Origin of the sequence: Xanthomonas cassavae CFBP 4642, from assembly GCF_000454545.1 — a bacterium.
GTDB lineage: Bacteria > Pseudomonadota > Gammaproteobacteria > Xanthomonadales > Xanthomonadaceae > Xanthomonas > Xanthomonas cassavae.
The window spans coordinates 2422421-2479904 of the sequence record NZ_CM002139.1 but is presented as its reverse complement, the minus strand read 5'-3'; the positions used below and the strand labels follow the sequence as shown (position 1 = coordinate 2479904).

50 protein-coding genes and 1 pseudogene are annotated in these 57484 nt (G+C 63.3%); 46 read left to right on the top strand and 5 right to left on the bottom strand.

The genetic code is table 11. The features are described from left to right. The 18 genes from XCSCFBP4642_RS30035 to XCSCFBP4642_RS0110865 form a co-directional block, all read left to right on the top strand. The coding region (locus XCSCFBP4642_RS30035; protein WP_235048290.1) for a hypothetical protein at positions 1 to 364 on the top strand (364 nt) is incomplete at its 5' end. Continuing rightward, positions 315 to 1514: a flagellin gene (locus XCSCFBP4642_RS0110945; protein WP_029219815.1), complete on the top strand. Its 1200-nt coding sequence runs from the start codon at positions 315 to 317 to the stop codon at positions 1512 to 1514. The genes XCSCFBP4642_RS30035 and XCSCFBP4642_RS0110945, both read left to right, overlap by 50 nt. Before the next feature lie 272 nt (positions 1515 to 1786). Further along, positions 1787 to 3112, top strand: coding sequence for a flagellar filament capping protein FliD (fliD, locus tag XCSCFBP4642_RS0110940; protein ID WP_029219814.1), 1326 nt, complete (start codon positions 1787 to 1789; stop codon positions 3110 to 3112). Between the two features lie 150 nt (positions 3113 to 3262). Then, positions 3263 to 3676 (top strand): flagellar export chaperone FliS, encoded by a 414-nt coding sequence (gene fliS, locus XCSCFBP4642_RS0110935; protein WP_029219813.1) that lies wholly within the window; start codon positions 3263 to 3265, stop codon positions 3674 to 3676. An 8-nt stretch (positions 3677 to 3684) separates the two neighbouring features. Continuing rightward, complete coding sequence (locus XCSCFBP4642_RS0110930; RefSeq protein WP_029219812.1) at positions 3685 to 3978, top strand: hypothetical protein; 294 nt, start codon at positions 3685 to 3687, stop codon at positions 3976 to 3978. After that, positions 3978 to 4544, top strand: coding sequence for a PilZ domain-containing protein (locus tag XCSCFBP4642_RS0110925; protein WP_029219811.1), 567 nt, complete (start codon positions 3978 to 3980; stop codon positions 4542 to 4544). Before XCSCFBP4642_RS0110930 ends, XCSCFBP4642_RS0110925 begins: the two co-directional genes overlap by 1 nt. Before the next feature lie 69 nt (positions 4545 to 4613). Continuing rightward, the gene (locus XCSCFBP4642_RS0110920) at positions 4614 to 5246 is read left to right on the top strand and encodes a response regulator transcription factor (RefSeq protein WP_003482986.1); all 633 of its coding nucleotides are present in this window, start codon (positions 4614 to 4616) and stop codon (positions 5244 to 5246) included. 248 nt (positions 5247 to 5494) lie between these two features. After that, on the top strand, positions 5495 to 6898 hold the full coding sequence (gene rpoN, locus XCSCFBP4642_RS0110915) for an RNA polymerase factor sigma-54 (RefSeq protein ID WP_029219810.1): 1404 nt from the start codon (positions 5495 to 5497) through the stop codon (positions 6896 to 6898). Positions 6899 to 6906: 8 nt separating this feature from the next. Further along, the gene (locus XCSCFBP4642_RS0110910; RefSeq protein ID WP_005997154.1) at positions 6907 to 7290 is read left to right on the top strand and encodes a response regulator; all 384 of its coding nucleotides are present in this window, start codon (positions 6907 to 6909) and stop codon (positions 7288 to 7290) included. Next, entirely contained in the window at positions 7283 to 8767 is a 1485-nt protein-coding gene (locus tag XCSCFBP4642_RS0110905) for a sigma-54 dependent transcriptional regulator (RefSeq protein WP_029219809.1), read from the top strand. Before XCSCFBP4642_RS0110910 ends, XCSCFBP4642_RS0110905 begins: the two co-directional genes overlap by 8 nt. A gap of 119 nt (positions 8768 to 8886) precedes the next feature. Then, positions 8887 to 9996, top strand: coding sequence for a DegT/DnrJ/EryC1/StrS family aminotransferase (locus XCSCFBP4642_RS0110900; RefSeq protein WP_029219808.1), 1110 nt, complete (start codon positions 8887 to 8889; stop codon positions 9994 to 9996). 64 nt (positions 9997 to 10060) lie between these two features. Continuing rightward, positions 10061 to 10285 (top strand): acyl carrier protein, encoded by a 225-nt coding sequence (locus XCSCFBP4642_RS0110895; protein ID WP_024939600.1) that lies wholly within the window; start codon positions 10061 to 10063, stop codon positions 10283 to 10285. 5 nt (positions 10286 to 10290) lie between these two features. Continuing rightward, positions 10291 to 11331, top strand: coding sequence for a ketoacyl-ACP synthase III (locus tag XCSCFBP4642_RS0110890; RefSeq protein WP_029219807.1), 1041 nt, complete (start codon positions 10291 to 10293; stop codon positions 11329 to 11331). A 34-nt stretch (positions 11332 to 11365) separates the two neighbouring features. Next, on the top strand, positions 11366 to 12133 hold the full coding sequence (locus XCSCFBP4642_RS0110885; protein ID WP_029219806.1) for an SDR family NAD(P)-dependent oxidoreductase: 768 nt from the start codon (positions 11366 to 11368) through the stop codon (positions 12131 to 12133). 9 nt (positions 12134 to 12142) lie between these two features. Then, positions 12143 to 12790, top strand: coding sequence for an acetyltransferase (locus XCSCFBP4642_RS0110880; RefSeq protein WP_029219805.1), 648 nt, complete (start codon positions 12143 to 12145; stop codon positions 12788 to 12790). A 37-nt stretch (positions 12791 to 12827) separates the two neighbouring features. Next, complete coding sequence (locus XCSCFBP4642_RS0110875) at positions 12828 to 13958, top strand: aromatic ring-hydroxylating oxygenase subunit alpha (RefSeq protein WP_029219804.1); 1131 nt, start codon at positions 12828 to 12830, stop codon at positions 13956 to 13958. Next, positions 13955 to 14572 carry an LbetaH domain-containing protein gene (locus XCSCFBP4642_RS26950; protein WP_084624488.1) on the top strand — a complete coding sequence of 206 codons (618 nt, stop codon included), beginning with the start codon at positions 13955 to 13957 and terminating at the stop codon, positions 14570 to 14572. Before XCSCFBP4642_RS0110875 ends, XCSCFBP4642_RS26950 begins: the two co-directional genes overlap by 4 nt. A 336-nt stretch (positions 14573 to 14908) precedes the next feature. Beyond that, positions 14909 to 15871, top strand: coding sequence for an IS1595 family transposase (locus XCSCFBP4642_RS0110865; RefSeq protein ID WP_006448937.1), 963 nt, complete (start codon positions 14909 to 14911; stop codon positions 15869 to 15871). A 9-nt stretch (positions 15872 to 15880) separates the two neighbouring features. On the opposite strand, the gene XCSCFBP4642_RS0110860 is transcribed toward XCSCFBP4642_RS0110865, so the two are convergent. Together XCSCFBP4642_RS0110860 and XCSCFBP4642_RS0110855 are read right to left on the bottom strand one after the other, a co-directional pair. After that, positions 15881 to 16996 carry an FkbM family methyltransferase gene (locus XCSCFBP4642_RS0110860; RefSeq protein ID WP_029219802.1) on the bottom strand — a complete coding sequence of 372 codons (1116 nt, stop codon included), beginning with the start codon at positions 16994 to 16996 and terminating at the stop codon, positions 15881 to 15883. Between the two features lie 61 nt (positions 16997 to 17057). Beyond that, on the bottom strand, positions 17058 to 18020 hold the full coding sequence (locus XCSCFBP4642_RS0110855) for an IS1595 family transposase (protein ID WP_006448937.1): 963 nt from the start codon (positions 18018 to 18020) through the stop codon (positions 17058 to 17060). A gap of 397 nt (positions 18021 to 18417) precedes the next feature. Here XCSCFBP4642_RS0110855 and XCSCFBP4642_RS29650 point away from each other — a divergent pair, with 397 nt between their 5' ends. Together XCSCFBP4642_RS29650 and XCSCFBP4642_RS0110845 are read left to right on the top strand one after the other, a co-directional pair. Next, the gene (locus tag XCSCFBP4642_RS29650; protein WP_200859750.1) at positions 18418 to 19293 is read left to right on the top strand and encodes a hypothetical protein; all 876 of its coding nucleotides are present in this window, start codon (positions 18418 to 18420) and stop codon (positions 19291 to 19293) included. Between the two features lie 802 nt (positions 19294 to 20095). After that, positions 20096 to 21097, top strand: a complete 1002-nt coding sequence (locus tag XCSCFBP4642_RS0110845) for an IS5 family transposase (RefSeq protein ID WP_029219800.1) — start codon at positions 20096 to 20098, stop codon at positions 21095 to 21097. Positions 21098 to 21173: 76 nt separating this feature from the next. Here the strand turns inward: XCSCFBP4642_RS0110845 and XCSCFBP4642_RS28540 are convergent, their stop codons facing one another. After that, complete coding sequence (locus XCSCFBP4642_RS28540) at positions 21174 to 21959, bottom strand: hypothetical protein (protein WP_152527254.1); 786 nt, start codon at positions 21957 to 21959, stop codon at positions 21174 to 21176. A 638-nt stretch (positions 21960 to 22597) separates the two neighbouring features. Between XCSCFBP4642_RS28540 and XCSCFBP4642_RS0110840 the strand changes: the two genes are divergently transcribed. The 13 genes from XCSCFBP4642_RS0110840 (at position 22598) to fliP (ending at position 36671) form a co-directional block, all read left to right on the top strand. Then, the gene (locus XCSCFBP4642_RS0110840) at positions 22598 to 26092 is read left to right on the top strand and encodes a glycosyltransferase (protein WP_029219799.1); all 3495 of its coding nucleotides are present in this window, start codon (positions 22598 to 22600) and stop codon (positions 26090 to 26092) included. A 414-nt stretch (positions 26093 to 26506) separates the two neighbouring features. After that, the gene (gene fliE / locus XCSCFBP4642_RS0110835) at positions 26507 to 26878 is read left to right on the top strand and encodes a flagellar hook-basal body complex protein FliE (protein ID WP_029219798.1); all 372 of its coding nucleotides are present in this window, start codon (positions 26507 to 26509) and stop codon (positions 26876 to 26878) included. A gap of 13 nt (positions 26879 to 26891) precedes the next feature. Continuing rightward, positions 26892 to 28616 (top strand): flagellar basal-body MS-ring/collar protein FliF, encoded by a 1725-nt coding sequence (fliF, locus tag XCSCFBP4642_RS0110830; RefSeq protein WP_029219797.1) that lies wholly within the window; start codon positions 26892 to 26894, stop codon positions 28614 to 28616. A gap of 10 nt (positions 28617 to 28626) precedes the next feature. Further along, the gene (fliG, locus tag XCSCFBP4642_RS0110825; protein WP_029219796.1) at positions 28627 to 29616 is read left to right on the top strand and encodes a flagellar motor switch protein FliG; all 990 of its coding nucleotides are present in this window, start codon (positions 28627 to 28629) and stop codon (positions 29614 to 29616) included. Continuing rightward, positions 29613 to 30233, top strand: a complete 621-nt coding sequence (locus XCSCFBP4642_RS0110820; RefSeq protein ID WP_029219795.1) for a FliH/SctL family protein — start codon at positions 29613 to 29615, stop codon at positions 30231 to 30233. Before fliG ends, XCSCFBP4642_RS0110820 begins: the two co-directional genes overlap by 4 nt. Then, positions 30230 to 31606 carry a flagellar protein export ATPase FliI gene (gene fliI / locus XCSCFBP4642_RS0110815; RefSeq protein WP_029219794.1) on the top strand — a complete coding sequence of 459 codons (1377 nt, stop codon included), beginning with the start codon at positions 30230 to 30232 and terminating at the stop codon, positions 31604 to 31606. The genes XCSCFBP4642_RS0110820 and fliI overlap by 4 nt, the downstream gene beginning before the upstream one ends. Before the next feature lie 3 nt (positions 31607 to 31609). Then, complete coding sequence (fliJ, locus tag XCSCFBP4642_RS0110810; RefSeq protein ID WP_029219793.1) at positions 31610 to 32065, top strand: flagellar export protein FliJ; 456 nt, start codon at positions 31610 to 31612, stop codon at positions 32063 to 32065. Then, positions 32062 to 33339 carry a flagellar hook-length control protein FliK gene (locus XCSCFBP4642_RS0110805; protein WP_029219792.1) on the top strand — a complete coding sequence of 426 codons (1278 nt, stop codon included), beginning with the start codon at positions 32062 to 32064 and terminating at the stop codon, positions 33337 to 33339. The genes fliJ and XCSCFBP4642_RS0110805 overlap by 4 nt, the downstream gene beginning before the upstream one ends. A gap of 168 nt (positions 33340 to 33507) precedes the next feature. Next, positions 33508 to 34050 carry a flagellar basal body-associated FliL family protein gene (locus XCSCFBP4642_RS0110800; protein WP_029219791.1) on the top strand — a complete coding sequence of 181 codons (543 nt, stop codon included), beginning with the start codon at positions 33508 to 33510 and terminating at the stop codon, positions 34048 to 34050. Positions 34051 to 34059: 9 nt separating this feature from the next. Further along, positions 34060 to 35073: a flagellar motor switch protein FliM gene (gene fliM / locus XCSCFBP4642_RS0110795; protein ID WP_029219790.1), complete on the top strand. Its 1014-nt coding sequence runs from the start codon at positions 34060 to 34062 to the stop codon at positions 35071 to 35073. Then, positions 35070 to 35408 (top strand): flagellar motor switch protein FliN, encoded by a 339-nt coding sequence (gene fliN, locus XCSCFBP4642_RS0110790; RefSeq protein ID WP_029219789.1) that lies wholly within the window; start codon positions 35070 to 35072, stop codon positions 35406 to 35408. Before fliM ends, fliN begins: the two co-directional genes overlap by 4 nt. Then, positions 35405 to 35812 carry a flagellar biosynthetic protein FliO gene (gene fliO, locus XCSCFBP4642_RS0110785; RefSeq protein WP_029219788.1) on the top strand — a complete coding sequence of 136 codons (408 nt, stop codon included), beginning with the start codon at positions 35405 to 35407 and terminating at the stop codon, positions 35810 to 35812. The genes fliN and fliO overlap by 4 nt, the downstream gene beginning before the upstream one ends. Before the next feature lies 1 nt (position 35813). Continuing rightward, the gene (gene fliP, locus XCSCFBP4642_RS0110780) at positions 35814 to 36671 is read left to right on the top strand and encodes a flagellar type III secretion system pore protein FliP (RefSeq protein ID WP_029219787.1); all 858 of its coding nucleotides are present in this window, start codon (positions 35814 to 35816) and stop codon (positions 36669 to 36671) included. Between the two features lie 704 nt (positions 36672 to 37375). On the opposite strand, the gene XCSCFBP4642_RS0110775 is transcribed toward fliP, so the two are convergent. Further along, a complete protein-coding gene (locus XCSCFBP4642_RS0110775) occupies positions 37376 to 37996 on the bottom strand; it encodes an IS5 family transposase (RefSeq protein WP_235048299.1) in 621 nt (206 codons plus the stop codon). A 610-nt stretch (positions 37997 to 38606) separates the two neighbouring features. Between XCSCFBP4642_RS0110775 and XCSCFBP4642_RS0110765 the strand changes: the two genes are divergently transcribed. The 9 genes from XCSCFBP4642_RS0110765 to XCSCFBP4642_RS24605 all read left to right on the top strand — a co-directional run bounded on the left by XCSCFBP4642_RS0110765 (position 38607) and on the right by XCSCFBP4642_RS24605 (position 52827). Next, positions 38607 to 38876, top strand: a complete 270-nt coding sequence (locus tag XCSCFBP4642_RS0110765) for a flagellar biosynthetic protein FliQ (RefSeq protein ID WP_005917968.1) — start codon at positions 38607 to 38609, stop codon at positions 38874 to 38876. 13 nt (positions 38877 to 38889) lie between these two features. Beyond that, positions 38890 to 39681 carry a flagellar biosynthetic protein FliR gene (gene fliR, locus XCSCFBP4642_RS0110760; protein WP_029219785.1) on the top strand — a complete coding sequence of 264 codons (792 nt, stop codon included), beginning with the start codon at positions 38890 to 38892 and terminating at the stop codon, positions 39679 to 39681. A 94-nt stretch (positions 39682 to 39775) separates the two neighbouring features. Next, positions 39776 to 42739, top strand: a complete 2964-nt coding sequence (locus XCSCFBP4642_RS0110755; RefSeq protein ID WP_053329550.1) for a ligand-binding sensor domain-containing diguanylate cyclase — start codon at positions 39776 to 39778, stop codon at positions 42737 to 42739. 249 nt (positions 42740 to 42988) lie between these two features. Beyond that, positions 42989 to 45910, top strand: coding sequence for a ligand-binding sensor domain-containing diguanylate cyclase (locus tag XCSCFBP4642_RS0110750; RefSeq protein WP_029219783.1), 2922 nt, complete (start codon positions 42989 to 42991; stop codon positions 45908 to 45910). A gap of 255 nt (positions 45911 to 46165) precedes the next feature. After that, entirely contained in the window at positions 46166 to 47296 is a 1131-nt protein-coding gene (gene flhB / locus XCSCFBP4642_RS0110745; protein ID WP_029219782.1) for a flagellar biosynthesis protein FlhB, read from the top strand. 17 nt (positions 47297 to 47313) lie between these two features. After that, a complete protein-coding gene (gene flhA, locus XCSCFBP4642_RS0110740; RefSeq protein ID WP_029219781.1) occupies positions 47314 to 49386 on the top strand; it encodes a flagellar biosynthesis protein FlhA in 2073 nt (690 codons plus the stop codon). A 393-nt stretch (positions 49387 to 49779) separates the two neighbouring features. Continuing rightward, a complete protein-coding gene (locus XCSCFBP4642_RS0110735) occupies positions 49780 to 51525 on the top strand; it encodes a type IV secretory system conjugative DNA transfer family protein (RefSeq protein WP_029219780.1) in 1746 nt (581 codons plus the stop codon). Positions 51526 to 51842: 317 nt separating this feature from the next. Then, entirely contained in the window at positions 51843 to 52094 is a 252-nt protein-coding gene (locus tag XCSCFBP4642_RS24610) for a hypothetical protein (RefSeq protein ID WP_053329549.1), read from the top strand. 190 nt (positions 52095 to 52284) lie between these two features. Further along, a complete protein-coding gene (locus XCSCFBP4642_RS24605; protein ID WP_228325812.1) occupies positions 52285 to 52827 on the top strand; it encodes a hypothetical protein in 543 nt (180 codons plus the stop codon). Between the two features lie 33 nt (positions 52828 to 52860). On the opposite strand, the gene XCSCFBP4642_RS0110725 is transcribed toward XCSCFBP4642_RS24605, so the two are convergent. Further along, positions 52861 to 53823: an IS1595 family transposase gene (locus XCSCFBP4642_RS0110725; RefSeq protein ID WP_029218992.1), complete on the bottom strand. Its 963-nt coding sequence runs from the start codon at positions 53821 to 53823 to the stop codon at positions 52861 to 52863. Positions 53824 to 53921: 98 nt separating this feature from the next. Here XCSCFBP4642_RS0110725 and XCSCFBP4642_RS26930 point away from each other — a divergent pair. From XCSCFBP4642_RS26930 to XCSCFBP4642_RS30030, 4 genes and pseudogenes are all read left to right on the top strand, one after another. Next, a pseudogene (locus XCSCFBP4642_RS26930) lies at positions 53922 to 55100 on the top strand (zeta toxin family protein); the annotation flags it as partial. A gap of 177 nt (positions 55101 to 55277) precedes the next feature. Then, positions 55278 to 56240, top strand: a complete 963-nt coding sequence (locus XCSCFBP4642_RS0110715) for an IS1595 family transposase (protein WP_006448937.1) — start codon at positions 55278 to 55280, stop codon at positions 56238 to 56240. A 194-nt stretch (positions 56241 to 56434) separates the two neighbouring features. Continuing rightward, entirely contained in the window at positions 56435 to 56938 is a 504-nt protein-coding gene (locus XCSCFBP4642_RS0110710) for a hypothetical protein (RefSeq protein WP_029219777.1), read from the top strand. A 208-nt stretch (positions 56939 to 57146) separates the two neighbouring features. Beyond that, the gene (locus XCSCFBP4642_RS30030; RefSeq protein ID WP_228325866.1) at positions 57147 to 57383 is read left to right on the top strand and encodes a hypothetical protein; all 237 of its coding nucleotides are present in this window, start codon (positions 57147 to 57149) and stop codon (positions 57381 to 57383) included. Positions 57384 to 57484: the final 101 nt, after the last annotated feature.

Here is a 57484-nt window from a genome sequence, read left to right as displayed (position 1 = left end):
CCGCGTCGCCGAAGGTCAGTTGCATCGTCATCGTCCTGGTGCCTCTGTGCGATTGTCGCAGGATCAGGGGGAGTTGTTCAGAGTTTCCCTAAAGATCTTCGGGGTGCTGCCGAATAAACCAAACCCCTTGTCGCACAACGCTTATGCTTTTCGTCCTGACGCAGAAAACAGTAAAAAAATACTGAATTCCGCTAAAGGTTCCCGACGCAACGCCGTTATTCATCTCAGCAGCGGCAACGGCCAACTTGATGGCCCCCCTGCGGAGGCTCCAGGCAAGTCCCCCTTGCCGGAAAAATCGCTTAGGAGAGATCAAAATGGCACAGGTAATCAACACCAACGTAATGTCGCTGAATGCTCAGCGTAACCTCAACACCAACAGTTCAAGCATGGCGCTGAGCATTCAGCAGCTGTCCTCCGGCAAGCGCATTGTCAGTGCTTCGGTGGACGCCGCTGGTCTCGCCATCTCCGAGCGCTTCACCACGCAGATCCGTGGCGTGGACGTTGCCGCGCGCAACGCCAACGACGGTATCTCTCTGTCCCAGACCGCCGAAGGCGCCATGGTGGAAATCGGCAACAACCTGCAGCGTATCCGCGAACTGTCGGTGCAGTCGTCCAACGCCACCAATTCGCAGACCGACCGCGACGCGCTGAACTCAGAAGTCAAGCAGCTCACCGCCGAAATCGATCGCGTCGCCAACCAGACCAGCTTCAACGGCACCAAGCTGCTGGACGGCTCGTTCACCGGTGCGCTGTTCCAGGTCGGCGCCGATGCCGGTCAGACGATCGGCGTCAGCAACATCGTCGATGCCAACATCGACTCGCTGGGCAAGGCCAGCTTCGCCGCCGCGGTCAGTGGTGCAGGCGTCACCGGTACCGCCACTGCCTCCGGCTCCATCAGCGGCATGTCACTGTCCTTCAACGACGCCAGCGGCGCTGCCAAGAGCGTCACCATCGGAGACGTCAAGATCGCTTCCGGCGACACCGCAGCCGACGTCAACAAGAAGGTCGCCTCGGCGATCAACGAAAAGCTGGATCAGACCGGCATGTATGCCTCGATCGACACCAGCGGCAATCTGAAGCTTGAGTCCCTGAAGGCAGGCCAGGACTTCACTGCGCTGACCGGCGGCAGCTCCAGCGCTGCGGGCATCACCGCTAGCGCCGGCCTCACCACCGCCTCTGCCGCGTCCGGTAGTACCGCCGTCACGCTTAGCAGCCTGGATATTTCCACGTTCTCCGGTTCGCAGAAGGCCCTGGAAATCGTCGACAAGGCGCTGACTGCGGTCAACTCCTCGCGCGCCGACATGGGCGCAGTGCAGAATCGCTTCACCTCCACCATCGCCAATCTGGCTGCCACTTCGGAGAACCTCACCGCCTCGCGCAGCCGGATCGCTGATACGGACTATGCAAAGACCACCGCCGAGCTGACCCGTACGCAGATCCTGCAGCAGGCCGGTACCGCCATGCTGGCCCAGGCCAAGTCGGTTCCGCAGAACGTGCTGAGCCTGCTGCAGTAACCGCAGTCATCTGCCGTAACACTCCGGCAGCGCTTCGCAGCAAGTCCAAAGCCTCTCTTCGGAGGGGCTTTTTTGTGCCCGCAGATCGAGACGAGGCGGCAGCACGGATTACCGGCGCGGGTTTCTTGAGGCCTCTGCGGCATGGAAATTGCATTGTGTGATGCCGTGAGCGAGACGCTTCGATGCCGCTAAAGTCATCGCGGATGCGGCCGATACCCGCTTCGTAATCCCACGCGTCCTTCTGTTTCGGACGCCCAGACGAGGAATGCACCATGGCATCGTTGGTCAGCACGTCCACCTCTGGACTGGACATCCCCACATTGGTGTCCAAGCTGGTGGCCGCGGAGAAAAATCCCCAACAGAACCGCATCAACAGGGCCGGTACCACGGCGACGACGCAGCTGTCGGCCATCAGCCAGATCAAGAGCAGCATGACCACGCTCAAGTCCGCGCTGGACAAGGTGGTCGGCAGCGCCGACACCAATGCCTACAAGGCCACGGTGCCCACCGATGCCGGCTTCACCGCGACCACCACCAGTTCGGCGGCACCGGGCAACTATTCGGTCGAAGTGGTGGCGCTGGCAACTGCGCAGAAACTGGCCTCGGGCGCGTTCACTGCCGATGCCACGGTGGGCAGCGGCACGCTGACGATCGGCTATGGCGACGCCAGCGTCACTGTGGACATCAGCGGCACCGACAAGCTCACCGACATCGCGGCGGCCATCAACAAGGCTGCAGGCGGCAAAGGCGTCACCGCCAGCGTGGTCACCGCCAACGACGGCCAACACCTGGTCTTCAATGCAGTCGATTCCGGCACCAAGGGTGCGCTGACCATCAGTGCCAGCGACCCAAGCCTGAGCGGCCTCGCCTATGGCCCCGGCGTCACCGGCGGACTGAACCAGACCGTGGCCGCAGCCGACGCACTGGTGCGTGTGGACGGCTTCGAGCGTACCTCCAGCTCCAATACCGTCAGCGACATTGTGCCAGGGGTGGTACTCACCCTCACCAAGGCCGCCGAAGGTACGAAGTTCAATCTGGGTGTGGCCGCCGACACCAGCGGCCTCAAGGGCAACCTCACCGCCTTCGCTGCCGCCTACAACACTGCCAACACATTGCTGGCCAAGAGCAGCAGCTACGACGCGACGACCAAGACCGCTTCGGCACTGACCGGCGACTCGCTGGTGCGCAGCCTGCAGCAACAGCTGCGTGGCCAGGTCAGCGGCAACGTCAACGAACTCAAGGCCCTGGGCCTCACCATCGACAAGGATGGCGTGATGAGTTTCGACGGCGCTAAGTTCGACACCGCCATCGCCGCCGACGGTGGCGCCGCGGCCGACACCTTCGGCAAGGACAGCAAGTTCGGCGGCACCCTGACCAAGCTGCTCGACAGCAACGTCAATGTGACCAACGGCACCCTCACCCTGCGCTCGGACAGTTTGAACAAGGCCATCAAGGGCTACGAATCGGAGCTGGACGACCTCGATGCGCGCATGGAAAAACTCAGCGACCGCTACACCGCCCAGTTCACCGCGATGGAAACCATGATCAGCAAGTTGCAGGGCAGCACCAGCTCGCTCAGCAGCCTGCTGACAAGCTGATTTCCGTGATGCAGATCCTCAAGTCCTGTCAGGGTATTGCCGATACAAGAAGGGCCTATCGTGATTTCGGCCTTGCCTGTCGGCAGGAGCGTCGTCGCAGGAGCGCAGCGCTCCGGGACCCGCGAAGGTCAGCCCATTGAGGAGTCATCCATGTACGGTTCCAATCGTCAGTACGCCGAGCAATATCGCAAGGTCGGCGTGTCCACCAGCGTGACCGAAGCCGACCCGCACAAGCTGGTGTCGCTGCTGTTCGCCGGCGCCTGCCAGCGCATCCGTCTGGCCCAGGCCTGCCTGGTGCAGGGCGACCAGGCGCGCAAGGGCAAGGCCATCGGCGAAGCCTGCGCGATCGTCGGTCACTTGAACGGCTCGCTCGATCACGAAGCCGGTGGCGAGATTGCCGGTAACCTGTCGGCCCTGTACGACTACGTCATGCAGCGCCTGACCGCAGCCAATCTGCACAACGACGACACCGCCTTGACCGAAGCGCTGGATCTGCTCAGCGAAATCGATTCGGCGTGGAACTCCATTCCCCTCGAACAACGCGGCCTCTCCGCCGTTTCGTGAGTCCAACCATGCATAGCGTGCAAAGCCTTCAGGCCGAAATGGCCGACATCCGGATCGCCATGGCGAACGAGGAATTCGAAGTCATGCCGCTGATGCTGGATGCGCACGACCTGCACCTGCGTCAGTATGCGCAGCACGTGGACCTCGACCAGGACCGCGATGCCCTGCAGACGCTGCTGACGATGCACCAGGACCTGATGCGGCTGATGCGCGAGCGTCAGCGCAAGTTGCTGGATCTGATCCGCGCGCAGCGGACCTCGTCGTCAGCCAGCCGCGCCTACGCCCGGGTCGGCCGGATCTGATGTCCGCGCTCGGCACACTCGCGCCGGCGGCAGAGGCCGAGCTGTTTGCCGACACGCTCAGCTGCCAATTGCGCCTGCCGGCCGGCTTCAACGTCGGTGGCGACGCCGGCGCCCCCAGTGCCGCGGAAACCCTGCTGCGCAGTCTTGGCCAGGTCGAGGACCTGCGCAGCGAAGAAGCCAGCGAAGACCGCGGCGAACTGCCGCTGCTGGTGCAGCGCATGGACGCCAAGCTCGATCTGATGCTGGCGCTGATCGGCCGCCTGGTGCGCCAGGGCGACAGTGGCCTGATCCAGAACCTGGTGCACTGGTCGGTGCGCGGCATCCGGCTGAATTGCGCAACCAGCCATGCGGCGGGCACCACGGGCGTGGTGTGCCTGCAACCGTCCGACTGGCTTCCTGAACTTGTACAGCTTCCAGCACAGGTGCTGGCAAGCGCGAACGACGGTCACGATCAGTGGGTGTGGCTGCGCTTCGCACCGCTTGCACCTGGGTTGCAGGATGCTCTGGAACGTCATCTGTTTCGTTTGCACCGCCGCCAGATCGCCGAGGCCAGGCGCCAGCGCTGACGCTGCCAGTTGGCGTCAGGCGCCTGGTCGGCTAAGGTGCCCTATACCGAAAAAGGTCCCTTCTGCGCCGTGCGAGTCATCATCGTCGACGATCACACCCTTGTCCGTGCAGGCCTGTCCAGGCTGCTGCAAACCTTCGCCGGCATCGATGTCGTCGGCGAGGCGAGCAACGCGCAACAAGCCCTGGATATGACATCCCTGCATCGCCCCGATCTGGTGCTGATGGACCTGTCGCTGCCCGGGCGCAGCGGACTGGACGCCATGACCGATGTGCTGCGCGCCGCGCCACGCACGCATGTGGTGATGATGTCCATGCACGACGACCCGGTGCATGTGCGCGACGCGCTCGATCGTGGCGCCGTCGGCTTCGTGGTCAAGGATGCCGCCCCGCTGGAGCTGGAACTGGCGCTGCGCGCCGCGGCCGCCGGCCAGGTGTTCCTGAGCCCGCAGATTTCTTCCAAGATGATCGCCCCGATGCTGGGCCGCGAGAAACCGGTCGGTATCGCGGCCCTGTCGCCGCGCCAGCGCGAGATCCTGCGCGAGATCGGTCGCGGCCAGAGCAACAAGGAAATCGCTGCAGACCTTGGCATCAGCGTCAAGACGGTGGAAACCCATCGCGCGCGCATGATGGAGTCGCTGGGCTGCCGGCGTGCGAACGATCTGGTGCTGCTGGCGGCCAAGCACCACAACGAGCTGGTCTGAGCAACTCCCGCAGGCTGTTTGCCCGGCTGTCAGGATGGTGAAAGGTGCATTCGGGCCACGTCGGCCTAAAACAGTGACGGGATTCCGTCAGGCACGCTTCAGTTCGCCAAAAACGTCAGGGGATTCCCCACACGCTGTCGGGAAAATCACGAGCCACCTCACCCAACTCCCCGATTAGAAACCCGTCGCTTTGTCCTGCAAGATGCGTTCCATCGCTGCTGCGTGCAGTGCCCTTCGGAAGCGCTTCTATGAAGACGACTATTTCCGCCCAGCTTGGCCAGCAACTGCACCTCACCCCACAGCTGCTGCAGTCGATCCGTCTGTTGCAACTGGACGGCATGCAGTTGGAGTTGGAAATTCGTCGCGCGCTGGAAACCAATCCGTTGCTGGAGTTGGAAGAGCTGGCCGATCACGGGGACGAGGCGGCCACCAACGACGATGGCGCCACCGATGTCGCCGCGTTCGACGAGCTGCCGGAAAGCACGATGTGGGACGTGCAGAGCAGCAGTTGGAACGAGGGCGACGACGACCGCATGCAGCGCGTGGCAGCCGGCGAATCCACCGACCCGCACGTGCGCATCCTGCGCGAACTGGCGCTGGACCTGGACGAGGCGGCGTTGGGGGCCGCTGCGTTCTGGCTGGAGCACACCGACGACGCCGGCTACCTGGCCGACGCACTGCCCACGCTGCAGCAGCTTGGCGCCACGCGGTTGGGGATGACTGCGCAGGCCGTCGAAGCGGTCCGCCAGCGCCTGCTGCACGGCGACCCCGCCGGCCTGGCCGCCTGCGACCTGCGCGAGTGCCTGCAGGCGCAGCTGAGCGCCCTGCCCGGCCGCGTGCCGGCCCGCCACCTCGCCGCGCGCATCCTGGCCGGCGATCTGGACCTGCTGGCCAGCCACGACTACGCACTGCTGGCGCGCGCGCACGACGCCGAAGTGGACGATGCGCGCGAGGCGGTGCGGCTGATCCTGTCGCTGCAACCACGCCCCGGCGACGACCTGCTGCAGGAAAGCAATGCCAGCGTGATCCCGGACGTGCTCGCCTGGCATGCCGACGGAAGCTGGCGCGTGGCGCTGAACCCGGCCACCACCCATCGGGTCAGCATCAACCCGGTGCACGAACGCGCGCTGGCCGATGCCGGTGACGCGGCCCAGCCGCTGCGCGACATGCTGCAGGAAGCCCGCTGGCTGACCCGTGGCCTGTCGATGCGCTACGAAACCCTGCTGCGCGCCACCCGTGCCATCGTCGAGCGCCAGGCCGCCTTCCTGGCCCGCGGCGAGGAAGCCATGGCGCCATTGACCCTGAAGGAAATCGCCGACGAGATCGGCATGCACGAATCGACGATTTCGCGCATCACCACCGGCAAGTACCTGCAGACTCCGCGCGGCACCTTCGAACTCAAGCACTTCTTCGCGGTGCGCCTGGAAGGCGCCAGCGTCTCCGGCCAGGCGGTCAAGGCCATGGTGCGCCGCCTGATCGAGAGCGAGCCGGCCGGCCGGCCGCTGGCCGACGAAGCCATTGCCGGCCTGCTGTCGCGTCAGGGCGTTAATATTGCGCGCCGGACCGTGGCCAAGTACCGCGAACAACTGGATATCGCCCCGGCCCGCGAGCGCCGCCGCACCACCAAACCGCTGCTCGCGCGAGCGGGATAAGGACTACTATGAGCAAACTCACCGTGCTGCTGGTCGACGACCACGAGGGCTTCATCAACGCTGCGATGCGTCATTTTCGCAAGGTGGAGTGGCTCAACATCGTGGGCAGTGCCGCCAACGGACTGGAAGCGATCGAGCGCTCTGAGTCGCTGCGCCCCAATGTCGTGCTGATGGACCTGGCCATGCCGGAGATGGGCGGCCTGCAGGCAACGCGTCTGATCAAGACGCAGGACGATCCGCCGTATATTGTGATTGCGAGCCACTTCGACGATGCCGAGCATCGTGAACACGCTCTTCGCGCGGGTGCTGACAATTTTGTCAGCAAGCTGTCCTATATCCAGGAAGTCATGCCAATCCTGGAGGGCCTGACGGAAGGAGCCAGGAATGAGTGAGTCACGCATTCTGTTGATCGACAGCGACGCCGTGCGCGCCGAGCGCACCGTCTCGCTGCTCGAATTCATGGACTTCAATCCCCGCTGGGTCACCGACGGCGCCGACATCAACCCTGGCCGTCATCGCCACGACGAATGGATGGCGGTGATGGTGGGCTCGGCGCAGGACGCCGCGCAGGCAGACAAATTCTTCGACTGGCTGGCCGACGCCAAGCTGCCTCCCCCCGTGCTGCTGATGGAAGGCAGCCCGAGCGAGTTTGCGCAATCGCATGGCCTGCACGAGGCCAACGTCTGGGCGCTGGACACTCCCCTGCGGCATGCGCAGCTGGAAGCGCTGCTGCGCCGTGCCAGCCTCAAGCGGCTGGATGCCGAGCACCAGGCGGGCGTACAGCAGGACACCGGCCCGACCGGCAACAGCGAAGCGGTGACGCGGCTGCGTCGCCTGATCGACCAGGTGGCCGCATTCGACACCACCGTGCTGGTCCTGGGCGAATCCGGCACCGGCAAGGAAGTGGTGGCGCGTGCCATCCATCAACATTCGCCGCGCCGCGATGGCCCGTTTGTGGCGATCAATTGCGGCGCGATTCCGCCGGACCTGCTGGAAAGCGAACTCTTCGGCCACGAGAAAGGCGCCTTCACCGGCGCCCTGAGTGCGCGCAAGGGCCGCTTCGAAATGGCCGAAGGCGGCACCCTGCTGCTGGACGAGATCGGCGACATGAGCCTGCCAATGCAGGTCAAGTTGCTGCGCGTCCTGCAGGAGCGCAGTTTCGAGCGTGTGGGCGGTGGCCAGACCATCCGCTGCAACGTGCGCGTGATCGCCGCCACCCACCGCAACCTGGAAGCGCGCATCAGCGACGGGCAGTTCCGCGAGGACCTGTTCTACCGTCTCAACGTGTTCCCCATCGAAATGCCCGCACTGCGCGAGCGCGTTGACGATCTGGCCATGCTGGTGCAGACCATCGCCGGCCAGCTGGCACGCACCGGCCGCGGCGAAGTGCGCTTTGCCGACGAAGCCTTGCAGGCACTGCGCAGCTACGACTGGCCCGGCAATGTGCGCGAGCTGACCAACCTGGTGGAGCGCCTGGCGGTGCTGCATCCCGGTGGACTGGTGCGCGTGCAGGATCTGCCGGCGCGCTATCGCGGTGATTTTGCCTCGTCCATTCCGGTCGAGTTGCCGCCGGAGCCGGCGTTGGTCGCCGCGCCCACCGACGCCACAGCGCTACCCAGCAATGTGGTGACGCTGCAGCCCAAACCCACCGATGCCGAGCCGGCCTCGGCAGCCAGCCTGCCCGACGACGGTATCGACCTGCGTGGGCACATGGCCAACATCGAACTGGCGCTGATCAACGAGGCGCTGGAACGTACCCAGGGCGTGGTCGCCCACGCGGCGCAGCTGCTAGGCCTGCGCCGCACCACCCTGGTCGAGAAGCTGCGCAAGTACGGCATCGACCGCGAACAGACCGAGTTGGCGAACTGAGCGTGCCGACGCACGTGAGGTTCCGCTCGCCGGCATAGCGCTTGCTTCCTCCGGGTACACTGCCCGCGGCCATCGGCTGCGGCGGAATCCCGACATCCACCCGCACCAGCGAGGCATTGATGCCCATCCCCGTCACCAGTCCGCTGCTGCCGCCGCTGGAAGAGTTCCTGCCCTATCTGGAACGGATCTGGAGCAGCCGCATCGTCAGCAACGGTGGCGAGATGCATCGGGCATTGGAGCAGGCGCTGTGCGCCTACCTGGGCGTCCCGCACCTGGCACTGCTGACCAACGGCACCACCGCCCTGATCACTGCCTTGCAGGCGCTGCGCATCACCGGCGAGGTGATCACCACGCCCTACTCGTTCGTGGCCACCGCACATTCGTTGCTGTGGAAGAGCATTACCCCGGTGTTCGTGGACATCGACCCGGTAACGCTCAACATGGACCCGTCCAAGATCGAAGCGGCCATCACCCCGCAGACCACCGCGATCATGCCGGTGCATTGCTATGGCACCGCCTGCGACACCAGCGCCATCACCCGCATCGCCGACATCTACAACCTCAAGGTGATATACGACGCCGCACACGCCTTCGGGGTGCGCGATGACGGCGGCTCGATCCTGCGCCACGGCGACCTGAGCGTGTTGAGCTTTCATGCAACCAAGGTGTTCAACACCTTCGAAGGCGGCGCAATCGTGTGCCCCGACGAAAAGACCTATCAACGTATCGGGCATCTGAAGAACTTCGGTTTCGTCGACGAGACCACGGTGGTGGCGCCCGGCATCAACGGCAAGATGAACGAGATCAGCGCAGCGTTCGGTCTCTTGCAGCTCAAGCACATCGACGAGGCCATTGCGCAACGCAGCACCATCGATGCGCAGTACCGGCAACGATTGAGCGACATTCGCGGCATCCATTGCGTTGCGCGGCTCGATCACTCCACGCCCAACTATGCGTACTTTCCGATCCTGGTGCAGGACGACTACCCGCTGGCGCGCGATGCGCTATACCAATTGATGCGCGAGCACGGCATCCTGGTACGACGTTACTTCTATCCATTGATCAGCGACTTCCCGATGTATCGCGCCCTGCCCTCGTCGGCGCCGGCGTGGCTGCCGGTGGCGCGCTCGGTGGCCGCCCAAGTATTGTGCCTACCGATCTTTCCCGGCCTGACCCGCGACCAGGTCGATACCATTGCCGATCTGATTGCCGGTCAACAGGCAGCATGATCGCAACACGCTGCACCTGCATTCCAGACTCCCATCTCTTCAACAGGCAACCAGGCGAGATCGCATGACCCAGGCAACGTTTATCGAGAACTTCCTTTCCGCCACCGACTTCCAGGAGCCGGTGGAGGTGACGCTGGACACCGTGCTGCTGGAATTGCCGGAGTGGGATTCGCTGGCCGCGCTGGGCGTGATCGTCATGTTCGACATGGAGTACGGCAAGACCATCACCGGCGAAGATCTCACTGCCGCCACCACCGTGGGCGATCTCTACAAACTGACCGAGGCGTAAGCACCATGCCGACCTCCACGCTGCACAACGTCCGCTTTGCCGGCATGGCGACCTGCGTGCCGAAGCGGGTCGTGTCCAACCTCACCGATTGCCGGCCGCAGATTCGCTCAGAACGCGAGCGTTTGGTGCGCAACGTCGGTATCGAGACCCGGCGCATGGCGAGCGAATGGCAATGCTTTTCGGACCTGGCGTTCGATGCAACCGAAGTGCTGCTGGAAAAACTGCAGTGGAAGCGCGAGGAGATCGATGCGCTGATCGTGGTGACCCAATCGCCGGATTACCCGATTCCGGCCACCGCCATCATCCTGCAGGACCGGCTGGGCCTGTCGCACGCCACGGTGGCCTTCGACGTCAACCTGGGCTGCTCGGCCTACCCGTTCGGCATCAACCTGCTCGGCTCGATGATCGCCGCCGGCGGCGTCAAGAAGGGCCTGCTGCTGGTGGGCGACCGCAGCGCCAACCTGGAAGACCCGATCTTCTCCGACTCCGGCACCGCCACTGCGCTGGAATTCAGCGCCGACGCGCCGCCGATGCATTTCGACCTCAACAGCGATGGCAGCGGCTACAGGGCGATCATCCTGCCGGTCGGCGGCCACCGCGAACCGGTCGCAATGCAGCACCTGATGCCCTTCCGCGAAGGGCCCGATGGTCCCTGGCGGCGCGGTGTGGACCTGATCCTGGACGGCGTGGCAGTGCTGAGCTTCTCCACCCAGCGGGTGCCGCCGGCGGTACAGAAACTGCTCGACTACACCGGCGTGTCCAAGGAGGAGGTGGATTACTTCGTGTTCCACCAGGCCAACCGCATGATCAACGAGACCATTCGCAAGAAGCTCGGCCTGCCGGCGGAAAAAGTGCCTTCGACGCTGCGCGACTTCGGCAACACCAGCGGCGCCTCGCTGCCGGTCACGATGACCGCGCGGATCAACAAGGAACTGGAAGCCGGGCCCAAGCGCGTGCTGCTGTGCGGCTTCGGCATTGGCTTGTCGTGGGGCACGTGCCTGGTGGATATCGACGGCGCAGTGTTTCCTGATTTGATCGAATCCTGAGCTCGCCGGTCGCCGCTGCAGAAAAAGAGATCCCGTGAACGACTCCCTATCCTTCAATCCCTTCAGCCTTGCCGATAAGCGCATCCTGGTCAGCGGCGCCAGTTCAGGGCTGGGCCGCGCGATCGCCCTGGGCTGCGCACGCATGGGCGGCGAGTTGATCGTCAATGGACGCGATCCGCAACGCCTGGACGCCACCCTGGCTGATCTCCGGGCCATCAGCGAGCGGCCGCACCAGGCGCTGCGTGCCGACCTGACAGTGCCCACTGAGCGCGCTTCGCTCGTCGACTCGCTTTCGGCGCCGCTGCATGGCGTGGTTCATAGCGCCGGCATCTCGCGGCTATGTCCAGCACGGATGGTCGGTGAGGCTCACCTACGCGAGGTCCAGGCGACCAACGTCGACGCGCCAATTCTGCTGACCCAGGGTCTGCTCAAACGCAACCTGATCGCCGCCGATGGCGCCATCGTGTTCATCGCATCGATCGCGGCGCATATCGGCGTGGCAGGCGTGGGTGCCTATTCTGCCTCCAAGGCCGCGTTGATCGCCTACGCGCGCTGCCTGGCGATGGAAGTAGTCAAGCGGCACATCCGCGTCAACTGCCTGTCGCCGGCGCTGGTCGATACCCCGTTGCTAGACGCCACTGCCCAGGTGGTGGGCTCGCTGGAGACCGAACGCAGCAGTTATCCGCTTGGTTTCGGGCAACCCGACGACGTAGCCAACGCCGCCATCTTTCTGCTGTCCGGTGCCAGCCGCTGGATCACCGGCACCAGCCTGGTGATGGACGGCGGCCTGACAATCAGCTGAGGAGCACACATGAAGCAGATCGTCATCCTCGGAGCCGGCGGATTGGGACGCCAAGTTTTGGCGCAACTGCAGGTGGACTATAGCCATGGCATCGAGTGGGTCATTGCCGGCTTCTTGGACGAGCGTGGCCGAGACACTGTGCCAGCCGCGCTGTACTACCCCTGGCTGGGCCACCCGGCCGAGTTCGCTCCGCGTGCGGATCAATTGTTCGTTGCCGCGATCGGCGACCCGCTTTCACGCGAACGTCAGGTCACACCACTGGTGGCAGCGGGAGCCGAGTTCGTCTCGATCCGCACCCGCTGCAGCCTCGGCACACGCACCGTGTACGGGCCGACTTATTTCGGCTATGACGTGAACTGTGGCGTCGATTGTCGCATCGGCAGCTATGCCTTCATCGACCAGGAAGTGTTGCTGGGCCACGACGTGGTGGTCGGCGATTACGCACACATCGCACCTCGCTGCGTGCTCGCCGGCCACGTCACCGTCGGCCATGGCGCGGTGATCAATTCCGGAGCCCTGATAGCACGAGGCATCACCATCGGCGAACGATCGGTGGTGGGCATGGGAGCTGTAGTGTTTCACGATGTCGCGCCGGGCCAGACTGTGGTCGGCAACCCGGCACGCGCGATCTTCAACAAACCGGTCTCCAGCTCATGAGCATGAGGACGCCAGACTGCCCGCGCCGGTGCGGGCGATGACGCGCCACGTGCTGGACGCGCGGCACTACACCAGCGAAAAGACCTTCGCGTTGGAACGCGAGCGCCTGTTCGGACAGCTATGGAACTTTGTTGGTTTCAGCACGATGGTGCGCGAGCGCAATCAATTCTTCACCCGCACGATCGCAGGTATCCCGGTGCTGGTGCAGCGAACCAGCGCAGGTGTGCGCGCCTTCGTTAACCAATGTCCGCACCGGTTGTCTGCGATCCAGATCAGCGATGTCGGCCAGCGCCCGCTCGTCTGCCCCTACCACGCCTGGTCGTTTGGCCCGGAAGGCGAGCTGCGTGCCATGCCCAACGCCGAGCTCTATCGCTTCGATGAGCACGAACGTGCGGGCATCTGCCTGCGCAAGTTGGCGCTGGAGGAAGTTGGCGGGTTGTTGTTCGTCAACCTGGCTGAGCAACCGTTGCCACTGGAGACGCAGTTCACCGCTCCTTTCCTGCAGCAGTTGCGCGAAGCGTCCTCGCACCTGGACACGCAGGTGATCCATAGCCAGCATCGGGTTCACTACAACTGGAAGCTCAATATGGAGAACGTGAAGGACTACAACCATGTCCCATTCGTGCATCCGAAGACCTTCCTGCCCGCCCTGACGACACAGGTCAAATCGACAGGCACTGCCACAGATGCGCCATCGATCGTGAAGCAATTGATTCAACATGGCCAGGCGCCAGCACTGAGCACGCTCAGCTACCCGACGAAAGCGCCCCTGCAACCTTATGTATCGTGGTTCAACGCGCTGTGCGACACCTATGGCGCTGATCATATCTATTACAACTGGTTCATCTATCCGAACGTCAACTTCTGCAGCGTCCGCGGTGAGCACTTCCTGTTGCAGCAATACGAACCGGTGTCTCCAGGCGTGACTAACTACCACCTGTGGATGATGACCGCCCGTCGCAAGAGCGCGAGCACCGACTTTACCGCGCTGCTGAGTACGCTGATTCGCGGCGAACGAACCGTTATCGCCGAAGACACGCTAGTACTGGAACGCCTACAGCAGGGACTTGGCCCCTATTCCAATTCGTTCATGCATGGTGACTACGAAGCGCATCTGGTGCAGCAGCATCTCTGGTATCGGGAAAACGTGCTGGGAGAGACTGCTTGAAAGCGCTAGTGTTGTTAGGCCATGGCGCGGCGCTCGCAAAAGCCCAAGCTACTGCGCAGGCCTGTAGCCTGGAACACACCACGCTCGAACTGCCGACCACTGATCGCCACACCTTCGATCTGGAGGAACTGTTCGCCCGTTTTCCTGCGGCACAGACCGAAGTGTTCGTAGCGCTGGACGAGCGCGCGGTGAACTATGCCCGGCATAAGCTGCTCGCCGAGGTGAGATTGGCTGGCTATCGCACGATTAATCTGATTTCGCCGCAGACCATCATTGCTGATGGAGTGGAACTGATGGGCAATGTATACATCGGCCCAGGCTGCAATCTGGCACCGCGTAGCCGCATTGGTGCAGGTAGCTGGCTGGATCGCCAAATTATCGTTGAGGCGGATGTCCGCGTAGGCTCCAGTGTGACATTGCATGCCGGCGTACAACTAGGGCAAGGCGCGCAAATCGGCCAGGGCAGCACCCTAGGCAGTGGCAGTGTGGCACCTCGCCAGGCACGCATTGGTCGGCGCTGTGAATGGCTGCTGCATTCCGTGTTGCCCGATGTACTGCCTGACCGATGTTTCTATGACGCCCTTATGCCGGACGGCGCGCGCGTCCTCTCCTGACTAGTGGAAAGCCTCATTCCCCAGACTTAACACCTGGAAGTATATACCGGCCTTCCATACGATTTTTTTATCAAAACTCCCCATCATCTAAATAGAGCCTGTGTTTATGTATCCTTTTTTTTTCCAAGCAACAGCTTATTAGAGATGTCTTTGTGAACTTCGTGATTCGCTTGCGCAACCACATGGAATTTTTCCTGCGTGGTTTGATCGGGCGCCACCGGACTTCCTTAAAAATCAAAAATTTACCTGATTAGCCCTGACCATCAGCCGCCTGTCGCAGGATCTGCGCCGCGCTGGGTGGATGCTGCTGTCACCTGAAGCCAACGAGGTGGCGTGATGAGTATCAATGCCGTGCAGTTCCAAGCGGGATTGTCGATGCCTGAGTTCTTCGCGTCCTACGGCACCGAAGCCAAGTGCTATCGCGCGCTTTACAAGTGGCGCTGGCCGCAAGGCTTTCGTTGCCCTGTTTGTGCCGGACGCGTGCGCTCGCGTTTCAAGCGGGGTGCTGCGATCTACTACCAATGCAGCGCGTGCCGGCATCAGACCAGCCTGATTGCAGGCACGATGTTCGAAGGCACCAAGCTGCCGCTGCGCACCTGGATGCTGGCGTTGCACCTGCTGACCTCGACCAAAACCAACATGGCCGCGCTGGAGTTGATGCGGCATCTGGGCGTCAACTACAAGACGGCCTGGCGGATGAAACACAAGATCATGCAGGTTATGGCCGAGCGCGAATCCATGCGGAAACTGGCGGGTTTCGTGCAGATCGACGATGCCTATCTCGGCGGCGAGCGTAACGGTGGCAAGGCCGGACGCGGATCGGAGAACAAACAAGCGTTCCTGATTGCGGTGCAGACCGATGCCACCTTCACCGCGCCGCGCTTTGTGGTGATCGAGCCGGTGCGCAGCTTCGACAACACCTCGCTGCAGGACTGGATTGCCCGTCGCTTGGCGCCCGAATGCGAGGTCTACACCGATGGGCTGGCCTGCTTCCGCCGGCTAGAAGACGCCGGCCACGCGCACACCACGCTGGACACTGGCGGTGGTCGTGCCGCGACCGAAACGGCCGGTGCACGTTGGCTCAACGTGGTGCTGGGCAATCTCAAACGCGCCATCAGTGGCGTGTATCACGCCATCGCGCAAGGCAAATACGCAAGGCGTTACCTGGGAGAAGCGGCCTATCGTTTTAATCGTCGATTCCGCTTGCGCGAGATGCTGCCACGACTTGCCACGGCCATGATGCAATCCACACCATGCCCAGAGCCGGTTTTACGTGCAGCGAGCAATTTTCATGGCTGAGAGTCGGGGCTAATCAGGTAACCGATTGTGTTGCCTGAAGCCAATTTCATAGTCCTTTTCCATTTCAGTAACGAAATTGGTTAGCGTCAACAGATCCTCGGGCTTATGATAAGCGGAGATCGCCATTTGGGGGCGGTTTTTCAGGATTGTCTCTCGTGCGCCATGCAGCGCCTTGAGCTCGGACCCCTCGATCTCCAGTTTGATGAATGTCGCTGCCCTTTCCGTGGCCTCGTCAATAGTCGTGACCGGCACGGTTATCGCTATATCTTCTTCGCGCGATTTTTCATATATATGGCTGATAATGTTCGATTCCACTAGGTGCGCGGACTGGGTTTGAACAAAGCCGGGAATTTCGAAATCTGGAACAATTTGTCCTGGGTTAAATTTCAATGTCGTACTGCTATCCCACAACCCTTTCTCATGCAAAGTAATGGCTGGTGCCAATGGCTTAAGATATTGATCCTGAAGTAAATTGAGGCGCGAGCGGATTAAATTGTTATTCTGATTGGATGGTTCGAAAGAGTGGATTCTTTTGAACTGTCCCTTGCATGCGCGCAAGAAACCCTCGATCGTGTCGCCGTTGAAGGCGCCACCATCAACGTAAACCTCTCGATCATTGAACTTGAAGAATTGGCGGTTGGTGGAGTATGAGTTGAGGTTGAAATCGTCTGCGCCATGGCCTACAGCACATGCTTCAAGATAAAATGGATTCAGTGTTAGCCTATAAAGCAAGATGCATAGCCATGAAATTTGCGAATGTTGATCAGCAAGATTGTCGGTAAATTTAACTAGGCAATCGACATTGTCAAAGGTGGAATTGAAGAATTCGTAACCATACCAGAAAAAGCGGCCAGTCTCCCCGCTATGGTCGATGCCGCATATTTCCAATAAATGCAAAAACTGCAACGGAAGTAGTGTTGGCAGGTTCCACTGATTGGCTATTTTAATGAAATGCTGAAAAGCAGTTCCGCCTGGAGTCAGAATGCAAGACGTCACATCGCCTTGGCCTACGGCCAACTCGATCCAGGTGTCCGAGCTGATGACGGGTATTCCGAATATGTGACTCTGACGCTCGCGCAGGAAGTCATCAACAATGGCAATAACATTGGCTGATTTTGCCAACACTCGAATCTCGGATCTGCAAACCGATCCGCAAACAATAAATTTTCCTGATTAGCCCCGACTCTCAGCCATGAAAATTGCTCGCTGCACGTAAAACCGGCTCTGGGCATGGTGTGGATTGCATCATGGCCGTGGCAAGTCGTGGCAGCATCTCGCGCAAGCGGAATCGACGATTAAAACGATAGGCCGCTTCTCCCAGGTAACGCCTTGCGTATTTGCCTTGCGCGATGGCGTGATACACGCCACTGATGGCGCGTTTGAGATTGCCCAGCACCACGTTGAGCCAACGTGCACCGGCCGTTTCGGTCGCGGCACGACCACCGCCAGTGTCCAGCGTGGTGTGCGCGTGGCCGGCGTCTTCTAGCCGGCGGAAGCAGGCCAGCCCATCGGTGTAGACCTCGCATTCGGGCGCCAAGCGACGGGCAATCCAGTCCTGCAGCGAGGTGTTGTCGAAGCTGCGCACCGGCTCGATCACCACAAAGCGCGGCGCGGTGAAGGTGGCATCGGTCTGCACCGCAATCAGGAACGCTTGTTTGTTCTCCGATCCGCGTCCGGCCTTGCCACCGTTACGCTCGCCGCCGAGATAGGCATCGTCGATCTGCACGAAACCCGCCAGTTTCCGCATGGATTCGCGCTCGGCCATAACCTGCATGATCTTGTGTTTCATCCGCCAGGCCGTCTTGTAGTTGACGCCCAGATGCCGCATCAACTCCAGCGCGGCCATGTTGGTTTTGGTCGAGGTCAGCAGGTGCAACGCCAGCATCCAGGTGCGCAGCGGCAGCTTGGTGCCTTCGAACATCGTGCCTGCAATCAGGCTGGTCTGATGCCGGCACGCGCTGCATTGGTAGTAGATCGCAGCACCCCGCTTGAAACGCGAGCGCACGCGTCCGGCACAAACAGGGCAACGAAAGCCTTGCGGCCAGCGCCACTTGTAAAGCGCGCGATAGCACTTGGCTTCGGTGCCGTAGGACGCGAAGAACTCAGGCATCGACAATCCCGCTTGGAACTGCACGGCATTGATACTCATCACGCCACCTCGTTGGCTTCAGGTGACAGCAGCATCCACCCAGCGCGGCGCAGATCCTGCGACAGGCGGCTGATGGTCAGGGCTAATCAGGATCGGTTATGCCCCGATGCGATGGTTCTTTATTGTTTCTAGCCGCATCATTCATAGCTACCCGTTGATAACACCGATAAAGGCATGCGACTTAATCACACAGACAGTAAAGACATGGTAATGCTTGAATTTGGCGAAGCTATTCGAATTTATTTTCCGCCACACCCTCTATATAGAGTGGAGTTAGCGAAGACTATGCAAGCAAATCGATACACGCCTCCCTCGATCGGTATCCGGCAAGGAAGGATGGCACAATGAAGCCCGATTACATTTTTTAGCTGGCGTAGAAAAAGGCGGTACCACAGCCTTGGCCAGCTGGATCGACAGCAATGGCCTCGCCCGCTTCATCCTACCTGGCATCAAGGAGCCATATACTTATCTCGCGGAAGGTGCGACACAACCATTGCCGGCAGAGCGGCCCTGGCTCGATGCCAGCGTCGCCTATGCGATGAGCCCACACGTGATTGCGCGTCTCCCGGAGCAGCGAACCAAGATCGTCCTGTGCCTGAGGAACCCCCTGGAACGGGCCTGGAGCGCGTATCGCTTTAAGAAGATTGCAGCACTTGGCGGCGCTAGGGCTACGCAAATGTTTGCCGATTATCACCAGCATGGCGGCTGCATCACTGATAGAACACCAGCCGGCTCGCGCTCGGACGTGGTCCCCCTGGATTTACTGAGAGACATCACTGCGTTATCCTTTCCACGCAAGTCCTTTCCGCATGTGCAACGCCATTTCCAGGCCGAGACCACACGGCTACGCACGACCACCTTCACCGAACGCGCCGACTACGAAATGCAGTTCCTGATGTCGCGGCGTCAGTTCCCCTTCCTGTCGATGCTCGAAGCCAGCTTCTACTACATCGGTTTACGCGCGTTCGTCGCGCGCTATCAGCCCGAGGACATTCTACTGGTGTCGCTCGGCCGGTTGAAGGAGCCGCATTACCGCGCCACGTTCCTGACGCGTCTGATCGGCCATGTGCCTGACACGGAGCCGGTTCCATTCGTCTTTTCCTGTGGCGAACTCGCTTTCGACGAGCCAGCTCCGGACTTCGCGGCGGCGGAACTGCAAGCGGTACGTGGCGCCCTCGCTTACGATACCCAGCAATACAGCGAACTGATCGCGACGCACGGAATCGCCGACGATTTGCTGGATATGGACGAACTGCGCCGGTATCTGTTCTAGTGCCTCTTCCCGATTGATCCGTACTACTCGGAACTGGTTGGAGTTCACCTGATATGCCCAGGGTTTGTAGACACGCAGGACAGTGGTGCGCGTAGCCATTCGAACTCTACCGATGACAGATCGCCATTGGAACATTGCGTCTTGGGTTTTAGGACATCTCAAGGTAGTGGAATACCTCGGCACGTGCGACCTCAACGGTGGGGCGCGTCGAGTCGACACCAATGCCAAAGCCGTCATTGAGGGGTGCTGGCGCCCAGGTTGCTGGCAGCTCCATTCACCGTTTGCCGCCAGCAACCAGCCAAGCATTGGCAATTAGGGCTATATCGATTTCCCGCAGGGCGTACGTGAGCCGGGCTCGCAGCGCGCCAGCTTGGCAAATCGCCGTTCTGAATGAGGACTGCAGGTCTTTACGAACGAACAGCCTTCAAAAATTCTGACATCAGTAAGTAAGTGCCGCCGGCAACAACCATTCCCGCCGCGTTTCCCGGAAAGACATTTGGACCTTTTCCGTTAACCCAAATCACCCCATTTGTGTATATTTGATACCGCTGACCCGTGGCCGCTCCGGAGAAGGTAAACACGCTGTCACCGCCATTTATGCTACCAACGCGACCAACGTTAGTAAAGGCAGTAAAAGCCGGCGCACCTGTCAGTGTAACGGTGACGCCACCAATAATCAGTTGACCACCATCGTATACCCCATAGTGGTAATGCCACCTCCAGTGATACTGTAGGAAACCTCTAAAAACCCCAGGATCCTGTCATCATTGACGTAATGCGATGCTAGCGGAGGGTGCTACAGATGATCAGTTTGTTCGCCGGTGAAGAACGTGATGCTAAACGTCAGCAATTGAGTGATCCGCTGGCCGTGTTGTCGCGTCACATCGACTTTGGCGGTATTGCCCGTGCGGTGGATGCGAGGCTGTCGCTCGGGCCGAAGGCCAAGGGTGGCCGGCCAGCGTGGCCGACTGAGGTGATGATCAGGGTGTTGCTGTTGCAGCAGTTGTACAACCTTTCCGACGATGCGTTGGAGTATCAGTTGCTGGATCGGCGTAGCTTCGTTCGGTTCGTCGGTCTGGAGAAGAGCGGCAAGGTGCCGGATGCGAAGACGATCTGGGTATGGCGCGAGCGGCTGAAGAACAATGACGTGATCGGAGATATCGATGCGGCGATCAGCGGACAACTGGCGCGCGCCGGTTACATTGCCCGTGGCGGGCAGATCATTGATGCCAGCATCGTCAGTGCGCCGATCCAGCGCAACACGCGCGAGGAAAACGCGCGCATCAAGCAGAACGACATCCCGGAGGATTGGAGCGATGCCAAGCGCGCGCAGAAGGACGTGGATGCGCGCTGGACGAGCAAGCACGGCAGCTCCTATTACGGTTACAAGTTGCACGCCAATGTCGATCGTCGCTGGGGATTCATTCGCGTGCACGAGGTCAGCAGCGCGAACGTGCATGACAGCCGGTACTTCGAGCGGTTGCTGGATGCGGGTAATACCGCACGCATACTTCGTGCCGATAGCGCTTATGCCGACCGGGACCGTGAAGCCCGCTTGAAGCAAGAGGGATATCGTGTGGACATCCAGCACAAAGGTACACGCGGCAACGCATTGAGCTCGGCCCAGCAGCGGCGCAATCAGCGCATCGCGAAAGATCGGGTGTTTGTCGAGCACGCATTCGCGCGACTGACGCAACAAGGTGGCAAGTGTCTACGCACGCTCGGCTTGGCACGTGCGAAGGTGGTCATCGGATTGAAGGTTGCCGGCCATAACCTGCTGCGTCTGGCACNNNGAAGCCAATGATCTGTTCTTCGGAAAAACGCTTCTTCACGTCCAATCTCCTCGGGGTAGGGAATTGGACTCCAAACTAAGGCGCTACTCAAACTTGGGGGGACGTCGGCCGCAGGCCAGAAGAACGCCTCGCGCGCAGCGTCGGCGAGCTGAGAGCTTGGCCGACCATGTCAGAGTGCTGATGTTTCCAAGCATCGTCACCTCCATGCATGCGCCACATCGACTCCGGCATGGTTATTCGAGGTGCCCTGTAGTTGCCGTTGACGTAACAGACATCATTGGCAATTGCGACGATTTGGAAACCGGTCATCACCGCAAACACGTGCCCACCCAGGAAACTGCACAACGCTCTATTTCTAATCAGTATGCCGTTTACGGTACTCCCACCACCTAAAGTGAAACCAGAAACCTGAACCGCGCCACCCTCATTCATTGTAAGCAGGTATCCTGCGGTGTTGCGCCAAATAGCAGACGTACTACCTACAAACCTCAAGAAGCCACCTGTCACGCTGCCCACTACGATATTTTCTACGTAAGTTCCGTCTGCGACATTGATGATTGCCGTATAGCCACATAAGGAATAGCGGGTTCGCACCACAGTTACAGCACGCTGGATGGTCTGGAACGCCGTGGCAGCAGTTAGCCCATCATTGGAATCGCTGCCCGTGCTGGAGACGTACAAAGACAAATCCTGAGTCAAGGCAATCGCGTAAGTGGCATAGCTATTTGCGTTAGTCCCCATCGCGAACCGGCCTTCATCACTGATGAAATATGGCTCGCTGGCAGCGAGTTCACCAGCTGTCGCGGCAGCATCAAACTGCGCACGCGTCCCGCGTTTTACATAAATATTGGCGCCCGAGATTGCGTCCGACATGACATGACGCTCCTTAAGCAGAAAATTGAGAATTACATTGTTTCAAAATAGCCTTAAAAAATTATTACTTTAAAGCGGAATTTTTCTTGAATTAGCAACCCTTCAACAGCGGATACTCTCTTGACTTTTAACACTCCAGCACCAGCCAGCAGCCTCATCAACTTAGGGAAACTCTGAACAACTCCCCCTGATCCTGCGACAATCGCACAGAGGCACCAGGACGATGACGATGCAACTGACCTTCGGCGACGCGGNGCAATACCCCGAAAACATGCCGAAAACGGCAAAAAACCGGGGGGTTGAGCGCCCTCAGCGCGGCGGATGTGGCGTGTTTCGTTTTCCGGCTGCGTTGATCAGACCATCCTTAGCATTGTTATCGATCGACTTTTCGGGAACCAGCCCTCATTTGAAGTTCGGCACCGGCGCAGCCACACGCAACTCAGCGCATTTCAGGCTTGGCTGAACTCAACATCTTCACGCCGGATAATCAAAGTAAGCATGTTCCAGTGGCAGGCCCCAGTCGCGGCCATGTCTGTATACGTTTGGTTTCCGAATCCCGACAATGCAGTGAGTCCAATTCCCCAACCCTTGAACACGGTCCGCTCTGCATGACTTCCAACGCCCTCGTCAGTATCGTCATGCCTACCTACAAGGCTTCGTACTTCGCGCAGGCGCTGGAGAGCGCGCTGACGCAGACCTACACCGCACTGGAGCTGGTGATCTGCGACGACGATGCCGATGGCGCGATCGAGGCCCTGCTGTCGCCCAAGCTGGCGAGCGCCCCGTTCCCGATCCGCTACCACCGCAACACGCCACGGCTTGGCGAGCTCGCCAGCACGATCAAGGGGATCGGTCTGGCGCAGGGCGAGTACGTCAAGTTCCTGCACGACGACGACGTGTTGCAGCCGGATTGCGTCGCGCAGCTGGTGGAAGCGCACGAGCGCAACCCGGGCACGGCGATGGCTTCCTCGCGCCGGCAACGCATCGATGACGACGGCCAGCCACTGCCGGACATCCCGGCCACCTGTTTCCCGTTCGCCGACGATGTGTTGGTCGATGGCCCGGAGCTGGTGTCGTTCCTGGCCGACCACACCATCAATTTCATCGGTGAGCCGAGTTGCGTGCTGGCACGGCGTGCGGATCTGTTGGCGTTGGGCAACGGGTTGATGGCGTTGAACGGTAAGGCCATTGACTGGGTCGGCGATCTGGCGATCTACGTCAAGCTGCTGCGCCATGGCAACCTGGCGTTCCTGGCCAGCCCGCTCACGCAGTTCCGCGTCTCCAGCGCGCAATTCAGCCAGGCCGGCCGCGCTCAGGTCGGGGTCGGCGATCAGGGTCATGAAGACCTGCGCCAGGGCATCCGTCAACTTGGTTGGCGCCGCGAGCACGGCGACAACCGGCAGGTGCGTGTGGCACCGCTCAGCCCGCACAAGGCGCGCGTGTTCAAGCCGGTGGATCTGGTCAATGCGCTGATGCGCAGCGCCGGCATGACCGAACAGGTGTCGCCGGCCACCTGGCTGGGCGTGCGGTACCCCAGTGAGGTGCAGCGTGCATTGATCGACGCGCGCCTGCAGGCGCATGCCGGCGGGCCTCGGATTGCGGTGATGCTGATCGACCGGTATGGCGATGCCGCCGCCGTGGCCGCCACGTTGGCCAGCCTGCAGGCGCCCGGCGGCTATCCAAACCAGCAGGCCTGGGTGCTCAGCGCCTCGCCGGCGCAGGTCCGCGACGCCGAACGCGGGTTGCTGATCGACAACCACGGCCTGGTGCCGGCACTCAACCGGGCCATCGCCGCGCAGCAGGCTATCGACTGGGTGCTGCTGGTCGACGCCGGTGCCGTGTTCACCCTCAGCGGGCTGACCGTGGTGGCGCTGGGCCTGCTCGCGCTGCCAGACACCTGCCAGGCGGTCTACGCCGACGAGGTGGTGGCGCTGGACAACCGCCAGCTGGGGCTGGCGCTGCGGCCAGCGCTGTATCTGGACGCACTGCTGAGCGCGCCGTCCACGCTGTCGCGGCACTGGCTGTTCCGCCAGGCCACGCTGGTGGACGATGGCGGGTTTCCGCAAGGTCCGGGCGCGGCCTTCGAGCTGGATTACCAGTTGGGGCTGGTCGAACGCCATGGGCTGGCCAGTGTGCAGCACATCGCCGAACCGCTGCTGGTGGCCTCCGCCCAGACCCGGCATGCCGATGCCGACGAACACCAGGCCATTGCGCGGCATCTGGTCGCACGCGGCTACGTGGATGCGCAGGTGCACAGCGCCGGCCCTGGCCGTCATGCCCTGGACTACCGCCATGCGCAGCAGCCGTTGGTCAGCATTCTGGTGCTGGTCGATGGTCGCCTGCCGCAGGTGCAGCGCTGCTTGGAAAGCATCCTGGCCAACACGGCCTACCCGCATTACGAAGTGTTGCTGCTGGACCGCGGCACTACCGCGCCAGACCTGCGCGACTGGCTGGCCGGCATCGACGCGTTGGGCATGCAGCAGATCCGCGTGTTGCGCTTTGACGCCGAACCAGCGCGCGAAGCGGTCTGCAATGCCGCCGCCGAGCATGCGCGTGGGGACGTGCTGCTGTGGCTGGCCGCGGGCGCGGCAGTGATGAAGGCAGACTGGCTGGAACAACTACTCAACCACGCGCTGCGGCCGGAGGTGGGCGCGGTGGCCGGCAAGCTGCTGCGCGGCGATGGCACCGTGCACCATGCCGGCCTGTTGCTGGGCCTGGGGGCGCCGGTGGCACGCGCGTTCGAAGGCAACGCCTTCGACGACTCCGGTTACCTGCAACGCCTGCAGCTGGACCAGAACTACGCCGCGCTGAGTGGCGAGTGCCTGATGCTGCCGCGCCAGCTGTTCCTGGAGGCTGGCGGTTTTGCGCTTGAGCCGGAACTGGCGCCGTGGAGCGATGCGGACCTGTGCCTGCGCTTGCACCAGGCCGGCTACCTCAATGTGTTCGCAGCGCGCGCGCAGCTACTGATCGACCCGCTGGACGCGCCCGCCGCCACCGTGCTGGACGAAGAAGCGATGTATGCGCGTTGGCTGCCGCTGATGGCCAACGACCCGGCCTACAACCCGGGGTTTTCGCTGGACCCGGGCGCCGGCTTCCAGCTGGCCGACCCGCGCGCCAGCTGGCGTCCACTGCAGTCGTGGCGGCCGCTGCCACGCGTGATGGCGTTGCCGGCCGACATTGAAGGCTGCGGCCACTACCGGGTGATCCAGCCGCTGCGCGCCTTGCGCGAAGCCGGACTGGCCGAAGGGGTGCTGTTCAACGGCTATCTGGAGATCGCCGACCTGGCGCGTCAGGATCCCGACGTGGTGATCCTGCAACGGCAGGTCGGCGAGGCGCGTCTGGAGGCGATGCGGCGGATGAAGGCGTTGTCGCGCGCATTCAAAGTCTACGAGCTGGACGATTACCTGCCCAATCTTCCGCTGAAGAATGCCCACCGCGAACACATGCCCAAGGACATTCTCAAAACCGTACGGCGCGGGCTGGGCATGGTGGACCGCTTCGTGGTCTCCACTCCTGCCCTGGCCGAGGCGTTTGCCGGGCTGCACAGCGATATTCGCGTGGCCGAAAACCGCCTGCCGCCGCATTGGTGGGAACATCTGCCTGCGCGGGCCCAACGCCAGGGTAGCAAGCCGCGGATCGGCTGGGCTGGAGGCGCCAGCCACACCGGCGACCTGGAACTGATTGCCGACGTAGTGAAGGAGCTCGCCGGCGAGGTGGAATGGGTGTTCATGGGGATGTACCCGTTCGCACTGCGCCAGCATATTCACCGGTTCCAGCCGGGCGTGCCGATCGACCAGTACCCCGCCGCGCTGGCGGCGCTGGATCTGGATCTGGCGCTGGCGCCGGTGGAGCAGAACCTGTTCAACGAGTGCAAGAGCAATCTGCGCCTGCTCGAATACGGTGCCTGCGGTTATCCGGTGATCGCCAGCGATGTGCGCTGCTACCAGGGCACCCTGCCGGTGACGCTGGTGAAAAACCGGTATCGCGACTGGATCGGGGCCATCCGCGAGCACTTGGCCGACCTTGACGCAGCACGCGCCAAGGGTGCGGCCTTGCGCGAGGTGGTGCGACGCGACTGGATGTTGAGCGGCAGCAATCTGGACACCTGGCGAGCCGCCTGGTTGCCGGACTAGCGCGAGCGGGCTGTTCAGCGTTTTCCCGTTTGCAGTTGAAGGAATGTCTGGCTGCATGTGAATTGACGGCGCGCCCTCATCCGGCGCTGCGCGCCACCTTCTCCCGCAGCGGGAGAAGGAACTCATGGCAGCTCACGATCTTTCGCTGCGCTGCAACTGACCATCCACCGGTCACTTTTCCCGCTGGCGGGAGAAGGAAAACCTGGCCGTGCGTGATCTGTCGGCTGCCCTGCGACTGACATCCATCGGTTCCCTTCCCCGCTGGCGGGGGAAGGTGCCCGAAGGGCGGATGGGGGCAATATCGCTGCGACGCGACCACGACAGGTGCGGCAGGAACGCCCCGCGCCGGAATCCCGGCGCCATTTCGGCACGCCGCTTGCAGCGGGGTGGATGCCTCCCTGGCTGACCGCACCCATGAGCGACTCCGTCACCTCCATCCTCTCGCAGATCCGCAGCTACCAGACGCAGATGGGCCAAGGCCCGATGGGCGCGGTGGGCGATGCGGCGCGCGGCAATCAGATCCAGGGGCTGGCCGGAACACAGGGAACCCCGGCCACCCAGGTACCGAGCTTCAGCGAAACCTTGCGCGGCGCCGTCGGCGGCGTGAACGAAGCGCAGCAGAAGGCCGGCGCGCTCTCCAAGGCGTTCGAAATGGGCGACCCCAGTGCCGATCTGGCCCGGGTCATGGTCGCCTCCCAGCAGTCCCAGGTGGCCTTCCGCGCCACCGTGGAAGTCCGTAACCGTCTCGTCCAGGCTTACCAGGACGTCATGAACATGCCGCTGTAAGGATTGACGACACATGGCACTCGCGATCAGCAGAGAAAACGTGAACCAGAACGCCGAGAAGGCGGGTCAGTGGTTCGACCGTGTCCGCAGCCTGCAGATCACCCGCAAGCTGACCATGATGGCGATGATCGCCCTGGCGGTCGCGGCGGGTCTGGCGGTGTTCTTCTGGTCGCAGAAGCCCGGCTACCAGGCGCTGTACACCGGCCTGGATGAAAAGGGCAATGCCGAGGCGGCCGACCTGCTGCGCACTGCGCAGATCCCCTACAAGATCGACCAGGCCACCGGCGCCATTTCGGTGCCGCAGGACCGCTTGTACGACGCCCGCCTGAAGCTGGCCGGCTCCGGCCTGACCGGCAAGGAAACCGGCGGCGGCTTCGAACTGATGGAAAAGGACCCCGGCTTCGGCGTCAGCCAGTTCGTGGAAAGCGCACGCTACCAGCACGCCCTGGAGACCGAGCTGTCGCGCACCATCGGTACCCTGCGCCCGGTCCGCGAGGCCCGCGTGCACCTGGCCATTCCCAAGCCCAGCGCCTTCACCCGCCAGCGCGATGTGGCCAGCGCCTCGGTGGTGCTGGAACTGCGCGGCGGCCAGGGCCTGGAGCGCAACCAGGTCGATGCCATCGTCAATCTGGTGGCGTCCAGCATCCCGGACATGACCCCCGAACGGGTGACCGTGGTCGACCAGAGCGGCCGCATGCTCTCCATCGCCGACCCCAACAGCGACGCCGCCCAGCACGCCGCCCAGTTCGAACAGGTGCGCCGCCAGGAAAGCTCCTACAACCAGCGCATCCGCGAACTGCTGGAGCCGATGACCGGCCCGGGCCGGGTCAATCCGGAAACCAGCGTGGACATGGACTTCTCGGTCGTGGAGGAAGCCCGCGAACTCTACAACGGCGAGCCGGCCAAGCTGCGCAGCGAGCAGGTCAGCGACTCCAGCACCAGCGCCACCGGCCCGCAAGGCCCTCCGGGCGCCACCAGCAACAGCCCTGGCCAGCCGCCGGCTCCGGCCGTCGCCGGCGCCCCGGGCACCCCGGGCGCTGCCACTGGCCAGGCCGCCGCCCCGGCCGCGCCGACCGAAAGTTCCAAGAGCGCCACCCGCAACTACGAATTGGACCGGACCTTGCAACACACCCGCCAGCCGGCCGGCCGCATCAAGCGGGTGTCGGTGGCGGTGCTGCTGGACAACGTCCCGCGCCCCGGTGCCAAGGGCAAGATGGTCGAGCAGCCGCTCACTGCCGCCGAGCTCACCCGCATCGAGGGCCTGGTCAAGCAGGCGGTAGGGTTCGACGCGGCACGTGGCGACACGGTGTCGGTGATGAATGCCCCGTTCGTGCGCGAAGCGGTAGCCGGTGAAGAAGGTCCGAAGTGGTGGGAAGACCCGCGCTTGCAGAACGGTCTGCGCCTGCTGGTCGGTGCGGTGGTGGTGCTGGCGCTGCTGTTCGGCGTGGTGCGCCCCACCCTGCGCCAGCTCACCGGCGTGACCGCGGTCAAGGACAAGCAACGCAAGGCTGGCAACGATGGCACTCCGCAGAGCGCCGACGTGCGGATGGTCGATGAAGACGACGACCTGATGCCCCGCCTGGAAGAAGACACCGCGCAGATCGGTCAGGACAAGAAGACCGCGATCGCTCTGCCGGACGCCTACGAAGAACGCATGCGCGTGGCCCGCGAGGCCGTCAAAGCCGATTCAAAACGTGTTGCACAAGTCGTGAAGGGATGGGTCGCCAGTGAAGCCTGAAACACAACCGATGACCGGAGTGCAGCGCGCCGCGGTGCTGCTGTTGTCGCTGGGTGAGAGCGACGCCGCCGAAGTGCTCAAGCACATGGACCCCAAGGAGGTGCAGAAGATCGGCATCGCCATGGCCACCATGACCGGCATCTCGCGCGATCAGGTCGAAAAGGTGATGGACGACTTCAACGGCGAACTGGCCGGCAAGACCTCGCTGGGCGTGGGCGCCGACGACTACATCCGCAACGTGCTGATCCAGGCGCTGGGCGCCGACAAGGCCGGTGGCCTGATCGACCGCATCCTGCTGGGCCGCAACACCACCGGCCTGGACACCCTGAAGTGGATGGACCCGCGCGCCGTCGCCGACCTGGTGCGCAACGAACACCCGCAGATCATCGCGATTGTGATGGCGCATCTGGACAGCGACCAGGCTGCCGAGGCGCTGAAGCTGCTGCCCGAGCGCACCCGCGCCGACGTGCTGCTGCGCATCGCCACGCTGGACGGCATTCCGCCCAATGCCCTGAGCGAGCTCAACGACATCATGGAACGCCAGTTCGCCGGCAACCAGAACCTGAAGTCGTCGAACGTGGGCGGCATCAAGGTGGCGGCCAACATCCTCAACTTCCTGGACACCGGCGCCGACCAGGGCGTGCTGGGCGAGATCAGCAAGATCGACGCCGACCTGGCCACCAAGATCCAGGACCTGATGTTCGTGTTCGACAACCTGGTGGACCTGGACGACCGCGGCCTGCAGACCCTGCTGCGCGAAGTCTCCGGCGAGCGCCTGGGCCTGGCCCTGCGCGGCGCCGACGTCAAGGTGCGCGAGAAGATCACCCGCAACATGTCCCAGCGCGCGGCCGAAATCCTGCTCGAGGACATGGAAGCGCGCGGCCCGGTGCGCCTGGCCGACGTGGAAGCGGCGCAGAAGGAAATCCTCACCATCGTCCGCCGCCTGGCTGACGAAGGCGCCATCAGCCTCGGCGGCGCCGGTGCGGAGGCGATGGTATGAACGACGTGGTCACCCGCTGGCTGGCCCCCGACCTGCACATGGCCCCGGCCCTACCGGAGCCGGAGTACGACGAACCGGCCATGCTCGAGCCGGTGCTGCGCCCGCCGACCCTGGAAGAGATCCAGGCCATCGAGGACGCCGCCCAGCAGGAGGGCTTCGCCCGCGGCCATGCCGAAGGCTTTGCCCAGGGCCAATCGGAAGTGCGCCGCCTCACCGCGCAGATCGACGGCATCCTGGACAACTTCACCCGCCCGCTGGCGCGGCTGGAAAACGAAGTGGTCGGCGCGCTCGGCGAGCTGGCCGTGCGCATCGCCGGCCAGCTGGTCGGCCGTGCCTACCAGGCCGATCCGCAGCTGCTGGCCGAACTGGTCGGCGAAGCCGTGGATGCGGTCGGCGGCGCCGGCCGCGAGGTCGAGGTGCGCCTGCACCCGGACGACATCACCGCGCTGCTGCCGCACCTGGCGCCCAGCAGCACCACCCGCGTGGCCCCGGACATGAGCCTGAGCCGCGGCGACCTGCGCGTGCATGCCGAGAGCGTGCGCGTGGACGGCACCCTGGACGCGCGCCTGCGGGCTGCGCTGGAGACAGTCATGCGTAAATCCGGAGCAGGCCTGTGAGCGCCTTGTTGGGAGCCACCCCGGCCGACTGGCTGGATGCACGCAATCTGCGCCTGGCCACCCGCCTGGGCGGCCTGGGCCTGGACCCGGCCGCGGGCCGCACCCTGATCCGCGAAGGCATCCTGCGCCGCGCGGTCGGCCTGACCCTGGAAGCCACCGGCTGCGAAGCGCCGATGGGCGCCACCTGCAAGGTGGAGGTGGACGGCGGCTGGGTGGATGCGGAAGTGGTCGGCTTTGCCGGCGAACGGACCTACCTGATGCCCAGCGCCGAACTGCACGGCCTGCTGCCGAATGCGCGCGTGGTGCCCTCGCGGCGCCGCGGCGGCGTGGAAGTGGGCGAAGGCCTGCTCGGCCGCGTCATCGACAGCGACGGCACCCCGCTGGACGGCAAGGGCCCGATCCGCGCCGAAGGCAGCATCGGCATGGCCGGCGTGTCGATCAACCCGCTGGCGCGCGAGCCCATCACCACCTCGCTGGACGTGGGCGTACGCGCCATCAACGCCATGCTGCCGATCGGCCGTGGCCAACGCGTGGGCCTGTTCGCCGGCTCCGGCGTCGGTAAATCGACGCTGCTGGGCATGATGACCCGCTTCACCTCGGCCGACGTGATCGTGGTCGGGCTGATCGGCGAACGTGGCCGCGAAGTGCGCGATTTCGTCGAAACCACCCTGGGCGAAGAAGGCCTGCGCCGCGCCGTGGTCGTGGCCGCGCCGGCCGACCGCCCACCGCTGGCACGCCTGCATGGCGCCTACCGCGCCACCGCCATTGCCGAATGGTTCCGCGACCAGGGCCTGAACGTGTTGTTGCTGATGGACTCGCTGACCCGCTTTGCGCAGGCGCAGCGCGAGATCGGCCTGTCGGTCGGCGAGCCGCCGACCACCCGCGGCTACCCGCCGTCGGTGTTCGCCAAATTGCCGGCGCTGGTGGAACGGGCCGGTAACGGCGCCAAGGGCCGCGGCTCGATCACCGCCTTCTACACTGTGCTGACCGAAGGCGACGACCCGCAGGACCCGATCGCCGACGCCGCCCGCGCCATCCTGGACGGCCACATCCTGCTCTCGCGCCGGGTGGCCGACAGCGGCCTGTACCCGGCCATCGACCTGGAATCCTCGGTCAGCCGCGTGGTGCAGGACATCGCCGACGACACCTGGCGCCTGCGTATCCGCAAGCTCAAGCGGCTGCTCTCCGCCTACACCGCCAACCGCGACCTGATCGCCATCGGCGCCTACCAGCGCGGCAGCGACCCGGCCACCGACGAAGCGTTGGCGCGCTGGCCGGAGATCGTCGAATTCCTGGGCCAGGACGTGCACAAGGCCTCGGTCCTGAGCGACAGCCTGTCCGCCCTGCAGCAGCTGGTCGAACCGGAGAACTAATCCATGATGCAGTCCAAACGGATCGACCCATTGCTACGCCGCGCGCAGGAACAGGAAGACAAGGTCGCCCGCGACCTGGCCGAACGCCAGCGCGTGCTGGACACCCACCAGTCGCGCCTGGAAGAACTGCGCCGCTACGCCGAGGAATACGCCAACAGCCACATGGCCGGCACCAGCGCGGTGGCGCTGAGCAACCGCCGCGCGTTCCTGGACCGGCTCGACAGCGCCGTGCTGCAACAGGCCCAGACCGTGGAAAGCAACCGCGCCAAGGTCGAATCCGAACGCACCCGCCTGCTGCTGGCCAGCCGCGAGAAGCAGGTGCTGGAACAGCTGGCGGCCAGTTACCGCGCCCAGGAAAACAAAGTGATCGAACGCCGCGACCAGCGCGAAATGGACGACCTGGGCGCACGCCGCTCGCGCCTGGCGCGGGCCGAAGATACGCACGGAGATGCCGTATGAACCCCCTGTCCACGTTTGCCGCCGGCCTTGGCATGCTTGCCGGCACCGGCAAGAAGTCCAGCTACAGCGATCCGTCGTCCGAGCAGGACCCGGCGCAGGACCAGTTCGCGCGCATGCTCACTCCGGCCAACACGCCCAACCACGCCCCGCCGCAGGCGCCCGAGCGCGTGCCGGCCAAGCCGCCTGCCGCCAAATCCAGCCAATCCGACAAGCACCGCGCCGACGACGAACAGGGCGATGACGCGCCCGACGATGCGACCAAGCGCCCGCGCGCCCAGGACGCCGATGCCAAGCCGGCCCAGCCCGCCAAGGAACCGGCAGCCAAGGACAGCAGTGCCGCCACCGCGACTGGCAAGAGCGCAACTGCCAGCAAGGACAGCAAGGACGCGTCCGCCGATGCAGCCACGCCCACCGAAGCCGGCTGGCCGCCCGCCGGCCTGGGCGGTTTTGGCATGAGCCTGCTGGCCCAGGCGGTACCGGGCGGCGATGTGCTGGCCGCCGCTGCCGCAGCGCTGGCCGCCAGCATGGCCAATGCGGCCGGCGCCACGCCGAGCGCGACTGCAGTGCCGACCGACGCCACCGCACCCACAGCCGGCAATGCCGCAACCGCCACCACGGCCCTGCCCGCCCTGGGTGCGTTCGCGCCGGCTGCCGCCGCAGGCGCCAAGCCAACCTCGACCACTGCGGTCAGCGGCGACGCGCAGACCGCCGCGTTGATGAGCATGGCGGTCAAGGCGTTGGACCCGGCCGACGACACCGCCGCCGTGGACGCACCGGATGCCCAGGCGTTCGTGTTGCCCACCGCCGCGCCCACGCTCACCCGCCTGCAGGACCCGGCGCCGATCTTCAGCGCCTCGCCCACGCCGACCCCGGAAATGGGCAGCGACACCTTCGACGATGCCATCGGCGCGCGCCTGAGCTGGCTGGCCGACCAGAAGATCGGCCACGCCCACATCAAGCTCACCCCCAACGAGATGGGCCCGGTGGAAGTGCGTCTGCACCTGGAAGGCGACAAGGTCAACGCCAGCTTCACCGCCGCCCATGCCGACACCCGCCAGGCGCTGGAGCAGAGCCTGCCGCGGCTGCGCGAAATGCTTGGTCAAAGCGGCTTCCAGCTCGGCCAGGCCGATGTGAGCCAACAACAGCAGAGCCAGTCCGGCAATCGCAATGGCGGCGCCAGCGAGGGCAACGGCCTAACACTGGACGACAGCCCGGCCGTCGGAATTCCGTCGGTCGTGTTACGCCAGCGTGGATTGCTGGACGCCTACGCCTGACCCGGGGCGCCGTGATTGCACCCGGCGCACCTGCCGCGCCCGCTTGTCCACGCCATCCGCCGTCAAGTCCCTTCCCCGCAGCGCAAGGCTTGCGGGGGAGATTTCGCGTTGCTGCGCGCTCGCGCCGGGAAACCGACGCGGTTTTGGCACGCCGATTGCTTCCATTGGGTGAGCATTCCCCTGGAGCAGACTGTGGCAGCCGCAAAGAAAACCGAGAAGACCGAAGAAAAAGACGAGAAGAAGAAGGGCGGCAAGAAGCCCATCCTGCTGATCGCCATCGGTGTGGTGGTGCTCGCGGCCGCTGGCGGTGGCGCCTGGTTCTTTCTTGGCCACAAGGGCGATGAGAAAGGCGGCAAGCACGCCGCCCCCAAGGTCGCCGAAGTGCCAAAGCCGGCACAGTACTTCCCGATGGACCCGGCGATTGTGGTCAATCTGGCCGATCCCGGCGACGGCCCGCAGTATCTTCAGGTCGAAGTGCAACTGGTCACCCGCGAGCCGGAAGAACTCAAACTCATCACCGAGAACGCCCCCGCCATCCGTGCGCACCTGCTGATGCTGCTGTCGCAGGTCAAGGCGACCGACGTGGCCGACCTGGCCGGCAAGCAGAAGCTGCAGAAATCCGCGCTGGCCGAAGCACAGAAGGTCATGACCAGCGAAACCGGCAAGAAATGCATCGAAGAATTGCTGTTCACCAGTTTCGTCACCCAGTAAGGCTGCCCCATGAGCGTGAGTGATCTGCTTTCCCAGGACGAAATCGATGCCCTGCTGCATGGCGTGGATTCGGGCGCGGTCAACACCGAACCGGAGCCGTTGCCTGGCGAAGCCCGCCAGTACGACCTGTCCAGCCAGGACCGCATCATCCGTGGGCGTATGCCGACCCTGGAGATGGTCAACGAGCGTTTTGCACGCTTGTGGCGCATCGGCCTGTTCAACCTGATCCGGCGCTCGGCCGACCTGTCGGTGCGCGGCATCGACCTGGTCAAGTTCAACGAGTACATGCACTCGCTGTATGTGCCAACCAACCTCAACCTGATCCGCTTCAAGCCGCTGCGCGGCACCGGGCTGATCGTGTTCGAGCCCACCCTGGTCTTTACCGTGGTGGACAACTTCTTCGGCGGCGACGGCCGCTTCCACACCCGCATCGAAGGCCGCGAATTCACCGCCACCGAGATGCGCGTGATCCAGCTGATGCTCAAGCAGACTTTCACCGACCTGAAGGAAGCCTGGGCGCCGGTGATGGACGTGGACTTCGAGTACATCAATTCGGAAATCAACCCGCACTTCGCCAACATCGTCACCCCACGCGAGTACGTGGTGGTGTGCCGCTTCCATGTAGAGCTGGAAGGCGGCGGCGGCGAGATCCACATCACCCTGCCGTACTCGATGCTGGAGCCGATCCGCGAACTGCTCGATGCCGGCATCCAGAGCGACCGCAACGACCGCGACGACTCGTGGAACGTGATGCTGCGCGAGCAGCTGGACACCGCCGAAGTGACCCTGTCCAGCGTGCTGGCCAGCAAGCGCATGAGCCTGCGCCAGCTCACCGGCCTGAAGATCGGCGACATCCTGCCGATCGACCTGCCCGCCCAGGTGCCGCTGTGCGTGGAAGAGATCCCGTTATTCACCGGCGAATTCGGCGTCTCCAACGGCAACAACGCCGTCAAGATCACCGCCGTGCGCCCGCCCGGCGTGCAAGCCCCGCGTGCCGTTCCCTCCCAGGACTCCAGCAAATGATCAACTCCGACATCCTCGACGCTTCGCCTGCCACCTTCGACAGCCTGCAGGCCGAGCACGACCAGAATGCCTCCGACCTCAACCTGGACGTGATCCTGGACGTGCCGGTGACGCTGTCGCTGGAAGTGGGCCGCGCGCGCATTCCGATCCGCAACCTGCTGCAGCTCAACCAGGGCTCGGTGGTGGAACTGGAGCGCGGCGCCGGTGAACCGCTGGACGTGTACGTCAACGGCACCCTGATCGCGCACGGCGAAGTGGTGGTCATCAACGACCGTTTCGGTATCCGCCTGACCGACGTGGTCAGCCCCAGCGAGCGGATCCGGAGGCTGCGGTGATCGGCCTGCTGGCCGCTGCCGCGCCTGTCGCGGCCAAGGCCACCCAGGTGGGCGCACAGGCGCCGGCCACGCCCAGCATGTTTGGCGCAGTCTTTGCATTGCTGCTGGTGCTCGCGCTGATCGTCGGCCTGGGCTGGTTGCTCAAGCGCATGCCCGGCAGCGGTTTCCGCAGCAGCGAGGGCCTGCGCCTGGTCACCAGCCTGGCGGTGGGGGCCAAGGAGCGCGTGGTGGTGGTGGAGGTCAATGGCCAGCAGTTGCTGCTGGGCGTGACCGCCTGCGGCATCACCACCTTGCACACCTTGCCCGAACCGCTGCCACCCACGCCAGCCCCCAGCCTGCCCAACCTCAAGCAACTGCCCAATTTCGCCCAGCTGCTCGCCCAGAAGCTGCGCAAGGACCCGTGACATGTTCAGTAGCTGGAATCGCTGGGGGCGCAGCCTCCGCCTGGTGTTGATCCTGCTGGTGATGAGCTGCCCGCCACTGGCCGCCGCCACGCCGGCCGCGCTGCCGTCGATGGCGCAGGCCGCTGCACCGGCTGCCGCTCCCGCGGCCACCCCGGCAGCAGTGCCGCCCGGCTCCAACCAGCTGCCCAACCTGCCGAACGTCAGCGTGGGCCGCATCGGCGACCAGCCGGTCAGCCTGCCGCTGCAGACCCTGCTGCTGATGACGGCGATCACCCTGCTGCCGTCGATGCTGCTGGTGCTGACCGCCTTCACCCGCATCACCATCGTGCTGGGCCTGTTGCGCCAGGCGCTGGGCACCGGCCAGACCCCGTCCAACCAGGTACTGCTGGGCCTGGCAATGTTCCTGACCGCACTGGTGATGATGCCGGTGTGGCAGAAGATGTGGGGTGCCGGCCTGCAGCCCTACCTCAACAACCAGATCGACTTCTCCACCGCCTGGACGCTGACCACCCAGCCGCTGCGCGCCTTCATGCTGGCGCAGATCCGCGAAACCGACCTGATGACCTTCGCCGGGATGGCCGGCGACGGCAAGTACGCCGGCCCGGACGCGGTGCCGTTCCCGGTGCTGGTGGCCTCGTTCGTGACCAGCGAGCTGAAGACCGCCTTCGAAATCGGCTTTCTGATCTTCATCCCGTTCGTGATCATCGACCTGGTGGTCGCCAGCGTGCTGATGTCGATGGGCATGATGATGCTGTCGCCGATGCTGATCTCGGCACCGTTCAAGATCCTGTTGTTCATCCTGGTGGATGGATGGGTATTGGTGGTGGGGACGCTGGCGGCGAGCTTCAACGCGTCGTAGGTGTGGCTGGCGCGCTGGTGCGCGATGGATGTGGCTGGCACTGGTGCTGGTATCCAGCTGAGCTACACGACTACTCGAGTGGTGCCCGTTTCCCGGTTGAGCTCGGCCTGGGGCGCCAACGGGCATCGCCTTGTGAGTTTGGCCCTTCCACCCCTCCTCCCACCTCAGGCCTCCTGCCCTTCGCCTCTCGCCTCTCGCCTCTCGCCTCTCGGTTCACGATCTGCGCTTTTGCTTTGCTTTTGCTTTTGCTTTTGCTTTCAGCTTTTGGCTCGTACAGGCCCCCATACCGCAGCGGCAAGGCCGGCAGATACAACCCGCAGGGCGGCGCGTATGGATGCGCGACGTTTTTGTAAGGGACAGGGACGTCCCTTACAAAAGTTTCTGCCGGACTTGCGGACCCGCAGCGCCGCAGGCGCGGAGGGCGCGAGGACGGGGTGTGCTTTCTTTTGGTTACTTTGGTCAGCCTTCGGCTGCCGTAGAGCGCTTCTTTGCACAAGCAAAGAAAAGTGACTCGCGCCCGACAGGGCGTGAAAGCCGTTGACTTCAATATTTCGCATTAAGGGCACCTCGAATAACCATGCCGGAGCCGATGTAGCGCGTGCATGGAGGTGACGATGCTTTCGAAACATCAGCACTCTGACATGGTTGGCCAAGCTCTCAGCTCGCCGACGCTGCGCGCGAGGCGTTCTTCTGGCCTGCGGCATTCATACCGGCCGCATCCCGGCCTGCTGCAATCGTGCCAGACGCAGCAGGTTATGGCCGGCAACCTTCAATCCGATGACCACCTTCGCACGTGCCAAGCCGAGCGTGCGTAGACACTTGCCACCTTGTTGCGTCAGTCGCGCGAATGCGTGCTCGACAAACACCCGATCTTTCGCGATGCGCTGATTGCGCCGCTGCTGGGCCGAGCTCAATGCGTTGCCGCGTGTACCTTTGTGCTGGATGTCCACACGATATCCCTCTTGCTTCAAGCGGGCTTCACGGTCCCGGTCGGCATAAGCGCTATCGGCACGAAGTATGCGTGCGGTATTACCCGCATCCAGCAACCGCTCGAAGTACCGGCTGTCATGCACGTTCGCGCTGCTGACCTCGTGCACGCGAATGAATCCCCAGCGACGATCGACATTGGCGTGCAACTTGTAACCGTAATAGGAGCTGCCGTGCTTGCTCGTCCAGCGCGCATCCACGTCCTTCTGCGCGCGCTTGGCATCGCTCCAATCCTCCGGGATGTCGTTCTGCTTGATGCGCGCGTTTTCCTCGCGCGTGTTGCGCTGGATCGGCGCACTGACGATGCTGGCATCAATGATCTGCCCGCCACGGGCAATGTAACCGGCGCGCGCCAGTTGTCCGCTGATCGCCGCATCNTGCGCTTGCTGTTGTACTCCGCGTCGCCGAAGGTCAGTTGCATCGTCATCGTCCTGGTGCCTCTGTGCGATTGTCGCAGGATCAGGGGGAGTTGTTCAGAGTTTCCTTAGAGGTTCCCTTAACAAGCAAAGTTAAAAAGCGTTGAGCCAAGGCAAATTCAAGTGCAGAGCTTTCGTCCCCCTTCGGGGGGCGAGTCACTTTCTTTGCTTGTGCAAAGAAAGTAACCAAAGAAACACACCCCGTCCTCGCGCCTTCCGCGCTGCGCGCTCCAGGTCCGCAATCCGGGTAGAAATTTTTGTAAGGGACGTCCCTGTCCCTTACAAAAACATCGCGCATCCTTGCGCGATGCCTACGGGTTGTATCTACCCGGCTTGCCGCTGCGGTATGGGGGCCCGAAAAACCAACAGCAGAGCGACAGCGACACGCTAACAGCAAGGCAAGGCAAGGCAAGGCAAGGCAAGGATGAAACCGAACTAACCAACTACCAAACCGCCAGCCAAGCCTCCAATCCCGAATCCCGAATCCCCCCAATCCCACCCCTTTGGCACCCCACTTGCATCACCACCGCCCATGAGCCCTGAAATCGCCCTGACTGAATTGCGTGGTGGCCTGGTCACCGTCCTGTGGATTGCCGGACCGATGTTGCTGGCGGTGCTGGTGGTGGGTGTGGTGATCGGCGTGGTCCAGGCCGCGACCCAGTTGAACGAACCCACCATCGCCTTCGTCGCCAAGGCGGTCGCACTGACGGCCACCCTGTTCGCGACCGGCAGCATGCTGCTGGGGCATCTGGTGGAGTTCACCATCGCGCTGTTCCAGCGCATTCCGCACCTGATCGGCTAGCGGGCCGGACCGGATGGATGCTGCCACCCAGATGGTGATCGACGGCCAGCGCGCGTTCGCGATGGTCGGGGCGATCATGTGGACGATGCTGCGCACCGGTGCGTTGCTGACCGCGATGCCGCTGATCGGTACCAGGGCGGTGCCCGGGCGGGTGCGGGTGATGCTGGCGGGCACCTTGTCGATGGCGCTGGCGCCGATCCTGCCGCCGGTGCCGGAGTGGGATGGCTTCACCGCCACCGCGGTGCTCAGCATCGCGCGCGAACTGGCGGTCGGTGCCAGCATGGGGTTCATGCTCAAGCTGATCTTCGAAGCCGGCGCACTGGCCGGCGAGCTGGTCTCGCAGTCCACCGGTCTGTCGTTTGCGCAGATGTCCGACCCGATGCGCGGAGTGACCTCGGGCGTGATCGCACAGTGGTTCTATCTCGGTTTTGGCCTGTTGTTCTTCGCCGCCAATGGACACCTGGCAGTCATCGCCTTGCTGGTGGACAGCTACAAGGCCTTGCCGATCGGCACCGCCATCCCCGATGCCAGCGCGTTCGCCGAGGTGGCGCCCACGCTGTTCCTGCAGATCCTGCGCGGCGGGCTGATCCTGGCCCTGCCGATGATGGTGGCGATGCTGGCGGTGAACCTGGCCTTCGGTGCGCTGGCCAAGGCCGCGCCGGCCTTGAACCCGATGCAGTTGGGCCTGCCGCTGACGGTGTTGCTGGGGCTGTTCCTGTTATCCAGCTTCGCCAGCGAGTTCGCCCCGCCGGTGCAGCGCCTGTTCGATACCGCCTTCGATGCTGCAAGAGAGCTGACCGGCTGACGCCCCGCAATCTCAAGTTTCAGGGTGGCTTGCCGTCAACGCTGTAGCCGGTTGAGCCCTTCGATCGTCGTTCACTTCTTCTACGCGGAAACCGATGCCCACCCTGTCTGCGTCGTTCGCTCCAAGCAGCCTGCGCGACAGCCTCCTGTGGCGGTTGGCGGCGCTATGCGTGATCGGCCTGCTGATGCCGCTGTCCGCGCGCGCACAGACCTACAGCTTCCGCGACTATGCGCAGGCCGACGGCTTGCAGGGCATGACCGTCAACAGCCTGCTCGAAGATCGCCAGGGCGTGGTGTGGGTCGGCACCGAGCTAGCGCTGCATCGTTTCGAGCGCGGAAGGTTTACCCCGATTGGTAGGGAAAGCGGGCTGGATGCGCGCTATATCGGCGCACTGGCGCTGGATGCCCAAGGCCGGCTCTGGGTTGCCAGTGCCAACGGCGTGTTCGTCCGCGACGGCACCGGCTTCCGCCAGGTTTTGCACGAGGGCACGCCGATCCGTGCCGACAGCGGCAATGTGCTGGCCCCCTATCAGGACGGCATGGTGGTGGTCAGCGAGAACCAGCTGCTGCGCGTGGCGCCGGTCGCTGCCGGTGCCTGGGCAGTGCAGCCGTTGCCATTGCGCCTGGACGACGGCACCACCCTGCCCGCCGGCAGGGCCGTGCTGGCCGATGCCGACACGCTGTGGATTGGTTGCGGCAAGCGCATCTGTCACCTCCAGGCCGATGGGCGGATCGCCCTGCTGAGCGACACCGACGGCGTGCCGGAATGCCAGTGGCGCGCCATCTTCCGCGATCGTCATGGTGCCCTGTGGCTACGCGGCGGCGGCCTGGTGCTGTCGCGCGAACCCGGTGAACAGACCTTCCGCGACCATCCGCCGCCGGCCAGCACCCGTTTCGATACGCTTTCCGGCGCCACCACGCTGTCCGAGGATGCCGACGGCCGCCTGCTGACCCGCTCTGATCGCGGCATGGTGCGCTGGGAAGGCGACCACTGGCGCTATTTCGGGCACGACCAGGGGTTGTCGATCAGCCCGATGGTGGGTCCGTTGATGATGCAGCGCACCGGGCAGCTATGGATCGGCACGCGCGGCCTTGGCGTCCAGCGTTGGTTGGGCTACGGCACCATCGAACACTGGGACGAAAGCCAGGGCCTGGCCGAAGCGCCGACCTGGGCCATGCAGCGCCTGCCCGACGGAACGCTGCTGGTGGGCGGTGATGCCGGCTCCAACGTGCTGGACCCACGCAGTGGACGTGTGCAGCCATGGACGCTGGCCAGTGGCGAGCCGTTACTGCAGTCGATCTCGATTGCGCTGTCGCCGATCGATGGGGCGGCCTGGGTGGCGCGCTCCTCCGGCGCCCTGGCGCGCCGCGATCCGAGCAGCGGCAAGACCGTGGACATGCTGGAGTTGGGCCTGCCGGTCAACACGTTGCTGTTCGATCCAGCGGGCGTGATGTGGGTGAGCACGCCGCGCGGCCTGTATGCGATTCCGCCACAGCTGCCACTGCGGGCCAGCCGCGAAACGTCAGTGCCGGCCGCCTTCGTGGGCGACATCGATCTGGATCGCCAGGGCCGGCTATGGGCCAGCACACGCGAGGGACTGTATCGCCGGCAGCAGGACGGACGCTGGGCGCAGGTACAGGTACACGGCGCTCTGCCCAGCCACGACTTCTTCTTGCTCGATTTCGCTGCCGATGGCGAGCTGTGGCTGTCGCTACGCGATACCGGGCTTTGGCATGGTCGCGAACAGGCCGACGGCACGGTTGCGCTGAGCGCAGTGGACGACCCGCTGGTCTCGCGGGTGATGCCCTTCATCCTGCGTCACGACAGCAAGGGCCGCCTGTGGCTGGGCAGCAGCCAGGGCCTGGACCTGCTCGACAACGGCCATTGGTCGCGGGTCACCCGCTCCGAGGGCCTGCTCTGGGACGACGTGTCGGCCAATGCCTTCTTCGAAGATGCCGATGGCAGCGTCTGGATCGGCAGCAGCCGCGGGCTTAGCCGTCTGATCGATCCACTACGCGTCTTCGCTGCGCCACCGCTGCGGGTGGAAGTGCTGCGGGCACGCCGCGGCGACCAGATCCTGAACGCTGGTGCGCGCGTGCCGTGGTCGCAGGTGCCGTTGGACGTGGATATCAGCACCCCCGGCGCAGAGGGCGGCCCGGACCGCATCAGCTTTCGCTACCGCGTGGAGGGCCATCAGGCGCGCTGGACCACGACCTCGCTCAGCCACCTCACCTACCCGCTGCTGCCACCCGGCCGCTACGCGCTGGAAGTGCAGGCGGTGGATGCAAGCCAGCGCAGCGTCAGTCCGGTGACCCGGTTCGGCTTCGTGCTGGCTCCGCCGTGGTGGCGCGGCATCCCCGCACTGGTTGCCTACGTGCTGCTGGGCATCGCGGCCGTGGTGCTGTTGCTGCGCTGGCGCACGCGCAAGTTGCTGCGTCGCAAGCGCGAGCTGGAACAGCTGGTGGCCACGCGTACCGCAGAGTTGGAGCAGGACAAGCGCGATCTGGAATCGGCCCGCGCCGCGCTGGCACTCAAGGCCACCCACGACGAACTCACCGGCCTGCTCAACCGCGCAGGCATCCTTGCTGCCCTGCGCGACATGCTGGAGCGCGCCGATGCGACCGCCCGGCCGCTGGCGGTGGTGCTCATCGACCTGGATCATTTCAAGCTGGTCAACGATCAGCACGGCCACCTGGCCGGCGACGCGGTGCTGGCCGGCGTCGGCCGCCGCATGGATACGCTGGTGCGTGGCGAGGACCGTATCGGCCGCTATGGCGGCGAAGAATTGCTGGCCCTGCTGCCCGGGCTGACCCACGAAGCCACCCATCGGCTGGATGCCCTGCATCGCGGCATCTGCGGCGACTACCCCATCGATGGCGGTTGGCTGCATGTCACCTGCTCGATCGGTGTGGCGTGGTTCCAGCCCGGCGAAACGCTCGAACAACTGCTGGCGCGCGCCGATGCGGCGCTGTACCGCGCCAAACGCAGCGGCCGCAACCGCATCGATTACGATGATGGCCAACTGACGGCGGTGGTGATCGCCGACAGCGACGGTTGAGTACAGGCTGCAACGGGCATCAATCATGTCGTTTGATCGCGGTCGCAACCGGTCTACGCAGGATCCGCGCAGCGGTTGCGCTCGCCGATTCACCGCGTCAATCGATTGCCGCATGCAATTAAAGTAAACGGCGAGAACAGCCGCTAGTCGCTATAGCGCGGCCTACGATGGAGCCGCCAATGGCAAGCGTGAGACACCGCGCGAGGTGCGCGGACCACACGCACCGATGCGTGGGAGACAGCAACGCTCGTGGGGTTTGTGCAGCGCCAATGGGGGGCGTCGGGCCGGGGTGCATCGTTTGCTGCGGTGCTGCTGGTGGCGCTGCTGTCGCTGTCGGAGCTGGCAAGCGCGCAAAGCGCCAGCATCCGCCGCTATGCGCACGACCAGGGACTGCTCGGTCTGGCCGGCACCTGTCTGCTGCAGACCCGCAACACCTCGTTGTGGGTGTGCACCGAAAGCGGGCTGTATCGCTATAACGGGCGTCTGTTCCAGCAGGTGGTGCTGGACGGCCTGCGCAACGAACCGATCACCGCGATGAGCGAAGCGCCCGACGGGCGGTTGTGGGTGGCTGGATTCCAGGCGTTGTTCGTGGGCGACGAGCATGGTTTTCGCAAACTGGCGCGCGATGAAGCCGAGCACCTGCAGGAAGGCATGCTGCTGGCCAGCCCGTCCTGGGGCACGGTATTGGCCAACGGCGGCACCCTGGAACGCTTGAGCGAACGCGCCAACGGCCATTGGCACAGCGAGCCGCTGCTGAATACCGCAACCCGGGTCAAGGTGCCGGAGTTGTCCAAGGTGCTCAGCCTGTCGGTGGACGGCGACACGCTGTGGGCAGGCTGTGCGCACAAGCTGTGCGCCATCGATGCGCAACGCAAGGTGCAGGTCTACGGCCCCGAGCAAGGCGTTCCCGAGGATCGCTGGTATAGCGTGCTGCGCGATCACGACGGTGCGCTGTGGGTGCGCGGCGCCGGCACCCTGCTCTATCGCGCGGCCGGGGCCAGCCACTTCAGCGTGCGACCGCTGCCACTGCTCGATGGCACCACCGTCGGGCAACAGGCACCGCTGGTGATGGACCGCGAGGGACGCGTCCTGGTCCGCCGCAACGATGGCCTGGCGCGCTGGGAAAACGGCCACTGGCGCAGCTTCGGCGCAGACAACGGGCTGCCGCCGGGCAGCAGCGATGCGATCGTGGTGGACCGGGAAGGCGATGTCTGGATGACCGTGGATGGCGAAGGCCTGGTGCGCTGGGCCGGCTACGAATGGATCGAGAACTGGGACGCCTCGCAAGGCATGCCGGCTGCGCCAACCTGGTCGATCGCACGCGATGCGCACGATGCGCTGGTGGTGGGCAACGAACACGGTGCCGGGCGCCAGGACACCCCCGGCGGACGCTTCGTGCCGGCCCTGCCGGAGTCGGGCATCCAGATCGTGGGCATGGCGCGCAGCGCCGATGGCAGCCTGTGGGCGATCAACTCCGCCGGGTTCCTGCGCCGCAACTGGCCTGACGGCCGCAGCACCGCAGTAGCCAAGCTGCCCCGCACCGCGCGGCGCCTGCACAGCGATCGCCAGGGCCGGCTCTGGATCCTGACCGTTGGCGGCCTGTTCGTGATCGAGCGGCCGCTTGAAGGCGGCACGCCGCAGCCGGTGGCGGACATGCCCACCGTTGCCTACACCGACATCCAGCAGACCGCCGACGGCACGCTGTGGGTGTCCAGTGCCAATGGCCTGTTCCGGTTGCAGGGCGAGCGCTGGTCCAAGGTGCAGGTGAAGGTCAATGGCGGCGATGCCGACCCGTGGATCGGCAAATTCCACATCAGCGACAGCGGCGAAGTGTGGCTGGCGTTCTATCGGCCCGGCCTGTGGCACGGCATGTTGCTTGCCGATGGCCTGGACCTGCAGGCGATCAGCGACGAAGCATTGCGCGATGTCGGGGTGTATCTGCTGCGCGGCGACAGCGTTGGCCGGATCTGGGTTGGCCACGCCCGCGGCGTGGAGGTCTATAACGGCGAACACTGGGCGCATCTGTCGCAGTCGCAGGGCCTGCTCTGGGACGACGTGTCCGAAGCGGCATTTGCCGAAGACCCGGACGGCTCGGTGTGGATCGGCACCGCGCGCGGGGTCAGCCATCTGCACGACCCCGCGCGCCTGTTCGACCAGCGCCAGCCCAGCGTGCGGATCGACAGCGTCAGCCGCGGCGGCGAACCGATCCGCAGCGGGCAACTGCTGCGCTGGAGCGACAAGCCATTGCATATCGAACTGGCGACGATGGAGGTCTACGACGATCCGAGCAGGCTGACCGTGCGCTATCGCCTGCTCGGCCTGCACGACGAATGGATCCAGAGCGATGACCTGTCGATCGACCAGCCGCCGCTGCCGGCCGGACACTTCCGCCTGCAGGTCCAGGTGCTGGACCGCTACCGGCGCACCGCCTCGCCGGTGGTGGACCTGGCGTTTGCGGTGGCGCCGTTGTGGTGGCGCAGCCCGCCGGCGATTGCGCTGTACCTGCTGATCGGCGGCGGCCTGCTGATCGGGCTGTGGAGCTGGCGCCACCGCCATCTGGTCGCCCGCGAACGCATGCTGGCCGAGCTGGTGGCCGAACGCACCTATCAGCTGGAGCGGGAGAAACGCGACCTGGAAAGCGCACGCGCGGCGCTGGCCCTGAAGGCCAGCCACGACGCGCTGACCGGCCTGCTCAACCGCTCCGGCGTCCTCGAGGCGATGGCCGAGGAACTGCAGACCTGCGCGCACGCCGAACATCCGCTGGCGGTGGTGCTGATCGACCTGGACCACTTCAAGCAGGTCAACGACGAGCACGGCCACCTGGTTGGCGACGCAGTGCTGGCCAAGGTCGGCGCACGGCTCACCGCCTGCCTGCGCGACTCGGACAAGGTGGGCCGCTACGGGGGCGAGGAGCTGCTGTTGCTGCTGCCCGGCATGCACCGGCAAAGCCAGCACCGGCTGCGCGCCATCCACGAAGCGATCAGCCTGCCGCCCTACGACGTCGGCGCCGCGCGTCCGCTGCAGGTGACCTGCTCGATCGGGGTGTCGTGGTTCCGCGTCGGCGACACCGCCGCCACGCTGCTGGCACGCGCGGACGAGGCGCTGTACCGGGCCAAGCGCCACGGCCGCAACCGCATCGAGCCGGAAGAACCTGAAGTTTCCGTGGCCTGATCCACGGCGTTGCGGTAGACGACCTCAAGAACACGCGCGGCGGGTCGCTAGCTGCCGGGTCCGAGCACTTCATCACCCTGGCCCTCGCCCAACGCAACGGCCCAAGCCGCCTGGCCAGCTAGATCGCAGTAGCGGCAATCCACTCCGCGCGCCCAACCAGCGCGCAGCCAACCGCTCTTACGATTCCCAATTCCCAATTCCCAATTCTGGAATGCCACTTGCATCAGCCCAGGCTGATCCCCTACCGGCATCTCCATGTCCGAGTCCGAAGACGGCGGCGAGCGTACAGAGCTTCCCACCGAAAAACGCCTGCGCGAAGCCCGCGAGCAGGGCAACATCCCGCAATCGCGGGAATTGTCCACTGCGGCGGTGTTCGGCGCCGGCGTGTTCGGCCTGATGGCCCTGGCCGGCGGCATTGGCGATGGCGCGGCGGTCTGGATGAAGACCGCGCTCAGCCCGGACCCGAAGATGCGCGAGAACCCGATGGCGCTGTTCGGCCATTTCGGCGACCTGTTGCTGCAGCTGCTGTGGGTGATGGTGCCGCTGATCGGCATCTGCCTGCTGGCTGGGCTGGCCGGGCCACTGCTGATGAGCGGCATGCATTTCTCCGGCAAGGCGCTGATGCCCGACCTCAACAAGCTCAACCCGATGAACGGGGTCAAGCGCATGTGGGGCAGCAATAGTCTGGCCGAGCTGGTCAAATCGGTGCTACGCCTGCTGTTCGTGGGGCTGGCCGCCTGGCTATGCATCTCCAAGGGCCTGCACGGCCTGCGCGCGTTGGTGAACCAGCCGCTGGAACAGGCGGTCGGCAACGGCCTGGACTTCACCAGGAGCCTGCTGTTCTACACCGCCGGCGCGCTGGTGCTGCTGGCCGCCATCGACGCGCCGTACCAGAAGTGGAACTGGATGCGGAAGCTGAAGATGACGCGCGAAGAGATCAAGCGCGAGATGAAGGAAAGCGAGGGCAGCCCGGAAGTGAAGGGCCGCATCCGCCAGATGCAGATGCAGATGTCGCAGCGCCAGATGATGGAAGCGGTACCCAAGGCCGACGTGGTGCTGATGAATCCGACCCACTACGCGGTGGCGCTCAAGTACGAAGGCGGCAAGATGCGTGCCCCGATCGTGGTGGCCAAGGGCGTGGACGAAATGGCCTTCCGCATCCGCGAAGCGGGCGAACAGCACCGGGTGGCCATCGTCACCGCACCGCCTTTGGCACGCGCCTTGTATAGGGAAGCGCAAATCGGCAAGGAAATTCCCGTGAGACTCTATTCGGTCGTGGCCCAGGTGCTCTCCTACGTCTACCAGCTGCGCGGGTGGAACGGCGGCCCGATGCCGGAATTGCCGTCGCTGGACGTGGATGAGTTCGGCAAGGGAGCCAGCGCATGAGCGCCCAACCCGCCCCGATGAACGCCCGCCGCGTGATGGAGTTGCTGCGCAACGGCCTGGGCGCCCCGCTGGCGCTGATGGCCATGCTGGCCATGCTGATGGTCCCGCTGGCCGCGCCGGTGCTGGATGCGCTGTTCACCTTCAACATCGCCATCTCGCTGATGGTGCTGCTGGCGGTGGTGTACGTGCAGCGCCCGCTGGAATTCACCATCTTCCCGATCGTGCTGTTGATGACCACGATGCTGCGGCTGGCGCTGAACGTCGCCTCCAGCCGCGTGATCCTGATCAACGGCCAGGATGGCCACGCCGCGGCCGGCAAGGTGATCGAGGCCTTCGGCCAGTTCGTGATCGGCGGCAACTACGCCGTGGGCATCGTGGTGTTCGCGATCCTGACCATCATCAACTTCGTGGTCATCACCAAGGGGGCCGGGCGCGTGTCGGAAGTGACCGCGCGCTTCATCCTGGACGCCATGCCCGGCAAGCAGATGGCCATCGACGCCGACCTCAACGCCGGTTTGCTGACGCGCGAGGAGGCCAAGGCCCGCCGCGAGGAAGTGCGCGAGGAAGCCGACTTCTACGGTGCAATGGACGGTGCCAACAAGTTCATCCGCGGCGACGCCATCGCCGCCATCCTGATCCTGTTCATCAACCTCATCGGCGGCATGGCGGTGGGCATGCTCCAGCACGGCATGTCGTTCGTGGATGCCGCATCCACCTACACCTTGCTGTCGATCGGCGACGGCCTGGTGGCGCAGCTGCCGGCCTTGCTGGTGTCGTCCTCGGTCGCGCTGCTGGTGACCCGCGCCTCGCGTGCGCAGGACATGCGCGGGGCGATGATCGGCCAGGTGTTCGGCCAGCATCGCGCCCTGGCCGTGGCCGCCTCCATCCTGGGCCTGGTCGGCCTGGTGCCGGGCATGCCCAACGTCGCGTTTTTGACGCTGGGCCTGATCCTGGGCGTGATCGCCTGGAAAATGTACAAGCGCAGCCTGGCCGCGCCGGCCGCCGGCGATGCCGCTGCCGATCCGCAGGCCGCTGCCACCGCCGCCACCGCCCAGGCCAGCGCCGAATTGAGCTGGGACGAACTGCGCCCGATCGACCCGCTGGGCCTGGAAGTGGGCTATCGACTGATCCCGCTGGTGGACAAGCACCAGGGCGGCGAACTGATGGCGCGCATCAAGGGCGTGCGCCGCAAGCTCACCCAGGACATCGGCTTCCTGGTGCCACCGGTGCATATTCGCGACAACCTGGAGCTGTCGGCCAATGCCTACCGCCTGCTGGTGCACGGCGTGCCGGTCGCCACCGCCGAGATCCATCCCGACCGCGAGCTGGCGCTGGACCCGGGCGGTGCGCTCGGCCAGCTGGACGGCATTCCCGGCAAGGACCCGGCGTTCGGCCTGGACGCCACCTGGATCCAGCCGCATCAGCGCGCCTATGCCGAATCGATGGGCTACACCGTGGTCGACCCGGCCACCGTGGTCGCCACCCACCTGTCGCACCTGATCCGCGAACACGCCCCCGAACTGCTCGGCCACGAGGAAGTGCAGCAGCTGCTGGCCACGCTGGGCAAGACCGCGCCGAAGATGGTCGAAGACCTCACCCCCAAGGCATTGCCGCTGTCGGTGGTGGTGCGGGTCCTGCAGAACCTGCTGATCGAGCGCATTCCGGTGCGCCAGCTGCGCAAGATCGTCGAAGCCCTGGTCGAGCATGCCCCGCACAGCCAGGACCCGGCCGCCCTCACTGCCGCGGTGCGCACCTCGCTGGGCCGCTTCATCGTGCAGGAGATCGCCGGCATGTCGGCCGAGCTGCCGGTGTTCACCCTGGCCCCGCAGCTGGAGCGCGTGCTGCAGGAATCCACCCACGGCAACGGCGTGGCGCTGGAACCCGGCCTGGCCGAACGCCTGCACCAGAGCCTGGCCGATTGCGTCGGCAAGCAGGAAGCCCGCAACGAGCCGGCCGTGGTGCTGGTGCCCGGCCAGGTGCGCGCCGCGTTGGCTCGCCTGGTCCGCCACAGCGTGCCCAGCCTGTCGGTGCTGGCCTACAGCGAAGTGCCGGAAGACAAGCGCCTGAAGCTGGTCGGCACCATCAGCTAGGGGCGCAGGACCGGCATCGGCCGTCCCTCCGTTGCACGCGATCCCCGGCATCGGCGACGAGCGCGCACCAGGGCCCGGGAGCATCCTGGCGTCTGCCTGCATGAACTGACGGCACTGTGGCCCCGATTGGTTTCCATGCCGGCTGGACATGGGAACCGGAGCGGCTAACAAGACTGCTGTGCAGCCAGGAGCACGCATGGCCGGTGCCCGGGACCGGCCAGGACCACTTCGACACTCCGTCCTGTCGCCCGCTTTCATGGGGCGACAGGTTGACGCCGTGGCGACGCCAGTTCGCGCCGCTCTCATCTATGATGAGCGGGGCCTGGAAAAGACCGCCTCCCCATCGCTGCCCGTACGCGGGCGCGGGGGCAAATCACACACGGAGATGGAAGCATGAGTAGTAAGGGAAAGGTGGGCATTGCAGCGATCCTGTTGGTCCTTGCAATGGTCGCCGGGTTGTACCTGGCCGGTTACATGACGCTGATGTTGCTGAAGTTGCAGGTGCCATTGAAGGCGACCACCTACCTGGAATACTGGAAGGCGCTGAACCTTCCGCAAGTCCAACCGTATGTCACGCGCATCAAGATCAGCGGCGTTATTGGCTTTGGCCTGCCGTTGATCGTCTGGTTGCTGCTGCTGATTCCCCTGTTGAGAAAAAGACAGCAATCCCTGCACGGCGAGGCGAGCTTTGCCACCGTTGTCGACCTCAAGAAAGCCGGCATGCTGGAGAAGAAGCCGGAAAGCATTCTGGTCGGCAAACTCAATGGCCGTTACATCTACATCAACGGCGCGCTGCACGTGATCGTGGTTGCACCAACGCGCTCCGGCAAGACCACCTCCATTGCGATCCCGGTCTTGCTGACCTACCAGCAATCCATGGTGGTGCTGGACCTCAAGGGGGAGCTGTTCAAGGCGACCAGCGGATACCGCGCCTCGCAGGGCCAGAAAATCTATGTCTGGGCGCCCTACGCCACCGATGGAAAGACCCACCGCTTCAACCCCCTCACCCTGGTCCCGGAGGATCCGCGCGAGCGCATCGCATCCATCCAGACCATGGCGGCCATCCTGTATCCGGACGAGCCCGGCAAAGACGGCTTCTGGGTCACCCAGGCGCGTACGGCTTTCACCGCATTCGCCTCGTATATGTTCGAGAACTGGCACGACATGAGAAGCAGCGGTTTTCCTGGCGTTGAAGACCACAATACCAGCGTGCTGTTCCCCAGCTTCGAACGCATCCTGCGCTTCTCCACCGGTGGTCACGATGGTGAAACCACTGCCGACGTACTGAAAAAAATTCTGACGCACAAGAACTTCACCTACGTCAGCCCACAGACGCGCTCCACCTTCAGTGCGCTGGTCGGATTGGCCGAACAGACCTTCTCTTCGGTCATGGCCACCATGCAGGCCCCGTTGCAGCAGTTCCTGAGCCCGATCCTGGCGGCCGCCACCAATGCCACGGACATCGACGTCACCGCCATCCGCAAGCGGCTTACCACGGTCTACGTCATCATCCCCACCCAGAAGCTGGATGAAAGCAGCAAGCTGCTGAATATCTTTTTCAGCTCGGTCATCGGTAATAACCTCGACAAGCAGCTGAACGAGGATCCCAAGCTGAAGTATCAGATGCTGATGCTGATGGACGAATTCACCGCGATGGGTCGGGTCGATGTGTGGTCAAAGCGCATCTCCATTTCCGCCAGTTACGGCGTGCGCGATCTGTGCATCATCCAGAGCCAGTCGCAGTTGCGTGCCACCTATGGTGCCGACGATGCGCAGAACTTCATCACCAACCATGCCGCCAGCATCGTGTTCACCCCTCGCGAACAGGAAGATGCCAATGCCTATAGCGACATGCTGGGGTATACGACGATCCGCAAGCGGCATCGTTCCACCAGCAAGGGGGGCGGCGGAAGCAACGTGTCGTACAACTACACCGAAGAACGCCGCGCGCTGATGCTCCCGCAGGAAATCAAGGAACTTCCCGGCAATGACGAACTGCTGTTCTTCGAAGGGAGCAAGCCGATCCGCTGCGAGAAGAATTGGTTCTTCAAGGACTCGGTTCTGAAGAAGCGCATCATGGACCCTGTCGCAGTGCAGGCGCTGGCGGTGGATCGGGCGAAAACCAAGGCCGGACACTAACAGCGGACTGCATCGCATCGTTTCCGGACGGCCGTTATGGAGGACGAATCGTAGTTGCGGACAGCGTCTCTATATCGCAGTGCACCCGGCTATCTGCAACCGGTTGGGGCGCCGTATGCTGATCTCATCCCCAGGCGCGGAGAGGCGCCTGGGCAGATGCACTTGAAGGAGTCGGTAAGCACTTTGGAAGACGCAGGCGCTGTCGGCATTGGTGGGCGATCATCGCTCAGCCGAACAGGCCGCTGCAGGCATACCGATGCGCTACCATTTGCATAAAATCCGTTGATCCCAGAACACATCTGCAAAAGGACATGCATATGAGCAAGAAGACAGACTCTCGTTACAGCGCCCTGGCACCGCTCGTGCCCGCGGCGCACACAGCACAGCTGCTGCGCGACCTGCAGATCATCAATGACCGGGTGATGCGTGAGCTTGGGGCACTTCCCCGCAAGGGACTGCCGGTACAGGCCAAACGCAAACCGAAGCCTGCGCCCTGGGTCGCGGCAGCGCACCAACCAACGGCTCAAGACGCAGAGATGCATGATGCACCTCAGCCAGCTATTTCCTGAAGGCAGGGCACTACCGTGTCAAAGCCGCCCCCACACCGGTCGATGACAATGCATCATCGCCCGCCGTTCCGCAGACATTGCGTGAGCTACTGAAAGACTATCCCGAGTTGATTCAGCGCTTGCCGAATCACGCTACGCCGCTCTTGCGCGTTATATCTTGGAGACGCACGCGGCACAGTCGCCGCGCGATGTGCAACTGATCAACGAACGCGCGCAGTGTGTGCTCGGCCCTCTGCCCCGCAATGGGCTGCTGGTGCAGGTCAAGCGCGCCCTTGAGCGCGCGCCGTGGATGCAGCCGGTGCAACAGGCGCCTACACTGGATGACGATGCGCACACTGCGCTGCGCGCGCCCATTGCTGAGAGGAAAGACCCTGCCATGTCGAAGCCCACGCCTCCCTCGATTGAAAACGGCTTGCCTGCACCTCCTGTGCCGCAGAAATTGCGTGAGCTACTGAAAGACTATCCTGAGCTCATAGAGCGGCTTCAGCAGCAGCTAAATTTTGCCGTACAGCGACCTTCAAAGGTAACTCCTCCGTTTGAGTGGGCAATATGGATGTTGGAAGATGAGCTTGACTCATTCATCTCCGAAGCCCGCGAGGAGCTTGAGCACGCAGTTTCTAGTGGCGATGCTGAAAGAATAAAAAGTGCCGAGCAGAAAGATATTTTAATACTTAAGGCCAGCTCAAAATATAAATGGATTTCCGATGATGATTTTGGATCTTACTTCAATTAACTGAGGAAAAACTAACCTGATTAGCCCCATCCCTCAGCCATGGAAGTTGCTTGCCATACGCAAAACGCGTTCTGGGCAAGGTGTGCAGCGCAGCAGCGCCGTCGCCAGCCGCGGCAGCATCTGTTTCAGATCGAATCGGCGGTTGAAGCGATAGGCCGCCTCGGCCAGGTAGCGCCTTGCATACTTGGCCTGGCCCACCGCATGGTAGGTCCCGCTGATGGCGCGTTTGATATTGCCCAGCACCACATTCAACCAACGCGCTCCCTGGACGTCGGTTGCAGCACGACCGCCGCCGGTATCGAGGGTGGTGTGGGCATGCCCGGCCTCCTCCAGACGGCGAAAGCACGCCAGGCCGTCGCTATAGACTTCACACTCCGGTTCCAGACGGCGCGCGATCCAGTCCTTCAGCGAGGCGTTGTCGAAGGCCTTCACCGGCTCGATCACCGCAAAGCTAGGATGTTCATTGTTCTGGTCCACTTGCACCGCGATCACGAACGGCTGTTTGTTCTCCGAGCCTCGTCCGCGCTTGCCTCCGCTGCGTTCGCCGCCAAGGTAGGCGTCGTCGATCTGCACAAACCCCTTGAGTTTTCGTGGCTCTTCGCGCTCGGTCATCGCCTGCATGATCTTGTGCTTCATGCGCCAGGCCGCCTTGTAGGTCACTCCAAGATGCCGCTTCAACTCCAGGGCTGCCAGGTTGGTCTTGCTGGATGTCAGCAGGTACATCGCCTGCATCCACAGGCGCAAAGACAGCTTGCTGGATTGCAACAGCGTGCCGGCACGCAAGGTGGTTTGATGCCGGCACGCCCGGCACTGGTAGTACACCTGATCATCGCGTCGAAAGCGCGAGCGCGCGCGGCCGTCGCACTGCGGGCAGCGAAATCCCTTCGGCCAGCGCCACCGATACAACGCCCGGTAGCACTTGGCTTCGGTTCCGTAGCGATCCATGAACTCGCTCAGCGACAAGCCTGGCTGAAACTGCACGATGTTGATGCCCATCTCCCACCTGCGTTGTATTCACGTGGGACCATTGTCCAACCGACTCGTCGCAAATCCTGCAACTGCCGGCTGAGCGATGGGGCTAATCAGGAAAACTAATGAGCGCTGATCCAGGCAAGATTGACAGTGAGTTACACACTCAAATTTTTTCTGAAAAAATTATCCCTGGAAGCGGCTTAAATGATGCAACGGCTCAACGTGAACCTAAAGCTATTATTTTGGCTGGGCAACCAGGCGCAGGTAAAGGTGGGCTTGCAAGGTTGGCAGCGCTTGAGCTTCAGGGCAATGTTGTGCCGGTTGATCCAGACGAATTGCGAAAATTCCACCCCCAAGTGTCAGATCTGCGCAACGCTCACCCCTACACCTGGTCCGGCTACACCCACCCCGATGCCAGCCAGTGGGCCGACGAGCTGTTGCAGGCCACGGTGGAAGGCAAGAAGAACCTGATCTTCGACACCACGCTCAGCAATGGCCAGTGGAGCTCGGAACTCATCAAGGACCTGCAATCGCGCGGTTACACGGTCGAGGTGCGCGCGGTGGCGGCGCACAAGCTGGTAAGCGAGCATGGTGTCGATGAGCGTTTTTCAACCTCACTGGATCAACGCGGCCACGGCCGCTATGTTCCCGAAGGGGCCCGAGATGCGATCTACGCCAAATTGCCACCAAGCCTGGACATCGTGCACGCGCAGACCTCCGCGCCCATCCGCATCTTCAATCGTCAGGGTGTGGAGCTCTACGACAGCCGCACCGATACACGCCCGCCAGGGCAGGTGCTGGAAGAGGCGCGCAATGCGTGGTTCAAGGATCCAACAGTCACCCAGACGCTGCGCGAGAGCTGGCAACAACAGGCCGATTGGCACCGCGATCTGCCGGCACATGTGCGTGATCTCCCCAACTCCACCCCTGCCGTGCATGTTCGCACTGCCTGAAAAGGCACGCGAGCTGAACTTCACGCCAGTGGCGAAGAGACCAGGCAGGCGCTGGGCAAGGTGCAACCCAGTAATACCTATTGTGCAGCCATCCAGTGAGGCAGATGCGGCGCATCTTTACGCTCGGGATTGGCGGCATGATCCGGCAAGTGGTCAGTGGTCAGTGGTCAGTGGTCACGGATGATCGCCGACGAAGTCGATCGGAACGATCGGCCTATCTGGACGGTGGATCCAGCAAGTCCTAAGCGCAATGCTGCACTGGACCAGCAGGCAACTCAGGTGGTGGACGCTAACATCGCCCGTGGCCCGGCTGCAATTGCGGCAACCTATGAGGCTGCCTATCGGAAAGCGATGTGTCGTACTCTTAGACATAGAAGCGCCACGCATCGATGTTGCCGCAGGAGCTGAAAGCGATGGGTTTTGACAAAAAAGTTCCTGATTAGCCCTGACCATCAGCCGCCTGTCGCAGGATCTGCGCCGCGCTGGGTGGATGCTGCTGTCACCTGAAGCCAACGAGGTGGCGTGATGAGTATCAATGCCGTGCAGTTCCAAGCGGGATTGTCGATGCCTGAGTTCTTCGCGTCCTACGGCACCGAAGCCAAGTGCTATCGCGCGCTTTACAAGTGGCGCTGGCCGCAAGGCTTTCGTTGCCCTGTTTGTGCCGGACGCGTGCGCTCGCGTTTCAAGCGGGGTGCTGCGATCTACTACCAATGCAGCGCGTGCCGGCATCAGACCAGCCTGATTGCAGGCACGATGTTCGAAGGCACCAAGCTGCCGCTGCGCACCTGGATGCTGGCGTTGCACCTGCTGACCTCGACCAAAACCAACATGGCCGCGCTGGAGTTGATGCGGCATCTGGGCGTCAACTACAAGACGGCCTGGCGGATGAAACACAAGATCATGCAGGTTATGGCCGAGCGCGAATCCATGCGGAAACTGGCGGGTTTCGTGCAGATCGACGATGCCTATCTCGGCGGCGAGCGTAACGGTGGCAAGGCCGGACGCGGATCGGAGAACAAACAAGCGTTCCTGATTGCGGTGCAGACCGATGCCACCTTCACCGCGCCGCGCTTTGTGGTGATCGAGCCGGTGCGCAGCTTCGACAACACCTCGCTGCAGGACTGGATTGCCCGTCGCTTGGCGCCCGAATGCGAGGTCTACACCGATGGGCTGGCCTGCTTCCGCCGGCTAGAAGACGCCGGCCACGCGCACACCACGCTGGACACTGGCGGTGGTCGTGCCGCGACCGAAACGGCCGGTGCACGTTGGCTCAACGTGGTGCTGGGCAATCTCAAACGCGCCATCAGTGGCGTGTATCACGCCATCGCGCAAGGCAAATACGCAAGGCGTTACCTGGGAGAAGCGGCCTATCGTTTTAATCGTCGATTCCGCTTGCGCGAGATGCTGCCACGACTTGCCACGGCCATGATGCAATCCACACCATGCCCAGAGCCGGTTTTACGTGCAGCGAGCAATTTTCATGGCTGAGAGTCGGGGCTAATCAGGAAAAAGTTTCTCTATGAAGGCGTCCCAAGCCCGGCGCTCTGTGAAAGGATCATTCTTACGAAGACTTGCTTTACTAAAATACTTCCTGCCGAAAGCTAAAATCAAGAAGCTGTCTTCCACCCTTCCAAGCTGATGAAATTAACTCTTGACGAAAAGCTCCAAGCCATTTCCGGGAAATTAAAATGCCATTCGTGAATGAATTTATTCCTGAGCCGGATGTTGTTAAATACAACCTGGAAGCGATCGACAGAGATTTCGTGATCGGTGGTACTAATGCAAGAGACTGGACAATTGATCGTGATCGCAACGTGTATTTGCGCAATGTCGCAAATGGTGGCGGCACCGAGATTGAAGTCAGAAACCAGACAAAGTTCTCCTTCTATTGGCATGGCGAGCTCCTGACGCTTAGATTGGATTTGGTCGACGGCGGGGGCGCGCGAGGTCAGTCCGGCTGGTCCCATTGGAGACTGATGTGGATCAATGGGGGAGATGGACTGCCTGAGCATCTCAAAGCTGACAAGGAACAATTCTTAGCTGACCTTAAAGAAGCCTTGCTCGCATATAAGGATTTTGGCGTCCATTCAAGGAACACGGATTACCACATCGTTCTTGAAGTCGATGATAATTTTTCAAAAATACAAATCAGTTATAAGATAGGGGTGTCACCATGGCATTCGTAAGCGAGTTCATTTCCCCAGATGATGTTGCTAGATACGACATTTTGTCGATTGATCGCAAATTTCGGATTGGAGCAACCAATTCCAGAGACTGGGTCGTTGATCGTGATCGTGAAATCTATTTGCGAAACGTGGCGCATGGCGGGGGAGTGAACCTGAAATCCGCAATCAAACACAGTGGACATTTTATTGGCGTGGTGAATTACTGACGTTGCGACTTGATATGCTTGAAAGTGGAGGAAAAATAAAAGGAGCGGGCTGGTCTCGTTGGATGTTAATTTGGATCAATGGCGGGAAAGGCCTCCCAGTCCATCTCAAGTCAGAAGCACCGCAATTTGTTGAAGATTTGGGCGTGGCGCTGACAGCACATAAAGGATTTGGAGGAGTTCACTCAAAGTATACCGACTACCAAGCCACCATTGAGATATCGGAAGGCTGTGTGATATGAAAAATGCATCCTGATTAGCCCTGACCATCAGCCGCCTGTCGCAGGATCTGCGCCGCGCTGGGTGGATGCTGCTGTCACCTGAAGCCAACGAGGTGGCGTGA

Coding starts and splice junctions, on each gene's coding strand:
- XCSCFBP4642_RS0110945 (WP_029219815.1), top strand. CDS start 315: ATGGCACAGGTAATCAACACCAACGTAATGTCGCTGAATGCTCAGCGT.
- fliD (WP_029219814.1), top strand. CDS start 1,787: ATGGCATCGTTGGTCAGCACGTCCACCTCTGGACTGGACATCCCCACA.
- fliS (WP_029219813.1), top strand. CDS start 3,263: ATGTACGGTTCCAATCGTCAGTACGCCGAGCAATATCGCAAGGTCGGC.
- XCSCFBP4642_RS0110930 (WP_029219812.1), top strand. CDS start 3,685: ATGCATAGCGTGCAAAGCCTTCAGGCCGAAATGGCCGACATCCGGATC.
- XCSCFBP4642_RS0110925 (WP_029219811.1), top strand. CDS start 3,978: ATGTCCGCGCTCGGCACACTCGCGCCGGCGGCAGAGGCCGAGCTGTTT.
- rpoN (WP_029219810.1), top strand. CDS start 5,495: ATGAAGACGACTATTTCCGCCCAGCTTGGCCAGCAACTGCACCTCACC.
- XCSCFBP4642_RS0110910 (WP_005997154.1), top strand. CDS start 6,907: ATGAGCAAACTCACCGTGCTGCTGGTCGACGACCACGAGGGCTTCATC.
- XCSCFBP4642_RS0110905 (WP_029219809.1), top strand. CDS start 7,283: ATGAGTGAGTCACGCATTCTGTTGATCGACAGCGACGCCGTGCGCGCC.
- XCSCFBP4642_RS0110900 (WP_029219808.1), top strand. CDS start 8,887: ATGCCCATCCCCGTCACCAGTCCGCTGCTGCCGCCGCTGGAAGAGTTC.
- XCSCFBP4642_RS0110895 (WP_024939600.1), top strand. CDS start 10,061: ATGACCCAGGCAACGTTTATCGAGAACTTCCTTTCCGCCACCGACTTC.
- XCSCFBP4642_RS0110890 (WP_029219807.1), top strand. CDS start 10,291: ATGCCGACCTCCACGCTGCACAACGTCCGCTTTGCCGGCATGGCGACC.
- XCSCFBP4642_RS0110880 (WP_029219805.1), top strand. CDS start 12,143: ATGAAGCAGATCGTCATCCTCGGAGCCGGCGGATTGGGACGCCAAGTT.
- XCSCFBP4642_RS0110875 (WP_029219804.1), top strand. CDS start 12,828: ATGACGCGCCACGTGCTGGACGCGCGGCACTACACCAGCGAAAAGACC.
- XCSCFBP4642_RS0110865 (WP_006448937.1), top strand. CDS start 14,909: ATGAGTATCAATGCCGTGCAGTTCCAAGCGGGATTGTCGATGCCTGAG.
- XCSCFBP4642_RS0110855 (WP_006448937.1), bottom strand. CDS start 18,020: ATGAGTATCAATGCCGTGCAGTTCCAAGCGGGATTGTCGATGCCTGAG.
- XCSCFBP4642_RS28540 (WP_152527254.1), bottom strand. CDS start 21,959: ATGTCGGACGCAATCTCGGGCGCCAATATTTATGTAAAACGCGGGACG.
- XCSCFBP4642_RS0110840 (WP_029219799.1), top strand. CDS start 22,598: ATGCCTACCTACAAGGCTTCGTACTTCGCGCAGGCGCTGGAGAGCGCG.
- fliE (WP_029219798.1), top strand. CDS start 26,507: ATGAGCGACTCCGTCACCTCCATCCTCTCGCAGATCCGCAGCTACCAG.
- fliF (WP_029219797.1), top strand. CDS start 26,892: ATGGCACTCGCGATCAGCAGAGAAAACGTGAACCAGAACGCCGAGAAG.
- fliG (WP_029219796.1), top strand. CDS start 28,627: ATGACCGGAGTGCAGCGCGCCGCGGTGCTGCTGTTGTCGCTGGGTGAG.
- XCSCFBP4642_RS0110820 (WP_029219795.1), top strand. CDS start 29,613: ATGAACGACGTGGTCACCCGCTGGCTGGCCCCCGACCTGCACATGGCC.
- fliJ (WP_029219793.1), top strand. CDS start 31,610: ATGATGCAGTCCAAACGGATCGACCCATTGCTACGCCGCGCGCAGGAA.
- XCSCFBP4642_RS0110805 (WP_029219792.1), top strand. CDS start 32,062: ATGAACCCCCTGTCCACGTTTGCCGCCGGCCTTGGCATGCTTGCCGGC.
- fliM (WP_029219790.1), top strand. CDS start 34,060: ATGAGCGTGAGTGATCTGCTTTCCCAGGACGAAATCGATGCCCTGCTG.
- fliN (WP_029219789.1), top strand. CDS start 35,070: ATGATCAACTCCGACATCCTCGACGCTTCGCCTGCCACCTTCGACAGC.
- fliP (WP_029219787.1), top strand. CDS start 35,814: ATGTTCAGTAGCTGGAATCGCTGGGGGCGCAGCCTCCGCCTGGTGTTG.
- XCSCFBP4642_RS0110765 (WP_005917968.1), top strand. CDS start 38,607: ATGAGCCCTGAAATCGCCCTGACTGAATTGCGTGGTGGCCTGGTCACC.
- fliR (WP_029219785.1), top strand. CDS start 38,890: ATGGATGCTGCCACCCAGATGGTGATCGACGGCCAGCGCGCGTTCGCG.
- XCSCFBP4642_RS0110755 (WP_053329550.1), top strand. CDS start 39,776: ATGCCCACCCTGTCTGCGTCGTTCGCTCCAAGCAGCCTGCGCGACAGC.
- flhB (WP_029219782.1), top strand. CDS start 46,166: ATGTCCGAGTCCGAAGACGGCGGCGAGCGTACAGAGCTTCCCACCGAA.
- flhA (WP_029219781.1), top strand. CDS start 47,314: ATGAACGCCCGCCGCGTGATGGAGTTGCTGCGCAACGGCCTGGGCGCC.
- XCSCFBP4642_RS0110735 (WP_029219780.1), top strand. CDS start 49,780: ATGAGTAGTAAGGGAAAGGTGGGCATTGCAGCGATCCTGTTGGTCCTT.
- XCSCFBP4642_RS24610 (WP_053329549.1), top strand. CDS start 51,843: ATGAGCAAGAAGACAGACTCTCGTTACAGCGCCCTGGCACCGCTCGTG.
- XCSCFBP4642_RS0110725 (WP_029218992.1), bottom strand. CDS start 53,823: ATGGGCATCAACATCGTGCAGTTTCAGCCAGGCTTGTCGCTGAGCGAG.
- XCSCFBP4642_RS0110715 (WP_006448937.1), top strand. CDS start 55,278: ATGAGTATCAATGCCGTGCAGTTCCAAGCGGGATTGTCGATGCCTGAG.